This is a genomic window from Cupriavidus sp. IDO (genome assembly GCF_000812465.1).
GTDB lineage: Bacteria > Pseudomonadota > Gammaproteobacteria > Burkholderiales > Burkholderiaceae > Cupriavidus.
The window spans coordinates 1-45,706 of record NZ_JWMA01000047.1; the positions used below are offsets into that span (position 1 = coordinate 1).

Annotated in this window: 42 protein-coding genes; 21 read left to right on the forward strand and 21 right to left on the reverse strand. The window is 67.4% G+C overall.

Annotated elements, in window-relative coordinates:
- Positions 1 to 160: 160 nt before the first annotated feature.
- The 3 genes from RM96_RS16120 to RM96_RS16130 form a co-directional block, all read right to left on the reverse strand.
- Positions 161 to 1,249 (reverse strand): acyltransferase family protein, encoded by a 1,089-nt coding sequence (locus tag RM96_RS16120; protein WP_082016571.1) that lies wholly within the window; start codon positions 1,247 to 1,249, stop codon positions 161 to 163.
- 75 nt (positions 1,250 to 1,324) lie between these two features.
- Positions 1,325 to 2,638, reverse strand: coding sequence for an FAD-dependent oxidoreductase (locus tag RM96_RS16125; RefSeq protein WP_052279538.1), 1,314 nt, complete (start codon positions 2,636 to 2,638; stop codon positions 1,325 to 1,327).
- On the reverse strand, positions 2,635 to 3,843 hold the full coding sequence (locus RM96_RS16130) for a carboxylate--amine ligase (RefSeq protein ID WP_443112255.1): 1,209 nt from the start codon (positions 3,841 to 3,843) through the stop codon (positions 2,635 to 2,637). Before RM96_RS16130 ends, RM96_RS16125 begins: the two co-directional genes overlap by 4 nt.
- Before the next feature lie 341 nt (positions 3,844 to 4,184).
- Between RM96_RS16130 and RM96_RS16135 the strand changes: the two genes are divergently transcribed.
- Positions 4,185 to 5,735: a glucosamine inositolphosphorylceramide transferase family protein gene (locus tag RM96_RS16135; RefSeq protein WP_193752464.1), complete on the forward strand. Its 1,551-nt coding sequence runs from the start codon at positions 4,185 to 4,187 to the stop codon at positions 5,733 to 5,735.
- Here the strand turns inward: RM96_RS16135 and RM96_RS16140 are convergent.
- The 6 genes from RM96_RS16140 to RM96_RS16165 form a co-directional block, all read right to left on the reverse strand.
- The gene (locus tag RM96_RS16140; RefSeq protein WP_039011984.1) at positions 5,698 to 6,816 is read right to left on the reverse strand and encodes a glycosyltransferase family 4 protein; all 1,119 of its coding nucleotides are present in this window, start codon (positions 6,814 to 6,816) and stop codon (positions 5,698 to 5,700) included. The genes RM96_RS16135 and RM96_RS16140 overlap by 38 nt on opposite strands.
- Positions 6,804 to 8,834, reverse strand: a complete 2,031-nt coding sequence (gene asnB, locus RM96_RS16145; protein ID WP_039011986.1) for an asparagine synthase (glutamine-hydrolyzing) — start codon at positions 8,832 to 8,834, stop codon at positions 6,804 to 6,806. Before asnB ends, RM96_RS16140 begins: the two co-directional genes overlap by 13 nt.
- Positions 8,835 to 8,853: 19 nt before the next feature.
- Positions 8,854 to 9,948, reverse strand: coding sequence for an NAD-dependent epimerase/dehydratase family protein (locus tag RM96_RS16150; protein WP_039011988.1), 1,095 nt, complete (start codon positions 9,946 to 9,948; stop codon positions 8,854 to 8,856).
- A 60-nt stretch (positions 9,949 to 10,008) separates the two neighbouring features.
- The gene (gene tviB, locus RM96_RS16155; RefSeq protein ID WP_039011989.1) at positions 10,009 to 11,286 is read right to left on the reverse strand and encodes a Vi polysaccharide biosynthesis UDP-N-acetylglucosamine C-6 dehydrogenase TviB; all 1,278 of its coding nucleotides are present in this window, start codon (positions 11,284 to 11,286) and stop codon (positions 10,009 to 10,011) included.
- 148 nt (positions 11,287 to 11,434) lie between these two features.
- Entirely contained in the window at positions 11,435 to 12,598 is a 1,164-nt protein-coding gene (locus RM96_RS16160; protein ID WP_082016572.1) for a glycosyltransferase family 4 protein, read from the reverse strand.
- Positions 12,576 to 13,751, reverse strand: coding sequence for a glycosyltransferase (locus RM96_RS16165; protein ID WP_039011991.1), 1,176 nt, complete (start codon positions 13,749 to 13,751; stop codon positions 12,576 to 12,578). Before RM96_RS16165 ends, RM96_RS16160 begins: the two co-directional genes overlap by 23 nt.
- Positions 13,752 to 13,968: 217 nt before the next feature.
- Here RM96_RS16165 and RM96_RS16170 point away from each other — a divergent pair, with 217 nt between their 5' ends.
- The 5 genes from RM96_RS16170 to RM96_RS16190 all read left to right on the forward strand — a co-directional run bounded on the left by RM96_RS16170 (position 13,969) and on the right by RM96_RS16190 (position 18,703).
- On the forward strand, positions 13,969 to 14,568 hold the full coding sequence (locus RM96_RS16170; RefSeq protein WP_039011993.1) for a sugar transferase: 600 nt from the start codon (positions 13,969 to 13,971) through the stop codon (positions 14,566 to 14,568).
- 36 nt (positions 14,569 to 14,604) lie between these two features.
- Positions 14,605 to 15,789, forward strand: coding sequence for a DegT/DnrJ/EryC1/StrS family aminotransferase (locus RM96_RS16175; RefSeq protein WP_039011994.1), 1,185 nt, complete (start codon positions 14,605 to 14,607; stop codon positions 15,787 to 15,789).
- A gap of 19 nt (positions 15,790 to 15,808) precedes the next feature.
- Complete coding sequence (locus RM96_RS16180; RefSeq protein WP_238587293.1) at positions 15,809 to 16,570, forward strand: phosphatase; 762 nt, start codon at positions 15,809 to 15,811, stop codon at positions 16,568 to 16,570.
- A gap of 64 nt (positions 16,571 to 16,634) precedes the next feature.
- Entirely contained in the window at positions 16,635 to 17,678 is a 1,044-nt protein-coding gene (locus RM96_RS16185) for a hypothetical protein (RefSeq protein ID WP_039011995.1), read from the forward strand.
- Positions 17,675 to 18,703, forward strand: a complete 1,029-nt coding sequence (locus RM96_RS16190) for a GNAT family N-acetyltransferase (protein ID WP_039011997.1) — start codon at positions 17,675 to 17,677, stop codon at positions 18,701 to 18,703. Before RM96_RS16185 ends, RM96_RS16190 begins: the two co-directional genes overlap by 4 nt.
- 107 nt (positions 18,704 to 18,810) lie before the next feature.
- Here RM96_RS16190 and RM96_RS16195 read toward each other — a convergent pair whose 3' ends face one another.
- The 4 genes from RM96_RS16195 to RM96_RS40525 form a co-directional block, all read right to left on the reverse strand.
- Positions 18,811 to 20,880, reverse strand: a complete 2,070-nt coding sequence (locus RM96_RS16195) for a polysaccharide biosynthesis protein (RefSeq protein WP_039011998.1) — start codon at positions 20,878 to 20,880, stop codon at positions 18,811 to 18,813.
- Between the two features lie 455 nt (positions 20,881 to 21,335).
- The gene (locus tag RM96_RS16200) at positions 21,336 to 22,304 is read right to left on the reverse strand and encodes a response regulator transcription factor (protein WP_039012000.1); all 969 of its coding nucleotides are present in this window, start codon (positions 22,302 to 22,304) and stop codon (positions 21,336 to 21,338) included.
- A 704-nt stretch (positions 22,305 to 23,008) separates the two neighbouring features.
- The gene (locus RM96_RS16205; protein ID WP_039012002.1) at positions 23,009 to 23,329 is read right to left on the reverse strand and encodes a YXWGXW repeat-containing protein; all 321 of its coding nucleotides are present in this window, start codon (positions 23,327 to 23,329) and stop codon (positions 23,009 to 23,011) included.
- A gap of 49 nt (positions 23,330 to 23,378) precedes the next feature.
- Positions 23,379 to 23,504, reverse strand: a complete 126-nt coding sequence (locus tag RM96_RS40525; protein WP_039012004.1) for a hypothetical protein — start codon at positions 23,502 to 23,504, stop codon at positions 23,379 to 23,381.
- A 502-nt stretch (positions 23,505 to 24,006) separates the two neighbouring features.
- On the opposite strand from RM96_RS40525, the gene RM96_RS39365 reads away from it, so the two are divergent.
- Positions 24,007 to 24,144, forward strand: a complete 138-nt coding sequence (locus tag RM96_RS39365; protein ID WP_193752465.1) for a hypothetical protein — start codon at positions 24,007 to 24,009, stop codon at positions 24,142 to 24,144.
- Between the two features lie 78 nt (positions 24,145 to 24,222).
- Positions 24,223 to 24,666: a cyanase gene (gene cynS / locus RM96_RS16215; protein WP_039012006.1), complete on the forward strand. Its 444-nt coding sequence runs from the start codon at positions 24,223 to 24,225 to the stop codon at positions 24,664 to 24,666.
- Here the strand turns inward: cynS and RM96_RS16220 are convergent.
- Positions 24,663 to 25,850 carry a cyanate transporter gene (locus RM96_RS16220; RefSeq protein ID WP_082016575.1) on the reverse strand — a complete coding sequence of 396 codons (1,188 nt, stop codon included), beginning with the start codon at positions 25,848 to 25,850 and terminating at the stop codon, positions 24,663 to 24,665. The genes cynS and RM96_RS16220 overlap by 4 nt on opposite strands.
- 37 nt (positions 25,851 to 25,887) lie before the next feature.
- A complete protein-coding gene (locus tag RM96_RS16225) occupies positions 25,888 to 26,346 on the reverse strand; it encodes a nucleoside deaminase (RefSeq protein ID WP_082016573.1) in 459 nt (152 codons plus the stop codon).
- 153 nt (positions 26,347 to 26,499) lie between these two features.
- On the opposite strand from RM96_RS16225, the gene RM96_RS16230 reads away from it, so the two are divergent.
- The gene (locus RM96_RS16230; protein WP_039012010.1) at positions 26,500 to 27,369 is read left to right on the forward strand and encodes a LysR family transcriptional regulator; all 870 of its coding nucleotides are present in this window, start codon (positions 26,500 to 26,502) and stop codon (positions 27,367 to 27,369) included.
- Positions 27,370 to 27,426: 57 nt separating this feature from the next.
- On the opposite strand, the gene RM96_RS16235 is transcribed toward RM96_RS16230, so the two are convergent.
- On the reverse strand, positions 27,427 to 27,606 hold the full coding sequence (locus tag RM96_RS16235) for a hypothetical protein (protein ID WP_039012012.1): 180 nt from the start codon (positions 27,604 to 27,606) through the stop codon (positions 27,427 to 27,429).
- Positions 27,607 to 27,870: 264 nt separating this feature from the next.
- Here RM96_RS16235 and RM96_RS16240 point away from each other — a divergent pair, with 264 nt between their 5' ends.
- On the forward strand, positions 27,871 to 28,569 hold the full coding sequence (locus RM96_RS16240) for a phosphoribosyltransferase (RefSeq protein WP_039012013.1): 699 nt from the start codon (positions 27,871 to 27,873) through the stop codon (positions 28,567 to 28,569).
- Positions 28,570 to 28,582: 13 nt separating this feature from the next.
- Here the strand turns inward: RM96_RS16240 and RM96_RS16245 are convergent, their stop codons facing one another.
- The 4 genes from RM96_RS16245 to RM96_RS16260 form a co-directional block, all read right to left on the reverse strand.
- On the reverse strand, positions 28,583 to 29,107 hold the full coding sequence (locus RM96_RS16245; RefSeq protein WP_039012014.1) for a LeuD/DmdB family oxidoreductase small subunit: 525 nt from the start codon (positions 29,105 to 29,107) through the stop codon (positions 28,583 to 28,585).
- Positions 29,108 to 29,117: 10 nt separating this feature from the next.
- Positions 29,118 to 30,434, reverse strand: coding sequence for a 3-isopropylmalate dehydratase large subunit (locus RM96_RS16250; RefSeq protein ID WP_052279539.1), 1,317 nt, complete (start codon positions 30,432 to 30,434; stop codon positions 29,118 to 29,120).
- A complete protein-coding gene (locus RM96_RS16255; RefSeq protein WP_039012015.1) occupies positions 30,431 to 31,480 on the reverse strand; it encodes a tripartite tricarboxylate transporter substrate binding protein in 1,050 nt (349 codons plus the stop codon). The genes RM96_RS16250 and RM96_RS16255 overlap by 4 nt, the downstream gene beginning before the upstream one ends.
- A 75-nt stretch (positions 31,481 to 31,555) precedes the next feature.
- The gene (locus RM96_RS16260; protein ID WP_039012017.1) at positions 31,556 to 32,338 is read right to left on the reverse strand and encodes a GntR family transcriptional regulator; all 783 of its coding nucleotides are present in this window, start codon (positions 32,336 to 32,338) and stop codon (positions 31,556 to 31,558) included.
- 672 nt (positions 32,339 to 33,010) lie between these two features.
- On the opposite strand from RM96_RS16260, the gene RM96_RS16265 reads away from it, so the two are divergent.
- The 8 genes from RM96_RS16265 (at position 33,011) to RM96_RS16300 (ending at position 41,475) form a co-directional block, all read left to right on the forward strand.
- Positions 33,011 to 34,396 (forward strand): hypothetical protein, encoded by a 1,386-nt coding sequence (locus tag RM96_RS16265; protein ID WP_039012018.1) that lies wholly within the window; start codon positions 33,011 to 33,013, stop codon positions 34,394 to 34,396.
- Between the two features lie 195 nt (positions 34,397 to 34,591).
- Positions 34,592 to 35,026 (forward strand): hypothetical protein, encoded by a 435-nt coding sequence (locus RM96_RS16270; RefSeq protein WP_039012020.1) that lies wholly within the window; start codon positions 34,592 to 34,594, stop codon positions 35,024 to 35,026.
- A 5-nt stretch (positions 35,027 to 35,031) separates the two neighbouring features.
- The gene (locus RM96_RS16275; RefSeq protein ID WP_039012041.1) at positions 35,032 to 35,724 is read left to right on the forward strand and encodes a C39 family peptidase; all 693 of its coding nucleotides are present in this window, start codon (positions 35,032 to 35,034) and stop codon (positions 35,722 to 35,724) included.
- 10 nt (positions 35,725 to 35,734) lie between these two features.
- Complete coding sequence (locus RM96_RS16280; protein ID WP_039012021.1) at positions 35,735 to 36,928, forward strand: hypothetical protein; 1,194 nt, start codon at positions 35,735 to 35,737, stop codon at positions 36,926 to 36,928.
- Positions 36,929 to 37,004: 76 nt separating this feature from the next.
- The gene (locus tag RM96_RS16285; protein WP_039012022.1) at positions 37,005 to 38,465 is read left to right on the forward strand and encodes an acetate kinase; all 1,461 of its coding nucleotides are present in this window, start codon (positions 37,005 to 37,007) and stop codon (positions 38,463 to 38,465) included.
- Positions 38,466 to 38,636: 171 nt separating this feature from the next.
- Positions 38,637 to 39,149 carry a hypothetical protein gene (locus tag RM96_RS16290; RefSeq protein WP_039012023.1) on the forward strand — a complete coding sequence of 171 codons (513 nt, stop codon included), beginning with the start codon at positions 38,637 to 38,639 and terminating at the stop codon, positions 39,147 to 39,149.
- A 247-nt stretch (positions 39,150 to 39,396) separates the two neighbouring features.
- On the forward strand, positions 39,397 to 40,533 hold the full coding sequence (locus RM96_RS16295) for an ABC transporter substrate-binding protein (RefSeq protein ID WP_039012024.1): 1,137 nt from the start codon (positions 39,397 to 39,399) through the stop codon (positions 40,531 to 40,533).
- Positions 40,534 to 40,644: 111 nt separating this feature from the next.
- Complete coding sequence (locus tag RM96_RS16300) at positions 40,645 to 41,475, forward strand: SDR family oxidoreductase (RefSeq protein WP_082016574.1); 831 nt, start codon at positions 40,645 to 40,647, stop codon at positions 41,473 to 41,475.
- Positions 41,476 to 41,509: 34 nt separating this feature from the next.
- On the opposite strand, the gene RM96_RS16305 is transcribed toward RM96_RS16300, so the two are convergent.
- A complete protein-coding gene (locus RM96_RS16305) occupies positions 41,510 to 42,433 on the reverse strand; it encodes a LysR family transcriptional regulator (protein WP_039012026.1) in 924 nt (307 codons plus the stop codon).
- A gap of 151 nt (positions 42,434 to 42,584) precedes the next feature.
- Between RM96_RS16305 and RM96_RS16310 the strand changes: the two genes are divergently transcribed.
- Genes RM96_RS16310 through RM96_RS16320 form a run of 3 tightly spaced genes read left to right on the forward strand, consistent with a single transcriptional unit; the run spans position 42,585 to position 45,326 of the window.
- Positions 42,585 to 43,946: an acyclic terpene utilization AtuA family protein gene (locus tag RM96_RS16310; protein ID WP_039012027.1), complete on the forward strand. Its 1,362-nt coding sequence runs from the start codon at positions 42,585 to 42,587 to the stop codon at positions 43,944 to 43,946.
- Between the two features lie 13 nt (positions 43,947 to 43,959).
- Positions 43,960 to 44,304 (forward strand): AtuA-related protein, encoded by a 345-nt coding sequence (locus RM96_RS16315; protein ID WP_039012028.1) that lies wholly within the window; start codon positions 43,960 to 43,962, stop codon positions 44,302 to 44,304.
- Between the two features lie 50 nt (positions 44,305 to 44,354).
- Positions 44,355 to 45,326: a Bug family tripartite tricarboxylate transporter substrate binding protein gene (locus tag RM96_RS16320; protein ID WP_039012029.1), complete on the forward strand. Its 972-nt coding sequence runs from the start codon at positions 44,355 to 44,357 to the stop codon at positions 45,324 to 45,326.
- Positions 45,327 to 45,706: the final 380 nt, after the last annotated feature.

Here is a 45,706-nt window from a genome sequence, read left to right on the forward strand (position 1 = left end):
AGTCTGCAACCAGTCCTGCTCAAGCCGGCATGTTCGTCTTACCTTGCAAACCGGGGCGCGTTCATATAAGTAGGTCGCCCCTTCAGGGGCGAAACCTGGGGCGGTCGACCTTCGACAACGCCAAACCGTAGGCAGCCACCAACCCCAGATGCACAACCCCCTACGTATGCACAGACTCCAACGCCTTCAGCGCCCTCCCCCTGGCCCCAAACCGCCGATTGATATAAGCCCGCATCGGTTTCTCGATGACGAAGTGAAGCAGGATCGCAATGCCGATCGTCAGCCCCAGCAGCAGCCCTAGCTGTACCGCCGCCGGCAGCCCCGCCAGGCTTGCCACCCGGCCTCGTGCGAACGCGAACAGATACTGGGGAATGCGCTGCACGATGTAGATGCAGTAGGAGACTTCGCCAAGGAACACAAGGGTACGCAGCGAGAGAACGCGGGTGAGCACGTCCCTGTCGTAGGCGAGGAAGAACACCAGCCCGGCCGCACCGGCCACGAACAGGGTATCCCGCCCCAGGCCGACGCCGAGTGCGCAAACGCATAGCGACAGCAGGGCACCGCCGGGGAAGCCGTTATAGCCAGGCATGGCTTCACGCAGGCGGCAAAGCAGCACGCCCAGCATGAATTCGGGGATCAGCCGCGCCACGCCTCCGCTGAGCGAAAGATGGTCCGGTGACGTCGCTTCCACGGCCTCCAGTGCCCCCAGGGCCAGGCAGGCCATCAGCAGGATGCGGACCTTCGAGAACCGCGGCGCCGCCAGAAGAAAGACCGGGAAAAACACATAGGCAAACCATTCGGCGCTGACGGACCATCCGACGTCGTTCCAGCCGCCTGCGCCGGCGTAGCGCCACGCGCTCACCAGGAACACCTCCTGCAGGAAACTCGACACGCCATAGCCAGTGGTTCCCACGAGCTGCGTGTGCAGGGCACGATCGCGGGCGATGACCGCCATGGCGAAGGCGAGCAGGCAGACCAGGTAGACCGGGTAGATGCGGGCGAGCCGGGCCACGATGAATTTCTTCACATTCAGCGGCTCGCCGGGCGCCGGATCGTAGTTATAAGCCAGGATGAAGCCGCTCAGGATGAAGAAGCCATCTACGCCCAGATAGCCATGGTCGAAGTAGGTGCTGGTAAAGCCGATGCCCAGGAACTGGGCGTCCGGCGCGTATGCGTGGAACCAGTGCCTGCATAGCACCCAAAGGGCCAGAAACAGTCGCAGACTCGTGAGTGAATTGAATTGGCGCATTGATGTCTCCCGTCGTTCCAATGCCGAGCCCCCTGATGGTTGATGTGAAATGCTCACGTCTGCGCGTGGCTTGTCCTATTCGGCGGTGCTTTCCGCGCCCCGGAAGGCCGCCGGGGCGTGTGGCGCTGCGCCGGCGCTCCCTTCGGCCAGAGCCTGCGGCGCGGCAAGCGACTCGAAGGCGCGGCCGCCGCCCTCGGCGGCATGGCGCAGGCCGATATGCCGTGCAATGCAGGGCGCGGCATACTTGGCCCCGTAAACGAAGCGCAGCACTGGCCCGAAGCTCAGGGCGGCCGCGGGCCCGGTGATATACAGGCCCGGCACCGAGGATTCGAAGTTTCGCGACAGATCGGACCATCCGCCGACGAGCGCCAGCGCGCCGACGATCTCCGGCGACAGGAAGCCGTGCTTCGCCATGTCGACCTTGAAGCCGGTGGCGACAACGACGTGGTCGCCGGTGACGGTTGCCGGACCGTTCTCGCCGGTCACCTCGAGCACGACTTCGCTCCCGCGCAAGGCGACGTGCCCGACTGCCGTGTTCATCGAGAGCTCGATCCTGCCCGCCACCCGGTCACGCAGCCACCACGCGCCGGACGGGCCGAACGAGGTCTCGGCGATGCGTTTGCGAAGTCGCTGTCCCACCGCCCGGAAGAGGTACGGAAATTCCGAGAGGACATACGGATACCAGCCCTGGGCCAGGCCGCCCTCGGGACTCAGCATCCGCGAGACCAGGCTGCGACCGACTTCCGGATCCTTGTTCCAGGTGATGCTGTCGCCCCGGACCAGCACGCGCACATGCGCGCCCAGTTCGTTGAACAACGCCGCAAGGCCGAGGGCCGACTGTCCACCGCCGACGATCACGACGCGCTTGCTCCGGGCCCACATCAGGTTGCCGATTTCGCCGGAGTGCAGGACGTACGGCTTTGGCAACCCTTGCAGGGCCGACGGCGTGTATTCGAACCCCTTCAGCCCGAGGGCGACCACTGCGCGCCGGGCAAGCAGGGTACTCCCGTCGCTGAGCGTCAGGCGGAAGCAGCCGTCCTGGCGGCGCAGTTCCGTGACTTCCACCGTGCGGACGTGGCTGACGAGCTGCGACTGGAACCAGAGGCCATAGTCGACGAAGGTCTCGAGCGGAAGGCGCATGCCGATGGGGGCATACGGCAACCGGTTCTGCCGACAGTAGTCTTCCAGCCTGTAGCCTGCGTGCGGCGCATACAGGTCGGAAGCGAAGGCCTCCGAGCGCATCAGCATCCCGGGCGGCATGACATTGCGCCAGGCAAACATCGGCTCTCCGAGCACCTGGTGGGGCACTCCGGCTGCGCTGAGGTAGGCCGAAATCGACAGTCCGTACGGGCCAGCCCCGATAATCGCGGTGTCTGTGGACGAGATCATTGTTGTTCCTGTTGGGCGTCGTCGCGGCGGGTAGATGGAAACCAGCCGTTCCACCGTTGCAGCAGGCGGTCGAGCGGCTGGTTGAGGCAATAGTGATGGATGGCCGGCAGCGGGTCGTCCAGGCGGAAATAACCATCGAAGGTCCGGGCGCCAACGGGCATCAGGCTGGCAGGCGCGCTGCGGATGAAGGTCGCGCGCCAGACCGCTTCGGGCGGCGCCGTGGCCACCGGCAGGCCCGGCAGGCCCAGTTCATGGCGATACGCCGCCAGCGGGATGTTGACCCCGCACAGCGTGGCGATTTCCTCCTGCCAGTCGATTCGTCCTACGGTCGGCTCGATCATCACGAAGCGCCGGTGGATGTCGTCCCACTTGTACTCCATGCTCCCCATGCCGTCGAAGCCGGCGCACGCGGCGAAAGCGAACGTGATCCGCTCCAGTTCCTCGCGGGCTTCCGGGGCTGCCACGCAGACGGCGGTGCTGCCGATGTCCGGCGGCCAGCATGCGAGCTTTCTGCCCGTGAATGCCGCCGCGGCCTCGCCGTCCCTGCCGCGGTAGAAGAGGGTGAAATAGATGTTGCTCTGCGCGCCTTCGATCCATTCCTGTGCCACGATGCCGCCGGGCGTGCGCAGCATGGTGCGCGCATGGGCCTGCCCCTCTGGCAGCGATTCCACGCGGATCGCGCGCTCCTTGTTGCCGCTCAGCGCCTGGCGTTTGTCGTCGGGTTTGATCACGCAGGGAAAGCGCAGGTCCGACAGCAGGGGCACATCGAACTGCCCGTTCATGATGGCCGTGCGCGGCACCGGGAATTCGTGCTCTTCCGCAAATCTGTGGAACGCCGCCTTGCTGCTGAGCAACCGCACGCCCTGCGCGGATGGCATGCGGAACTGGTACCACGCCGACAGTTCCTCACGATTCTCCGATACGCTGTGAACGGCATCCTCGTCGGTCAGGAACAGCACCGGCCGATGGCCGAGTTGCCGGGCCAGCGCGATCATGCCTTCGACGAAGTTGCGTCCCACGAAGCTGCGAACGATATGCCGGCGGGCATGACGAGACCACGACGCTGGCGTGCCGCGCTTCGTGTCCGCCACGACGATGGGAATCCCTTGGCCTGATAGCGATCGCACCAGTCCAAGCCCGCCGAGTTCGCCGCCGACGACGACCGCCGCAGCCTGCTTTGCCGGATCGAGCGTGCTCTTCATCATGATTTCCAGGAAGCGGTAGGCACTGCACAAGAGGCGGAAAAGGGGCAGGAAGGGGACTTTCCTTGGAGCGCTTCGCACGATCCTGCCCATACTGTCGACACAGGTACCGGGGACGCATACTGCGTCGACATCGCCAATCTAGATCGACGCATTTGGGTTATCCGTACGGGGGCACACATACGCTGAGTTCTCATGTGGTGCGCCTGCGACGGGCACGTGACCGGAGGCTTCCTACCTACCGAAGCATGAATGCAGCTACACCCTATGGCTACTGTCGGCGCCGCGCGCCATGGCGCTAAATGCATGAGAGAGCGATTGCGCCTGACCGCCCAGGAGGAGACATGTCCTGTCAGTTGCCGGAGACCGATGCGCGGGAGAGCCTTGTCATCGTGGTGACGTCGGACGAGCCCGCGGGCTGGGAGCGATCGGTGCTGCAGCGCCTGCAGGCCTCGGGCACATGCCGCCTGATCGTGCGCGCGCTGGCGGCAATGAAAGCGCTGGACGATGTTCCCGCTGCCATCGATGGTGCGGACGCGTTGCCACTGTGTGCGCCGGTAACCACTATCGTCGATCTCAGCGGCGGACTCGGCACCGGCTGGAGCCGCTACGCGGGCGAGGGCGTGTGGCGCCTGTGCGACGGGCGCGGTCTTCCACCCGGGGCCCCGCACCATGGCCTGGAGACGCACGCCGGCGGTGATGGCATCCGTCTGCATCTGGTGGCCTGGAAGCCCTCGGGCGCGTTCCTGGTCGATACCGCCTCGGGCTATGCCGAACCCTGCGAGACGATCCCCGTCGAGCGGCTCGCCGTCATGGGTGCGTCGCTGCTGGTTTCCGCGCTGCGCGAGATCCGGGCCCTTGGCGGCCTGGCGCGGCACGAGGCATGGGCGGATCGCGAGGGCCGGATCCCCGCATGGCAGCGCTTGCTCTGGCGCGTGCGTGCCGCCGGCAGCCATGCGGCAATCCAGCTCAGGGGCTTTCTGCTGGTGGAGCAATGGATGGTGGGGATCGTCGACATGGCGTTCACCGAAGGCCTGCGCGCGCGGCAGCTGCCGGTGCGCTGGATCGGCGAGCGCATGCCGTGGCACTGCTGGGCCGACCCGTTCGGCGTGCCCGGCAGTCCCGACGAGATCTATTGCGAGGAGCTGGACCTGCAGCAGAACCTTGGCCGGATCATCAGGTTGAAGCTGGACGCGCAGGGCGTGCCCGCATGCGGGGGGCAGGTCGATCTCGGGCTGCCCGGGCATCTGTCGTTTCCCTACCTGTTCCGCCATGACGGGGTGCTGTATTGCGTGGCGGAGTCCTCGCAGAGCCGGCGCTGCGTGCTGAACCGCCAGGACGACGCGGGGGGCTGGCAGCAGGTCGCGGTGCTGCTGGAAGACATCGCTGCGGTCGACCCCACGATCTTCGAACACGACGGCTACTTCTGGCTGATCTACACGGATGTCTCGATGGGGCAGTTCGACAACGTGTGCCTGTGCTATGCCCGCGACCTGCTGGGGCCGTGGCAGCCGCATCCGCAGAACCCCGTCAAGTTCGATCACGGCTCGGCGCGTGCGGCCGGGTCGGTCGTGCGCGACGGAAACCGGCTGCTGCGCGTGGCGCAGGTCTGCAGGAGCAGCTACGGGCAGGCGATTGCCGTCAACCACATCGTGCATTGCACGCCGGAGTTCTATCGGGAAGAGACGGTCGGCATCGTCAGCCCGCAGGGGGACCACATCAACCCGGACGGGCTGCACACCATGTCGGACTGGGGCGGACGCATCGTGGTGGACGGCAAGCGCCATCTCTTCAACGGCAGGGTGCTGTGGCACAGGATCGTGTCGCGCCTCGCCCGCGCCCTGCGCCTGCCGGCGCCTACTCGAACCCCATCTCGCGCAGCATCGCGGCGTTGACCTTGCGCACGTCATACCGGCTCTCGGCGATCTGCCGGGAGCGCTGGCCCATGCGTACGACCTTCTCCCAGTCCTCGATCAGCTGGATCATGGCCTGCTCGAGCGCGCCGGCCGACCCGACCGGCACCAGCAGGCCGTTGTCGCCGTCGACCACGGTCTCGCGGCAGCCTGGCGCATCGGTGGTGATGATGGGGCGGCCCATCGCCATGGCTTCGAGCACGGAGCGCGGGGTGCCTTCCCGGTAGGACGGCAGCACGTAGACATTGCAGCCGGCAATCGCCGGGCGGACGTCCGACAGCCGGCCCAGGAACTCGACGGTGCCGTCGGCCACCCATGCGTCCAGTTCGTGCTGCGCAATCGCGTCGGGGCCGGTGTCGATCCAGCCGACCAGGCTGAAGCGCGCGCTGGCGCCCCGCGCCCGGATGCGCCGCGCCGCCTCGGCATACTCGCGCACGCCCTTGTCACCGAGCAGGCGGGCGATCAACAGGAAGCGCGGGCCGTCATCGGGAAGCGGTTCGACCCGGAAACTGGCGACATCGACGCCGGAGCCGTTGACAATGCACGAACGCTTGCCGGGCGGCAGGATCTCTGACCGGCGGAACAGTGCCTCGTCGTCGGGATTCTGGAAGAAGGTGGTGTGCGCCCGGCTGAGCGCCAGCGCGTACAGCCGCTGCACCACGGCGCGCAGCCCGTTCCTGCCATTGCCCTCGCGAAAGGTGTAGCCCAGCCCGGTGATCAGCGCGAAGCGGCGCGGCACGCGGGCCAGCCAGGCCGCCAGCATGCCGTAGATCACCGGCTTGACGGTGTAGCTCATCACGCAGTCAGGCCTGACCCGCCGCATCAGCCGATGCAGGGCGAGCAGGGTGCGCGCGTCGGCCAGGGGGTTCATGCCGGTACGTTCCAGGGGAACGTGATGCACGATCATGCCGCGCGACTCCAGCGCGGCGCGCACCGGATGCCCTGCGTGCAGGTCCGGCGCGGCGACATGGATCTCCAGCCCCTTCTCCTGCAGGGCCATCAGCAGCGCGCCGCGAAACGTGATCAGCGATTCCGCAAGGCTGGCGATCATCAGGAAGCGCATGCCGGCCTCCGCCTGGACGCAGGTTCCGATACCGGCTGCGCGGATGCTTTCTCCGCGGTTTCTTGTGCCAGCCAGGCCTGGAACATCAGCACGCACCACAGCGGATGCTGCCAGTTGCGCCGGCCGGCGAGATGCTCGGCCCACCGCTTGCGAATCGGCTCCGGATTCAGGTAGCCCTCGCGCCGCAGGCGCTGCGCGTCAAGGAGATCCTCGGCCCAGTCACGCAGCGGCCCGCGCAGCCAGCTGTCGATCGGGACGCCGAATCCTGCCTTGGGCCGCTCGATCAGCGTGCGTGGCACGTAACGGTCAAGCACCCGCCTCAGCGCCCACTTGGTGGTGTAGCCGGCGCCTTCGCGGCGTATCTTGCAGGCCAGCGGCAGGCGCCAGGCGAATTCGACCACGTTGTGGTCGAGGAATGGCACGCGCGTCTCGAGGCTTTGTGCCATGGCGGCGCGGTCGACCTTGGCGAGGATGTCGTCGGGCAGATAGGTCAGCATGTCGAATGCCATCATGCGCTCGACGTCGCCCAGCGTTTCGAGCGAACGCCTGGTGCTTTCCGGCAATGCGGCAGGCTCCGCGCCGCCGATGACGATGGCGTTCGGGAACGGCCACTGCGAAACCATGCCGCGGTAGAGCTCGGAAGCCGAGCGCGCCGCCATGACATCGGCGCCCTTGTGGATCTTCTCGCCGACATTGACCCAGCGCGAAGCCATGGGGAACAATGCCGCGATCTGGTTGATCCGGTGCGGCGAGAGACGGGTCAGTCCCCATGCCGCCGCGATCCGCATCGGACGCGGAATGCGCGCAAGCCGATGCCACAGCTCGGCCGTGATCTGGTAGCGGTTATAGCCGCCGAACAGTTCATCGCCGGCGTCGCCCGAGAGCGACACCGTCACGTGCTGCCTGGCCAATGCGCTCACCAGCAGGGTCGGGATCTGCGAGGAGTCGGCGAACGGCTCGTCATAGAACCTGGGCAGGCCGGGGATGACGGCCATTGCGTCCTCCGGCGTGACGTACAGCTCGGTATGGCTCGTGCCCAGGTGCCGGGCGACGGCTTTCGCGTGCGCGGCCTCGTTGTAGACCGCGTCATGGAAGCCGATCGAGAACGTGCGGATCGGCCGCGGCGACTGTGCCTGCATCAGCGCCACCACGGTCGAGGAATCGATGCCGCCGGAAAGAAAGGCGCCCAATGGCACATCCGCCATCATCTGGCCGCGCACGGCGCCGCGCAGCAGCGTCTCCAGGCTGTCCACAGCCTCCTCGGGGCTGCCGGGGAAGGGGTCTTGCACGCCCCGCAGCGCTACCGCCGCGCCGGACCAGTAAGGGTGCAGCACCGGCTCGGGCGCCTGCATGGAGACGGTCAGCAGATGGGCCGGCGGCAACTTGGCAATGCCCTGATAGATGGCATGGGCGCCGCCGACGTTGTTGTGGCGCATATACAGGCACAGCGCATCGCGGCTGATACGGCCCTCGAATGCCGGGTGCGGTCGCAGGGCCTTGAGTTCCGACCCGAAGAGGAAGGTACGGCGCCTGCCGTTTCCCTGCCAGCCATAGTAAAGCGGCTTCTCGCCGAGCCGGTCGCGCGCCAGCGTCAGCGTGCGCGTGTGCCGGTCCCACAACGCGAAGGCGAACATCCCTGCCGCGCGCCGGACGGTGGCATCGACGCCCCAGGCGTCGATGCCGGCGAGCAGTGTTTCGGTGTCCGAGTGCCCGCGCCACCGGGGCGCCGCGCCGGCGCATTCCAGTTCGGCACGGATGTCGAGATGGTTGTAGATCTCGCCGTTGAACGCAATGACATAGCGGCCACTGGCCGCCGCCATCGGCTGGTTGCCGGCAGCAGAGAGATCGACGATCGCCAGGCGCCGGTGCGCAAAGCCGAACGGCGCGTTCGGGTCACACCAGAGGTCGCCGTGATCCGGGCCACGGTGGCGGATCCGGTTGGCCATTTCGGACAGCATGGCCGCACGGTCGGCCAGGGGGGCAGGCAAGCCGCCGAGAAATCCTGCGAATCCGCACATCGTTGTCTTCCGGTTACGCTCAGGCGTCCAGCACCTGTTGCCTCTGCACGTACCAATGCATCGCCTCGGCCAGTCCCTCGCGGATGCGGTGGGTGGGCCGGTATCCCAGCTGCTGCTGCGCCTTGCCGATGTCGGCCTGGCTGTGGCGCACATCGCCGGCCCGGAATGCGCGATAGACCGGCTCGGTGTCGGCGGCGATGCCGTAGGGTCCGAGCCCGTCGCGAAGCAGCCGGAACAGCGTGGCCAGCGTGGTGCGGTCGCCGACGGCGACGTTGTAGACCTGGCTGTCGCCCTCCCCGCCCTCCCCGCCCGCGCTGGCCGCGGCCAGCAGGTTGGCCTGCACGGCGTTCGCCACATAGCAGAAGTCGCGGCTGGTTTCTCCGTCGCCGTTGATGTAGACGGCTTCACGCCGCAACAGGGTCGCAATCCATCTGGGGATGACGGCCGCATAGGCGCCGTTGGGGTCCTGCCGCGGCCCGAACACATTGAAGTAGCGCAGGCCGACGGCATGCACGTCGTAGCAGCGGGCGAAGACATCGGCGTACAGCTCGTTGGCGTACTTGGTGACAGCGTAGGGACTCAACGGCTTGCCGATGCGGTCTTCCACCTTTGGCAGGCCCGGGTGGTCGCCGTAGGTGCTGCTGCTGGCCGCATAGACGAAGGTCTTGACCTGCGCGTCGCGGGCGGCCACCAGCATGTTCAGGAAGCCGCTGATGTTGACGCTGTGGGTGGCGATGGGGTCTTCCAGGCTGCGCGGGACCGAGCCGAGCGCCGCCTGGTGCAGCACGAAATCCACCGGATACAGGCCAGCTGCCGCTCCCCGTGGCTCGGGCGCGCGAAAGAGCATGGCGCTGCGGCAATGCTCCAGGTTGCGGATGTCGCCTTCGACGAACTGGAAATTGGCCCACTGCCTGTCCGACACCAGCGCCTCGACCTCGGAGAGATTGCGGCGGTGGCCGGTGGAAAAATTGTCCAGGCCCACCACGCGCTGGCCGAGCCGCAACAACGCTTCCAGCAGGTTGCTGCCGATGAATCCCGCGACGCCGGTGACGAGCCACGTGCATGGCGTGGCGGCCAGGCGAGCCTGGAGGTGCGCGTAGGCGTTGGCTTCCATTGTGGACGATTCCTTCGCTGTGCCGGCACGCCGGCTGGTCAGGCATTCCTGCCTGCGTTGCTACAGGCGCGCATCGACTTCGCTCCTCGGCAGGATCCCTTTCACGTCGAACAGCACCGCATGGGGCTTGCCGAAGGCCTTGATGGCACGCACGCCCATGGTGACGAACTGGTGGTGCGGGACGGCCAGCACGATGGCGTCGTACTGGTCGTGCCGAGGCGGCTCGCGCAGGCACGCCAGGCCGTATTCCGCCTCGGCTTCCTCGACATTGATCCAGGGGTCGTAGACGTCGATGTCGGCGTTGTAGCTGCGCAGCGTCGTCACGATATCCACGGCCTTGGTGTTGCGCACGTCCGGGCAGTTCTCCTTGAAGGTCAGCCCGAGCACCAGCACGCGGCTGCCCAGCACCGGAATGCCCCGGCGCAACATGAGCTTGACCACCTCGTCGGCCACGTGGAACGCCATCTTGTCGTTGATGCGCCTTCCGGCCAGGATCACCTGCGGGTGATAGCCGACCTCCTGTGCCTTGTGCGTCAGATAGTAGGGATCGACGCCAATGCAGTGTCCGCCCACCAGCCCCGGGCGGAACGGCAGGAAGTTCCACTTGGTGCCGGCGGCCCTCAGCACTTCGAGCGTGTCGATGCCCAGCTTGTGGAAGAGCAGGCTGAGTTCGTTCATCAGTGCGATGTTCACGTCGCGCTGGGTGTTCTCGATGACCTTCGCGGCCTCTGCCACGCGGATGCTGCTCGCCCGGTGCGTGCCGGCCACGATGATCTTCTTGTAGAGCTCGTCGATGGCCTCGCTCACTTCCGGGGTGCTGCCGCTGGTGACCTTGCGGATATCCGGCAGGCGGTGTTCCCGGTCGCCAGGGTTGATGCGTTCGGGGCTGTATCCGCAGAAGAAGTCCACGTTGAACTGGAGGCCGCTGTGCCGTTCCAGCACCGGCACGCAGATTTCCTCGGTGGCGCCCGGGTAGACGGTGGATTCGTAGATCACCACGGCGCCCGGCGTGATCGCCTTGCCCACGGTCTCGCTCGCCAGGATCAGCGGCATCAGGTCCGGGCGCTTGGCCTTGTCCACCGGCGTGGGTACGGTCACGATAAAGACCTGGCAGTCCTTCAGCGCCGCGGGGTCGCTGCTGTAGTGCAGGTGGCGCGCGCTGCGCAGATCGTCCGCGCAGACCTCCAGTGTGGCATCCTGGCCGCTGCGGAGCTCGTCGACCCGCGCGGCATTGATGTCAAAGCCCAGGACGGGCCGCTGCTTGCCGAACTCCACGGCGAGGGGCAGTCCGACATAACCAAGACCGATGATGGCGATTTGTGTGTGACTGAGGTCCATGACCGTGATCTTCCGAATTGGATACGCCTGGCGGCGGCACGGAGGTGCCGACTCTTGAAAAAATTATCGGTCCGGGCAGCGTGCCGTGCGTGCGGGTCTGTGTCCTGACGTACACAGGCCGGCACGCGTGCGGCGCTTGCGGCCCGTGCTATGCCATGCCGATCTCGTGCGCGTTTGTTTCTCCCAGCACGCCCGACAACAGGCGCTCCCAGCGTGCCGCGATCTCGTCCGGCGCGAACCTGTGTACGTTGCGTCGGCCCGCTTCGGCCAGGCGGTCGGCAAGTTCGGGACTGCCGATGACCGTCGCAATGCCGCGCGCCAGGCCAGCGGGGTCGTCCACCGCGCTGACCTGGGCGTTCTCGCCGTGCGTGAGCAAGGCCCTGACGCCCGTTTCGCAGTTGGTGGCGATGATCGGAAGGCCATACGCCATCGCCTCGACCAGCACCAGCGGGAAGCCCTCGTAGCGGGAGCTCAGGCACAGCAGCGAGGCGTCCTGGTACACCGCCTCGATGTCGCTGCGCGCCGGCTCCAGGCGCACCAGCTCGCGCAGGCCGAGCTGGTCGCGCAGCCGCGTCAGTGGCTCGAGCAGCTCGCCGCTGCCCACGATCCGCAAGCGCCAGTCAGGAAAGACTTTGGCCACGGACACCCAGGCCTGGAGCAGCACGTCGAAGCCCTTGACCTCGGTCAGTCGCCCCACGGCGACGGCCGTCTTCGATGTGCGCGGCGCCGGCTGTGCGGGGACGGGGAATGCGAGGGCATTGGGGATGACGTCGATATTCGTGCAGCGCAGGTTGCGAACCCATTTCTCGCGGTCCAGCTCGGTCAGCACCACGATGCGGTCGCAGGTGCGCGCGCTCAGCCGGCGGGCGAGGCGGCGTGCCGGCAGCCCGAGATCCTGGTCGAAGTTGCAGTGCTCCCAGGCAACGCGCCGTACATCGATGCCCAGGCACGCGGGCAGGGTGAACAGCGTCAGCAGGGGGTCGACTTCCACCAGCACCGAAATGCCGTGCCGCCGGATATAGCGGCGAATGCGCGCGACGGTGTGCGGGAAGTGCGTGCGGAAGGAGGGGCGCTGCTCGAACAGCGTCTCATGCTGCACGGCGGCTTCGAGCGGAAAACGGCTGTGCGCGCCGCAAAGGCTGAGAATGTGGACCCGGTGCCCGCGCCTGGCCAGTGCGTTCGCCATGGTGGCAGTCATGCGCTCGGCGCCGCCGAATGCGTCCAGCGTGCCGGTAAGGAAGCAGATCACTGGCCGCTCCCTTGCCTCGGGGCCGGGCGGCCGGCCCGGATCAGTGACAGCGCGCGGTGGCATCGACGGCCTCCATGCAGGGCGCCGCGCCGGCGCGGGCATATGTCGCGTATAGCCGCAGCCATTCGTTGGCGATGGCTTCGATGCTGAAGGCGGAGGCGATGTGCTGATGCCGCGCGGCTTCGTCCGAGGATTCGCCGCGTCCGCGCGCGAGGGCATCGCGCATGGCGCCGGCCAGTGCCGCGGGATCTCCGCGTGCGACGGTGGTGCCCGCATTCCCCATCAGGGCCGCGACGCCGGAGGCATCGGTGGCTACCACCGGGCATCCGCACGCCAGCGCCTCGCCGACCACCAGCGGCATCCCTTCGATGCGGGACGAAAGCACGAACAGATCCGCCGCGTTCAGTAATGCAGGCACATCCTGCCGCTGGCCCAGCAACCGCACGCTTGCGGCGAGACCGCGTTCGGCGATGCGCTGCGCGAGGGCGGCGCGCAGCGGGCCTTCGCCGGCGATCATCAGCGTGGTGCCAGGCGCCGGGGATATTTCGGCGAAGGCGTCGATAAGGTCCGCCTGTGCCTTTTCCCACACGAGCCGGCCCACGTTCAGGACCAGCCGGTCGGTCTCGCGCAGGCCGAGTGCCGCGCGGGTGGCGGCACGGGTTTGCGCGCAGGGACGGTAGGTGGCCGTGTCGATGCCGTTGGGGATGACGATGATCCGCTTCTCCGGCGCCGCGCGGACTGCGATCATGGCCTGGCGCCCTTCATCGCTGACGTGGGTGGTGAGATCGCCCCAACGATCGGTCAGGCGGTAGGCAAGCATGCGCAGCGCACCACCCTGGAAATAGCTGTGGGCGGTGCAGACGGTTGCCGGAACCGGGCATATGCGCGTCAGCGCGCGGGCAAACAGGTTCGCGTGAACCATGTGGGCATGAACAACATCCGGCCGCCAGCGCAGCACGAACCGGCGGACCTGCATGAGCGCAGCCAGCATTGCCGCCGGCGTCTTGCGCATGGTCAGCATGATGGTCTCGATGCCGTCAGGAAGCTCGACCTCGCAGCCCGGCAGCAGACTGACCACGCAGACCGCATGTCCGAGCGCCACATATTTGCGCGCGAGTGCGGCCACCTGCTGCTCCGCGCCACCGAGGCGCAGGCAGGTGACGAGCAGCATGATCCGCATCGGCCCGGCATGCCTTCCCAATCGGCTCTGATCCATCCTGTCTCCGCAGCGTTGTTGAAGCGGTCGCAGCAACCGTATCGCGCGGGGCGGGCGCCATCTGTTCGGCGCCGAACGCAGGCCGGAAGCCCGGCGCCATGCTGGCCCGCGAGGTTCTGTGGTGCAAACCACGTTCCGGAGGCCTCAGGTGCTTCACAGGGGCGGACGAATCCGGTTTCATATCCCCTGTATCTGGCTCTGGCGGTGTGAACGGATCATGAAGCGCGCTCTGGATGTTGTCGTCGCGTCGGTGGCCCTGGTGGTGCTGGCGCTTCCCCTGCTCATCGTGATGGGGCTGGTTCGCTGGAAACTGGGCAGTCCGGTCTTCTTCCGGCAGACACGGGCCGGTCTCGACGGCGAGCCTTTCGAATGCATCAAGTTCCGCACCATGACGGACGAGCGCGGCCCCGATGGCGAACTGCTGCCCGATACCGAACGCATCACGCCGTTCGGCTGGTGGATCCGGCGCACCAGCATCGATGAACTCCCCGAGCTGTGGTGCGTGCTCAGAGGCGACATGAGCCTGGTCGGGCCGCGCCCTCTGCTGATGGATTATCTCTTGTGCTATTCGCCCGAACAGGCGCGGCGGCTGCTGGTCAAGCCTGGCATCAGCGGATGGGCGCAGGTCAACGGCCGCAATTCGCTGAGCTGGGAGGAGAAGTTCAGGCTGGACGTCTGGTACGTGGACCACCAGTCGCTCTGGCTCGATCTCAGGATCCTGTGGCGCACGATCGGCACGGTGCTTGCCAAGGAGGACATCAGCGCTGCCGGCGAAGTCTCGGCGACGCGCTTCTGCGGTAGCGACAGGACGCAATAGCTGTCCGGCCTGCGCTGCAAACTCTGGGAACTGGAAATGCTCAATACCGAATTCTCCCCGTGGCCGAGCTTCAGTCAGGAAGAGGCCCAGGAAGTGCAGCGTGTCCTGCTTTCGAACCGTGTCAACTACTGGACCGGCACCGAATGCCGCGACTTTGAAGCAGAGTTCGCCGCCTGGTGCGGCGCGGCGCATGCGGTGGCCCTGGCAAACGGCACGCTGGCGCTCGATGCCGCGCTGCGGGCGCTGGATATCGGGCCGGGCGACGAGGTGGTGGTGACACCCCGCACCTTCCTCGCCAGCGTCTCGTGCGTCGTCAATGCGGGGGCGAAGCCGGTGTTCGCGGACGTCGAGCCGGACAGCGGCAATCTCAGCGCCGCCACCATCGCGGCGGTGCTGACGCCGCGCACGCGCGCCGTCATCTGCGTGCACCTGGCTGGACTGCCCTGCGACATGGATCCGATCATGGCGCTGGCGCAGGAGCGTGGCCTCAAGGTGATCGAGGACTGCGCGCAGGCCCACGGTGCCGTCTACAAGGGCCGGATGGTCGGCACCATCGGTCATGTCGGCGCCTGGTCCTTCTGCCAGGACAAGATCATGACGACCGGTGGCGAGGGCGGCATGGTCACCACCGACGACCCCGCGCTGTGGTCGCTTATGTGGTCATACAAGGACCACGGCAAGAGCTGGGAGGCGCTGTATGAGCGCGCGCATCCGCCGGGCTTCCGCTGGGTGCACGACTCCTTCGGCACAAACTGGCGCATGACCGAGATGCAGGCCGCGATCGGGCGCATCCAGTTGCGGCGCATGGCGGGCTGGCACGCGCGGCGCGCGGGCAACGCAATGGCCCTTGCGGACACGCTGGGGGCGTGCGATGCGCTGCACGTGCCGCTGCCGCCCGCCGGCGTGGAGCATGCCTGGTACAAGTTCTATGCCTACGTGCAGCCGCAGCGCCTTGCCGAGGGCTGGAGCCGCGACAGCATCATGGCGGCCATCAACGCGGCCGGGGTGCCCTGCTATTCGGGCATCTGCTCGGAGGTCTACCTGGAAAAGGCGTTCGACGGCACCGGATGGCGCCCGTCCGCGCGCTTGCCGGTGGCCAGGGCGCTGGGCGAGACCAGCCTGATGTTCCTGGTGCATCCCACGCTGACGGACGAGGAGGTGCACAAGACCGGCCACGTCGTGCGCAGCGTGATGCAGCAGGCCGCGCGCCTGGCGGCCTGATGAGGGGGACTCGCGACGCTTGCGCCGCCTGCCGCTCCGGCGCAGCGCCGTCATCGCCATGATCACGTTCTTCTGGGACCATTTCCTCTACTTTGGCGAAAGCCGTCTGGCATTGCCGCTGGCGGTCTGGGTTGCCGTCTGCATCGGCGTGGCGGGGCAGGGCTGGCGCGCGCTGCGCTGGACGGGGTCGTTCGTCATTGGCGGCACGCTGCTGCTGGCGGCCAAGGCGGCGTTCAGCTACACCGGCTGGTCCGTCCCGTCCATCGGCCTCTACAGCGTCAGCGGGCACGCGATGCTGACGGCTTCGGTGTATCCCGTGCTGTTCATGTTGCTGGGCTCGGTGCTGGGCAAATACACCGGGTGGCTGGGGCTGGCCACGGGCGTGGGCCTGGCGCTGGTCATGCCGGTGGTGCTGGTGACCGATTTCTACCACACGATCAGCGAGACGCTGATCGGCCTGGGTGTCGGCTTCGCCATTGCAGGCGTGACGCTGTGGCGCTGGCGACCGGTGCGCATCGTCGATGTCTGCCTGACCATGGCGCTGCTGGTGCCGGTGGCGTTCCTGTTCGATCCGCGCGCCGTCGCCGAAGACATGCAGGGCGCGTTGCGCAGCCGCGCCGTGCAGTGGACCGGCGCAAGCGGCGAATACCTGCGCAGCATCGACCCCGATCCGGCAACGGGAAAGCCGGTGGTCTCCATCGAGTACTTCGAGGACGGGCGGGTCGTCAAGCCGGCGCAGCCAGCGGGATCGGCCCGTTCGGCAGAGCCTGCGAGCGGCTGATTGCCATGTTCGCCAAAGGGGCCATGGTGCATCGCTTTTGCATTGAAGGGGCGGGACGACACCCATGAAACCAGCTTTAGAATTCGGTTCGTTTTTCCATCTCGACCCGGCCATCCCGCTGGGCGGCGAGCCCTGGATGCGTCCGGGCGACCTGCTGACCGGCACCGGGCGCGATGCCCTGCGCGCCATCGTGGCGCAGGGGCGCTCGCACGGATGGCGGCGGCTCTATGCGCCCACCTACTACTGTCATACCGTGCTGGACGATGTCGCCGCCGACATCGACGTCCGCCTCTACCCGCACGCCCCGTTCGACGGCCCGACGCAGCTGGCGCTAGCCGACGACGAGGCGGCGATCGTCCCCGAGTATTTCGGCCTGCAGGCCACGGTTGAGGTGCGCGGCGGCAGCGTCCTGCTCGACCGTTCGCACGACCTGCTGGCCACCTGGTCATACGCGCGTGCGCCGGACTACGTGTTCGCGTCGCTGCGCAAGACCTTGCCCGTGCCGGACGGCGGGCTGGTGCGGCCGCCGGCCGGGTTGCCATGCCTGCACGCGCTGGCGCCCACGCCGATGCATCAGTACGCGTGCGCCAGCATGGCCGCGGCCATGGCGATGAAGGCGGCGTATCTGGCGGGTGCGCAGATTGCCAAGGCCGCCTACCTGGCGCTGGCCGGCGAAGGGGAGGCCGCGCTGCGGGGCGACGCCGGGATCTCCGGCCCGTCGGCGCTGACGCGAGCGCTGGCACCTGCCATGGATCTCCGAACGATGCGGCAGCGGCGGCACGACAACCTGGCGCTGCTGGGCGACCGCCTGGCCGGCTTGCCCGCCGAAGTGCAATGGCGGCAGACACCGGCCTTCGGCATCCTGCTGTGCGCCGATATGCGGGTGCGCGAACGCATGCGGCAAGGTCTGACCGCTGCGGAGGTCTATCCGGCGGTGCTGTGGCCCATGACCTGGGCAGAGGTTCCCGAGAGCAATCGCCGGCTGTCCGGGCGCATCCTGGTCGTGCATGCCGACTATCGCTACGCCCCGCGCGATATCGGGCGCCTCGGCGATATCATCCTGCGCATTGCCACCCACTGCGATATGCCTGACGAGGTCCAACGATGATGAAGACCCATGTGCTGGAGACCTCCAGCGCCGAATGGCTTGAGGTGCTCGCGCGTTGCCGGCACGACAGTCATCACCTGCCGGGATGGCAGCAGGCGGCGGAGCAGGCGGGCGGGGGCAAGGCGTTCGGCGTGCATGTCACGGATGGCAGCCATGTGCTGTTCATTCCGCTGTTGCGCAGGGACATCGGCGGCAGTGACTGGGATGCGAGCTCGGCCTACGGCTATCCCGGCCCGCTCGTCAGCGACGGCGCGCCCGGGCCGTTTGCGGACGCAGCGCTGTCCGCGGCCATGGACCTGCTGCGCGAGAACGGCTGTGTCTCGTGCTTTGTGCGGCTGAACCCTATCATCAATGCGCAATGGCGCAGTTCGGTCGGCACGCTGGTCGAGCATGGCATGACGGTTTCGATCGACCTCTCGAAGAGCGAGGCCGACCATTGGCGGGAAACCGTGCGCGGGCACAGGCGGGAGATCAGCGAGGCCATGCGGGCCGGCGTCACGGTCCGGCTGGACGAGACGCTGGAGACGCTGCCGCATTTCATCGGCCTCTACAACGCCTCCATGGACCGGCTGCATGCCTCCGAGTTTCTCTTCTTCAACGACGCCTACCACTACACCCTGGCCCGGTCGCTTGGCGACCGGTTCCGCCTGTTCGTGGCCGAAGAGGATGGCATCATCATCGGCGCCCTGACTGTCACGGTGTCCGGGGCCGCGGGCATCATGCAGGGAAACCTGACGGGCGTTGACGCACGATACCGGCACCGGCAGCCCGGGAAGATCATGCTGCATGCCATCCGGCAGTGGGGCCGGGAGCGGGGGCTCCGATACTTCCACCTCGGCGGAGGCCTCGGCGGATCGGCGGAGGACTCGCTGTTCCGCTTCAAGCGCGGGTTCTCGCAGGACACCCATGTCTTCCGCACACAGCGGGTGGTGCTCGATCCCGGCAAGTACCTGGAACTGTGTGGGGGCGTGTCTTCGGCGCTCGGGGAGCTGGGCGGATACTTCCCGGCCTATCGCAAGACCTAGGCAAGACCCGGGCAACACTTAAGAGGCGAGGAGCGGCGGCCACCCGTGCGGCGGCCGCCGATTTCAGTTTGCTCTTTCGCCTGCTTCGCCGACGCGTGGCGTGCCGATCAGAGCAGCTTGCCGGAGCCCGAGAGCTGTGCCGGGTTCGCGCCGTTGGCGGTGTCGGGCTGGTTGAGTGTTTGCGAAGCGACCCGGCGCAGTGCGGTCTGCAGCGGGACCCTGCTGTCGTCCGGCGGTTCCTGGGCGCCCTGGCTGGCGTCGCCAGGGGCGGCAGGCACCGGCATGCTGCCGGATTCCTCGAGCGAGGTGTACGGTGCATACTCCGGCACGATCGACTGCACTACCGTCTGGATCTTCAGTTCGTCGCGGCTCTCGCAAGCCGCGTAGAGCGCGCGCAGCCGGTCGCGCAATTCGCCTTCCTCGAGGCGCTCCTCACGGGTGCACATGATGCGCTCGTGTTCGCTGGGCGTGACGTTCCCGCCGATCAGCAGCTCCTCGTAGAGCTTCTCGCCCGGCCGCAGGCCGACGATCTTGATTTCGATGTCGCCGTTCGGGTTCTTGCGGGTCCGCTCCATGAGCCCGGCCATTTCAATCATGGTCCGGGCCAGGTCCGCGATCCGCACGGGCTGGCCCATGTCGAGCACGAAGACCTCGCCGCCGCGCGCCATCGCACCGGCCTGGATCACCAGCTGCGCCGCCTCCGGAATCAGCATGAAGAAGCGGATAACGTCAGGGTGGGTGATCGTGATCGGCCCGCCCCGCTCGATCTGGCTGCGGAACAGCGGCACCACGGAGCCGGAAGAGCCGAGCACATTGCCGAAGCGGACCATCGAAAACACCGTGCGCGTGCCCTGTCGCGCCGCGGCAGCCTGGAAGATCAGCTCCGCGATGCGCTTGCTGGCGCCCATCACGTTGGTCGGGCGCACGGCCTTGTCGGTCGATATCAGCACGCAGGTCTGCACGCCGAAGCGGTCGGCCATGTTGGCGATGGTGACCGCGCCGAGCACGTTGTTGCGGATGCCTTCCGGCATGTTGGCTTCGACCAGCGGCACGTGCTTGTAAGCCGCCGCGTGGTAGATGGTGTCCACCTGCTGGCCCTGCATGGCAGCGGCCACGGCGTTGGCGTCGCAGACCGAGCCGATACGCGCCAGCAGCGGCAGCGCGGGGAAGGTCCTGCGCAGCTCCTGCTCCACCGTGTACAGCGCCCACTCGGAATGGTCGAATATGATCAGCTTTTGCGGCAGCTGCGTGGCGACCTGGCGGCACAGCTCGCTGCCGATGGAGCCGCCAGCGCCGGTCACCATCACGACCTTGCGCTGCGTGCACTTGGCGAACAGCGCCTCGCGGGGCGGCACGACCGGGCGGCCGAGCAAGTCTTCCACCTTGACTTCGCGGATGGACTGCATCGTGATCTTGCGGTCCACCAGCTCCAGCAGCGTCGGCAGCGTGCGCACGCTCACGGCATAGCGGTGCAGCTTGTCCACGATTCGCTTGCGCCGCTCCGGCGGCAGCGACGGCACTGCCAGCACGACTTCGTGGATGCCCAGATGCTGCAGCTGCTCCTTGATGCGCGATGTATGGAAGACAGGCAGGTCGGAGACGGTGTGGTTGTCGAGCGAGCGGTCGTCGTCGAAGAAGCATACCGCCTCGTGATCGACGCTGGCGCGCATCGCGCTCGCGAGCTGGAAGCCTGCCTCGCCGGCGCCGAAGATGCCTACCCGCCGGATCGGCTGCGCGCGGGCGCCGCGCCAGCGTTCCGTACGGCGCAGCGTGGCGCGGATCAGGAAACGCGAGATCACCACGTAGGCGAAGGCAATGAACCAGTAGATCAGCAAGCCGGCGCGCGGCAGCCGGCTGTCGTTCGTCACGAAAGACACCCCGTAGGTCAGTGCGACCAGGGCAGCCAGGCTGACGCCGGCCACCCACAGCACCTTGAGGTCGATAAAGCGGACCACGGTCCGGTAGAGACCGCTGAACGAGAACACCGGGATCGTGCAGGCCGCGATGAACAGTGGCGGCAACGCGCCGTACTGGAGGATCAGTTCCTCATTGCCGGCACGCAGCAGCAGCGCGAGCGTGAAGCACAGCGGCAGGGCCAGCAGGTCGGCCGCAATCATCAGGACGATCTTCTGGCGACGCGACAGGGAAGCCGGATTCAGAAATTGCAGGCCGGTCATGTCCGGGCTCCCGGGGACACCGACGCGGTCAGGTCCGCTGACAGGGTCGCTGCTGCCCGTACGTCCGAGCGACCGGGAATGGCGGGCACATCTCGAAGCATCCTCATCGGGGGTGTCCAGTGACGGCTCTTGTCATGTTCTGATGGCGCCGGCGCCTGGCCAGGGCAAGGCCAGGTCCGTCCGTCGCCGCTGCTCACACTAAGCAACGAACGCTGTGTGAGTACGCCTCTCTGGAGAAGTATCGTGCCTGCGTGATCGGACGCAATCGGGCTAAGTGCGTTGCCGAACGTCGATTGCAGGTGGATGCGCGCGGACGCAGAAATGGGTACGCATGCCGCCGGTGCGGGCCGCGGTGGCTGCGACAGAATGATGGGAAGCGGATGGTGTGCCGGCCGATATGTCCTGCTCCTGCGCATGCAGGCGGGTCGTATCGGGCCGGCTTCCGGTGTGCGCGGTCAGAACGCCGCGCCGGCACTGGAGGAGTAGGCAGCTTCGCCGTGGCTGACCGTGGCGGCCTGCCTGACGCCGTCGCTGCGGCAGTTCCGCGTCTGGCGCTCGTCCCCGCTGACCCATTCCAGCGTGGCGCCGCGCTGCAGCGCTGCATACACGGCTTCGCCCTTGTTGCGGACCTTGAGGCGCTGGTAGAGCGTGCAAGCGTGGCTCTTCACCGTGGCAACGGAGATGTTGAGCATGCGGCTGACCGTCTTGATCGGGTAACCGCGTGCCAGCAGCACGAGGACTTCATATTGGCGCGGCGTGATCTTGAGCATTTCCGCTTCGTCGTAGCCCGGCTCTTCTTCGGCCATGGCCGGAGCGGGTGCCACGGCTGCCGGCGCGGCGAGCGGCTGCCCGGGCTTCAGCCCGGTCAGGTCGCGTACCGCCACGGCGCTGCGCAGGGCGCTGCGGGGGGCGGAAGCGCAGGCCGCCGGCAACAGTTGCTCGCCCTGCATTGCCGCACTGAGCGGCAACGGCGCGGCCGATGCCAGTGACTGTGTCACCGGCATTGCCGAACGCGAGGCCGAGGGCATGGCACCGGTTTCCGCGGTGAACAGCAGGCCTTGCACACCGGATACCGCCAGGCGGATCGCCGCTTCGATGACCGCCAGCGAGGCCGATTTCGGCAGGCAGCCGCAGATGCCGCGCGCGCTGTCGGCATTGGGCACATGCAGCGGCAACAGGTCGGCGAGCACCAGGATGCGCTGAGGCGCAAGCAGATTGCGGGCAAGATCAAGCTGCTCCCATCCCGCCGCGGTATCCGCGGGCATGCCGAAGACCAGCAGATCGGCGTTGCGAGGCGGGCTGTCCAGGCGGACAAGGTCGGCCGGCGCGAGCGCCATGACATGTCCGGAGTCCTGGATGTTCTCGAGCATCTGCAGCAGCCCGAGACGGAGCAGAGGATGCTCCTCGATCAGCAAGGCGTTCATTTGATTCACTCCCCGTTAGTGACGGGCGGGAGTGCGGGACGCTTTGCGTATGGAGGGAGAGTGCGGGACAGCGGGCACTACTCGTGCCTGGCTGGACAGCCATACCCCCCGTGCTTCCATGTCCCGCCTGTTCCGTTGTGGATGGAACTTGTCGGCGCAACTGGAAGATTGACCCGAACCCCGAACCCGAAAATCTCGCTCCTGAATCGGCTTAAATTCATCTTATGGGCTGGTTGAATGGAACGCAACCCTCCCGATTTGGAACGGGACGAGGTGGGAATGAAGGCGGTTTCATAATCCGCCATAAAAGGCCACGGCAGGGCCTCCTTATGTTCCGCAAACGCCATGCCGGCGCGGGATGGCGGGTGTTTCAACATTGAGACAACGCTTTTGAAAGCGTTGCATTGCTGTAACCGAATCCATTATCCAGTGGCCATTAACGTACCCGAGATAACCCTTTTGGGTGGACCCCGTAATATATCTACGGCCAGCCTGCTGCAATTATGAAACTCTTATTTCAGCACCTGTTGCGAAATACCCGGGAGGAATTTACAACGGGTCGGGCGCATGGACTAGTGCTTAAGGATGGGTGACGATTCGCTCGTCGGGATGAGGCCGGGAGCAGTGGGCCGCACTACTGCCGGAGGCTTGCCACCAACCCGGCGTCGGGACGTGGCAAGCCCGCATGGTAGGGCTTCGGTTTGTCAGCGTGCCCAGTAGCCCGGGCGCATCACCCAGCCGTGCGGCCCCTGGACCCAGCGATCAGGCATATAGCGGTAACCGGGGCGCTGCGCCTGCCAGTAGCCACCGCGCCAGTCATAGCGGCCGCCTCGGGCAACCCAGTGGCCCGGCACCCATGCCTGGCCTGGACGAGCTGCCGGGCGCGGCTCATAGCGCGGCGGCGGGGGCGGGTGGCCATAGGCGTATCCCGGGGGCGGGGCGGGGTACGCGTCGGCGGGGGCGATCAGGCCGAACGAGGCGCCGGCGGCGAGGACGGCAGCGGCGAGCAGTAGTTGGCGTTTCATCTGGATTCTCCTGGTATCAGTCAGGGCGGGCGGCGCGGCGCGCGTCGCATCAATAGCGGTCGTGGTAGTAGTGGTAGCGCGGCGGCGGGCCACCGCGCGGCGGCACCACGATGCAGGCGGAAAGCAGGGCCGCCGTGGTTGACAGCAGTACCACCAGGGAGAGGGCGCGTTTCATGTTGTGGCTCCGGATCGGTTCGCGTTGAACATGGCTTCAATGTAGCGACGCGTGCCGGCGCTGCGTGCTTGCACTTGTAAGGCCGTCTCACATCGTGCGTGAACCGGCAGTGGCTGCCGGCGAATTCTTGCGGCAGCCCGCCAGGCCTTCCGGCACAAGGGATTCAGGGACGCGCGCAAGGTCCGCCCGATCTTGCCGGTGATCCCTTGCCAGCGTAATGTGACGTTACATCGGAAATAAATATCGCAAAGGTTTGCTGCCCGGACCGGCATCCTGGATGCGGAATCGGCTTGTCCGGGCAGCGTGAAATCGCACGCAGAATTGGGTACGCTTTGGCGGTGCGCCACGCCTCAACGTGGCGCGCGCCGCTCCCCGGAGCAGTGCGTCCGGGCGCGCGAGAAGGCGCGATCGGCCCATGCCAGGGAGATGGCCGATGGCACGAAGCTTGCACAATGTCCTGCGGAGTTTGGGAAATTCACCACGTGTGCTTGAAGGAGGCGCCATGCCGGTCATGCTCATCGTGCTGGCCCTGCAGATGCTGCAGGGGTTGACGCCCGCCGCCGGCGCGCTGTTCGCGCTGCCGGTGGCGGTCGAGGCAAGCGACGGCGCCGCCGTCATCGAACAGGCCATGCTGCGATGACGCGCCCCGCTTCACGTCGCGTGCGTGTCTCTCCCCCAGTCCGGCGACATCAACGACATCCACCCTGACGGAGAGACCATGAACCGCAGCGACGTGACCGACCTCATCATCGAAGCCAAGGTCAGGCGCGGCATCACCTGGGCCCAGGTAGCCGAACGCGTAGGCAAGAGCAAGGAATGGACGACGGCCGCGTGCCTGGGCCAGATGGTATTCGACGAGGCCGGCGCGCGCGCCGTGATGGAGATCTTCGGCCTGCCGGCGGAAGCCGAGCCCTGGCTGCGCACCGTGCCATACAAGGGCTCGCTGCCCACGCAGGTGCCGACCGATCCGCTGATCTACCGCTTCTACGAGCTCATCAGCGTCTACGGGACCACCTTCAAGGCCCTGATCCACGAAGAGTTCGGCGACGGCATCATGAGCGCCATCGACTTCCGCATGGACCTGCAGCGCGAGCCCGATCCGAACGGCGACCGGGTGCGCATCGAGATGTCGGGCAAGTTCCTGCCCTACAAGACTTACTAGGCCCCGGCTGGCGCTGAAAGGGGGCCTGCCATCGACGCACCGTAGCGCGCCGGATCAAGTCGCGTAGTGAGCGCAAACACCAGCGCCACGCAAGCGAAGTGATACCACCAGCCGGCCAGGAAGTTGCCGCTGCGGTCATGCAGGACAGCGGTGATCCAGGGGGCGAGCGATGCCAGCAGGAAGCCGCCGCCCTGCATCAGCGCCCCCAGCGCGCCGGCGCTGTCAGGATCAGGCAGGTGATCGAGCGCCACCACCAGATACAAGGCAAAGCACCCGCCAAGGCCCGCGCCGCCGATCATCGCCCAGGCGTGCGGCGCGAGGTTGGGCCATACCGCCAGGCCGGCAAAGCCGATGGCTTGCAGCACAAGCGCGAGTGCCATCCAGGCCCGCCGGTCGCGCTTGCGCGCCGCCAGCGCAGGCAGTGCGAGTGCGGCAGCGGCCTGGGCAATTGCCATCAGCGCGACCAGGCTGCCGCTCTTCCCGGCGCTCCAGCCGTGGCTCTGATAGAAGGGCGCGAGCCAGGCCACCAGCGAGGCATAGCCGCCGTTCATCACGCCGAAGCAGCCCATCAGGAGCCAGGTGCGGGGCCGGCGCAGCAGACGCAGCGTAGAGCCCGAGGCGGCACGGTTGGCCGCTTGCCGGGCACCTGAGGCGCGCGGCAGCGTGCGCCATGCCAGCACCAGGGCGGCCCAGGCCGGCAAAGCCCACAGCGCCAGGCCGTCACGCCAGTTGCCGGCCATGCTGGCCACGAAGGGCGTCAGCTGCGCACCCAGTGCGCCGCCGCCCATCAATGCGGCCGAGTAGAGGCCCATGACCGGCGCCACGCGGCTCGGGAATTCCTGCTTGATGATGCCGGGATACGCCGCCTGCACCACGGCCACGCCCAGCCCGCACAGCGCGGCGGTGGCAATCAGCAGCGGGCCGTCCGCCACCCCCAGCCGCAGCGCGGATCCCGCTCCCAGCAGCACCAGCGCGCCGATGATGGCGCGGCGCGCGCCCAGGCGCTGGCGGATGGCCGGCGCGACAAACGCGCCGACCCCCATCAGCAGCATCGGCAGCAGCGTCAGCCACGCCATGCCCTGGTAGTCCAGCCCGGTACCCGCGCGGATGGCGGGGGCCAGCGGGCCCACGGCGGTCAGGAAGGGCCGCAGGTTCAGCCCGATCACCACCACGGCAGCCAGCATCTGCCAGCGCGGTGCCGCCGTGGCGGCAAGTGCCCGCTCAGACACCGGACTTGCGCGGCCCGTACAGCTGCGCGGCGGAGATATCCACCGGCACCCGCGTCAGCGGCAGCGGCGGGGGCGTCAGCGAAAGACGCAGGGCCTGGTAGGCCGCCTCACTGGACAGGCCGTACGGCGCGGCATCCGCGTTGTCGAAGGCGTAGTAGACCGCCTCGACGCCCGCCATGGTCAGCGCGGCCAGGCACATCGGGCAGGGATGGCCGCTGGCGTAGGCCACCGCGCCGGGCAGGTCCGGGCGGCCCAGCTTGCGGCTGGCGGCGCGCAGGGCTTCCATCTCGGCGTGCGTGGTCGGGTCGTGGCTGTGGACGATGTCGTTGACGCCGGTGACAACCGCCTCGCCGCCGATCGCCAGCACGGCGCCGAACGGCCGGCCGCCGCGGCGCAGATTGGCCTCGGCCAGGCGTACGGCCTCTTGCATGAACTGTTGATGGGTCGTCATGGGATTATTGAAAGTGAGTGCATGCTCGCGCGGGAATCACAATTGGGAGCCCGGATCGCCAGATGCGAAGGCATCAATCTACGCTCGGGTTTGATGATTGGGAAATTAAATGATGAAATCATCTGCAGTGGAAAATCGAATGGATGCCTCACCATGCATGACGCCCGCCTGGACCCCGTACTGATGCAAAGCTTTGTCGCCGTGGCGGAGAGCGGCAGCTTCACCCGTGCCGCCGAGCGGGTGCACCTGACCCAGTCAACCGTCAGCCAGCAGGTGCGCCGGCTGGAGGAGCAGCTCGGCTGCGAGCTGCTCGACCGCGGCGGGCGCTACGTCACCACCACGCCAGAGGGCGAGCGCCTGCTCGGCTATGCGCGGCGGCTGCAGCAGCTGATGGCCGAGGCGGTGGAGCAGGTCCGGCAAAGCGCCGGGCAGGGAGAAATCCGGCTGGGGGTGCCGGAGGATTTTGCGGCGCAGACGCTGACGCCGATGCTGGCCGGGTTTGCCGATACCTGGCCGGGCGTGCGGCTGGAGGTGACAAGTGGCCTGAGCCACGAGTTATGGCAGCGCTTCCAGGACCGCGAGCTGGATCTCGCGCTGGTCAAGCAGCGCGTCGGGCATGCAGCCGGCGTAGCCTGCTGGCCCGAGCCGCTGTGCTGGATCGACAGCCGCGAGCGTCCCGCCGCGGCACGCGATCCCGTGCCGCTGGTGGTGTTCCCCAGCGGTGGGCTTTACCGCGGCGAGATGACCCACGCGCTGGACGCCAGCGGGCGGCGCTGGCGCATCGGCTTTGTCAGTGCGAGCCTGGCCAGCATCCGCTCGGCCGTGGCGGACGGGCTGGGGATCAGCCTGCTGCCGCGACGGCTCGCCACCGCCGCCCACCGGATCCTCGACGGCGAAGCGTGGCTGTCCGACGTGCCGGACGTGGAGCTGACCCTGCATGCCCAGCCCGACCCTTCCGCCGCGGCGCGCGACATGATGGGCCGCCTGGTGGCGCTGTGCGGCCAGGCCATGCACGGGCCGTAAGCGGCCGCTTCAGGATTGACTCAGGGCGGGTTCAGGGTGATCGCGGGCGCGGGCCGGTCAGCCGAAGAACTCGTTGTAGTAGCGGGTGCAGGTACCGGTCTGGCGGAACGTGTACGGCAATTCCGCCATGGCGGCGGCGTCCAGCGAACCGAAGGGGATGTCGAGGTCGGAGGCCTCCTGGGTCAGGCCGTGGTTGTCGAGGCGGCTGTCGGGACGGGTGATGTGCTGCGAAGTCATGTCAGGCTCACTTGTAGTGCCGGGCGCCATGGGTGCCGGCGCCGTCGAAACGTGAATCAGCGGAATTTCCGCCTGCAAATGATCCTAACCGCGGATGCCGTTCCGGTCAGCCATCCGGCGCAGAACACACTGTTTCTGAATTGCGTCCAATCGTTATGCCAGGCGTCACATTCCGCACGCTGGCGGGCGATCGGCAAACTGCTGTTGCTGGCCGGGGCAGGGTCTATAGTGGCTCAGGAACGCTTGGCAACGCAGGAGTACGCCATGACTGTGCCACCGTGCTTTGCAGATCGCCGCGAGGCCGGCATCTACCTTGGCAGGCGGCTGGCCGAACTGGACTTCGGCAAGCCGCGCGATGACGTAGCGCCGGCGCTGGTGCTGGCCCTGCCTCGCGGCGGTGTGCCGGTGGCATTTGAAGTGGCGCGCGCGCTGAATGCCCGGCTCGATGTGCTGCTGGTGCGCAAGATCGGCGCGGCGGGCTATCCCGAGCTGGCGCTCGGCGCCGTGGTCGAGGGCGATGCCGGCGGCAAAGGTCCGCATACCGTCGTCAACGACGACCCGTGGGCGCAGCGCGCCGTCGAGAGCGGCAGCTTCGATGCCGAGCGCGGGCGCCAGCTCAACGAGATCACGCGGCGCCAGCAACGCTATCGCGGCGGCAAGCCGGTGCCGGCAATGGCCGGGCGCACGGTGATCGTGGTGGATGACGGCGTGGCCACCGGTGCCACCATGCGTGCTGCGCTGGAAGGCGTGCGCATGGCCGGCGCCGCGCAAGTGGTGGCCGCCGTGCCGGTGGGGGCGCAGGATGGCCTGGCCAGCCTGCAGCCGGCTGCCGACCAGGTGATCTGCCTGAACACGCCGCCCAGCTTCGGCGCGGTGGGTGCCTTCTACCTCGATTTCACGCAGACCAGCGACGACGAGGCGCTGGCACTGCTGCGCGAAGCGGCATCGTGGCAGGTGAGGTGAGCAGGCGCCGAGCTCAGGCCTTCGTCCGAGCCTTATCCAGCCTGGCCTTCAGGTGCGGCACCAGTCCGCCCGCAGCCAGGATCGCAAGCAGGAAATCCGGAATCGGTTCGCAGGGGACGCTGCAGCCATCGGCCAGCTGCAGCAGTGCCTTGTCCAGGTTCAGCCGCACGCGCAGTCCGTCGGCCAGCCGCGAGGTGTCGGGGCAGACCAGCACTGGCAGGCCGACATTGATGGCATTGCGATAGAACAGCCCGGCGAACGACGGCGCGATCACCGCCTGCAGGCCCAGGTGGCGCAGCGCCTGCGGGGCCTGCTCGCGCGAAGAGCCGATGCCGAAGTTCTCTCCCGCCACCAGCACATCGCCAGCACGCACGGACGCCGGAAACTCGGGGCGCAGCGCCGCCAGGCAATGGCTTGCCAGCACGTCCAGGCTGGCTTTCATATGCACGGCCGGGGCCATCGCATCGGTGTCGACGTTGTCGCCGAAGCGCCAGATGCGGCCGGTCGGCGCGGGGGGGAAACCGGGGGCGGGTGTCATGCAGGGGTGTTCAGGACAGAAGCGTGCGGGGGTCGGTGATGTGGCCGGTGACGGCGCTGGCGGCGACAGTGAGCGGCGAGGCCAGCCACACCGCGCTGCCGGCATCGCCCATGCGCCCGGAGAAATTGCGCGCGGTCGAGGCAATGACGCGGCTGTCGGCCGGGAAGCGCGCCGCGCCATAGCCGGCACAGGCGCCGCACGCGTTGGGCAGCAGTTCGGCGCCGGCATCGGCCAGGATGGCGAGCGTGCCTTCGCGCGCGGCCTGCTGCTGGTCGCGCAGCGAGGCGGGGGCGACCTGCAGCGATACCCCGGCGGCAACCCGCCGCCCGCGCAGGACGCTGGCGGCCATGCGCAGGTCTTCCAGCTTGGCGCCGGTGCAGGCCCCCAGATAGGCGATATGCACGGGTTCGCCGGCGGCCTGTTCCACTGGCGCGCTGTTGGCGGGCGAATGCGGCGCCGCCACCTGCGGCGGCAGCGCGCCGGCATCGAAACGATGCGTGGCCAGCAGCGGCGCGTTGGCATCCGTGCGCCAGCGGGCCAGCTCGATCGCCTCCAGGGTTTCGGCAGGCACGCCAGTGGCGGCCAGCCAGTCCATGGTGACGGCATCCGGGGCGATCAGGCCGGTCTGGGCGCCCAGTTCAGCGCTCATGTTGGACAGGGTCATGCGCTCCTGCATGGGCAGCGCGCTGACTGCCGCGCCGGCGTACTCGAGCGCCTCGTAGCGGCCCCCGCCAAGGCCCAGCCGGGCGCAGAGGAACAGCACCATGTCCTTGGCGCACACGCCCGGCGCCAGCGCACCATCCCATTGCAGGCGGATGGTCTGCGGCACGCGCAGCCAGATCTCGCCGGTCGCCAGCACGCCAGCCATCTCGGTGGCGCCGACGGCGAACATATAGGCGCCGAATGCCCCACCGGTGGGGCTGTGGCTGTCGCCGCCGACAATAAAGCGGCCCGGCAGCACGTGGCCGCGCTCGGGCAGCACGACATGGCAGATGCCTTCGCCTTCAATCAGGTGCGTGCCCGCCTGGCGGGCCCAGTCGCGCGTAAAACGGATGATTGACTCAGACTCGGCATCCGCCGCCGGCACGAAGTGGTCGGTCACCACCACGTAGCGCGACGGATCCCAGACCTTCGCGCCCAGCTCCTGCAGCAACGGTGCCACCCGGCGCGGGCCGCTGGAATCGTGCGACATCGCCAGGTCGACGCGGCACTCCACCAGCGAACCCGGCTCGCAATAGGCGAGCCCCGCGGCGCGGGCGACCAGCTTCTGGGCCAGCGTGGCAGGCGGCGGCCCGGGCGGCAAGGCGTCGGCGATCGGCGTGGTCATTCCGGAGTGGCTCCCGAATACCTGACCACCGCGGCCCATCGCTTCACGTCCTGGCGCACGAACCTGGCAAATGCCTCGGGCGAGGTGCCGAGCGGCTGCGCTCCGTCGGACTCCAGCCGCTTGCGGACGGCGGGCGACTCGAGCCCCTTGTGCGCGGCCTGGTAGATGGCCTGGGTTACCTCGGGCGGCAGGTCCGCGGGTCCGAACAGCCCGAACCATGCGCTGGACTCAAAGCCCTTCACCGTCGCGCCGATGGGTGCCGCGCCGGGGAACTGTGGCAGCGGCGCGGGGCTGGTCACGCCCAGCACCTTGAGCTTGCCGGCCCTGACATGCGGCAGCACGTTGAGCGTGCTCGCGAACATCAGGTCGCACTGGCCCGCGAGCACGTCGGTGATCGCCGGCGCGGTGCCCTTGTATGGGATGTTGACGATGTAGGTGCCGGTCATCATCTTGAACATGTCGCCGGCCATATGCAGCGACGACCCGACCGAGCCGATCGCGAAATTGAGCTTGCCCGGCTCGGAGCGGGCCAGGCGGATCAGCTCGGGAACGTTGTTGGCCGGCAGCTTCGGCGTGGCGACCAGCACGCTGGGCACCGTGGCCACCAGCGTGATCGGCGTGAAGTCCTGCACCGGGTCGAACGGCAGCTTCTTGTACAGCGTGGCGTTGATGGTATGGCTGGTGAAGCTCATCAGCAGTGTGCTGCCATCGGGCGCGCTCTTGGCGACCAGGTCGGCGGCAATGTTGCCACCCGCGCCGGGGCGGTTTTCGACCACCACCGGCTGGTCCAGCTGCTGTGACATTTCCTGGGCGAGGGTGCGCGCCAGCGTGTCCGTGGTGCCGCCGGCCGGGGCACCGACCAGGATGCGGATCGGCTTGCCGCCGGCGATCTCCGCGCGTGCAGCCTGCTGCGGCGCCAGCACGGCCAGCAACGCAGCGCTGACTGCGATGCCGGTCAGCCGCACGGCTGAAGCAACCGCGGCGGCGCGCCGCTTCTGGCTTGGCGAATCTGTCTGGCAGGACTTGCCCAGGCGGAACACTGGCATGACGACGGCTCCTAGAAGTGATTAGGAGTACGCAGTATCGCCCGGATCGGGCCGGATTGCTCCGCCGCCTGCCGTTCAGTCGCGCAGGCCGGGCCGCGTTTCATTCTCGACCCAGACATTGGCGCTGTCGCCCCCCGCGGGCGACAGTTCCATGCGGTACTCGTAGCGGTCGGGCCGGTACTGGCCGAGCAGGAACTGCACGGGACGGCCCGACTTGTCCTGCACCACGCGCCGCACCGCAAGCAGCGCGCCGCCAACGGGCACATCGAGCAGCGGCGCGACCACGACGTCGGCCAGCCGCGCCGACAGGATCTGGCTGGCGCGGCCCAGCTGCACGCCGTTGGCTTCAAGCAGCCTGAGCACTGGCGTCTCTTCCAGCGCCTTGCGCGTGATCGGGCGGCCAAGCTCGGCGGGCAGGTAGACCGTGATGTGCGAGAGCGGGCGGTTGCGGTAGTGGCGCACGCGCACGATCTTCACCACCGGATCGCCCGGATTCAGGTTGAGCGCTTCGGCCACGTCGGGGGTCGCGTGGACTTCGTCGATCGAGATCACCTTCACCGACGTCTTCTGGCCCATGTCGATGATGTTGTCGAGCAGGCTGCTGGCGCCGCGTTCTTCACTGACCGCCGGCCTGACCGGGTGCGGATTGACAAAGGTTCCCAGCCCGCGATGCCGGCGCACCAGGCCTTCCTGCACCAGGCGGTCGAACACGCGGCGCATGGTCACGCGCGAGGCATGGAACTGCTTGGCCAGGTCAATCTCGCCCGGCAAGGGGCCCTGTCCGAAGCGGCCCTCGACGATCTGCTGGCGCAAGACGACGTAAATCTGGTGATACAGGGGAACGACGGCTTCACTCATGGTTTCCCTTGTGGAGAGATGACAAGTCTGTAATGCCTCTAATGTACTTTAAATCAGACATGACGCCTAGCAAAGTGACCGGTTGTGGCGGTTTCGGGACTAGGCGCGGCGGCAGCTGTTGCAAGGATGCATCTCGGCCCGTGCGGCGCGACAATCGCGCGCTCCCGCATCGGGGCAATGTCTTCTTAACGCCGCCGTGGCCGGGGCCCGCGGCATGCGCCCTGAAGCAGGCGTCCTCGCGCCTGAAGGGGCTTTGCATGAGAGGCGGCGAGTGCACCGCTGCCTGCGGTGTTTCAATGCCGATACGCACCCAGGCGCATCGTGCAATCCCCGACTATTGCATTAACAAACTGAAAAATAAGGGTTTTTCCTTCCGGCGGTAAACCCCTCGCGAGGGCAGGCCGGTCTCTGTGTCACAGCGGTGTGACATGTCGTCTGCGATGCACAGCAACATCGACGCGCCAGAGTGCCGAGGGGTGCCAGAAGTTCCCGTGTGACGGCTTGGCGGGCCTTGTAATACAAGGGATTGCCACTGCGGGTGGCGAAGCTGGCACCGATTATGCGCAAGGAGAGGCTGGTTTGGCAGGGTGCCAGACCTGAACCTCCAGCCGTCGTTCCGGTTGAGCGCCGGCCGGAGGCTGAGCCGCCGTGTACTTCTCCTGGGAGCTTCGTATGAACAAGACACTACTTGCGTCGGCGATTGCGCTGGCCTTTGGCTTTGGTAGTCAGGCCATGGCAAACCCGACAAACAACAACGAGAAAACGGGCACGACCAATACGCAAACCGCGACCGCGACCTCGACTCAGTCTGGCGCCGGCCCCTCAGCGAATGAAAATTCGTGGGCTACTCAGGCGAATGGCAACACCAGGACCAGCACCAGCACCAGGACATCAACGAAGGTCAAGACCGACCAGGATTTGAGTGGTTATGGCAATGCGGCCGCCGCCAATGGCGGTACGGCAACCGCCAACTTTTCCAACTCGTTCAACACGAACAAGGCATTGGCGATCAGCAGGCTGAGCGGGACGGTTTCCGGCAATTCGATCGCGGCGATCGGTAACAGAGCCGGAAACTGGGGTAACGCCAATGGTGCGTCAGGCGGAACGGGCGGCAACGGCTATGGCGGCAATGGCGGTAACGGTGGTAACGGTGGTAACGGCGGCAGCGCTACCAACGGCAGCGCTACCAATGGCGCTGTGACCAACGACGGCGCGCACGCCGGCAACGGCGCGGCAGGCGGTGCTGCGAGCGGCACGGGTGGTGCTGGCGGAGGCGCAACGTCGCGTGGCGGCGGCGCGCTCAGCGCCAGCCTTGGTGCCGGCGGCAGGGGTGGCTATGGCACCGGCAGCGGCGGTAGCGCTGCCAGCCTCGGCGCGGGCGGCCGCGGCGGCTATGGCGGTTCGGGCTCAGGTACTGGCGGCGGCGCGCTTGGCGCCAGCGTCGGCCTAGGCGGCGACACGCATGCCAGCGGCAGCGCGGGCAATGGCACCAGCGCCAATGGTTCGGCAACGACCGGAGCAGGTGGTGCAGGCTCCGGCGGCGCGACGACGGCATCGGGTGGTGCAGGTAGCGCCGGCGGTGGCGCCGGCGGAGCTGGCGGTGCAGGCACCGCGACCGCGACCGGCGGCGCTGGCAGCGGCACCGGCGGCGCAGGCGGCGCGGGCAGCGGCGGTGCAGCCACGGCGACGGCTGGTGCATCCACCAGCACCGGCGGCGCGGGCGGCGCGCAAGGCAGCGTTGGCGGCGCGGGTGGAGCAGGTGGTGCGGCCACCAACGGCAGCGCCACTGGCTCGGCGTCCAACGGTAGCGCCACGGCCGGCAACGGTGCGGTGGGTGCTGTTGGCGGTACCGGCGGCGTTGGCAATGGTGCGGTCGGTGGTGCCGGCGGTGCTGGCGGCACCAACACGGTCAATGCCGGCTCGTTCGCCATGTCCAATGTCATGACCAGCGTTGGTCAGACGGCAGCGGGCATCATGGTTGCCAATCAGAACCTTGGCGCCGCATCGCTGGTGCAGCAAAGCGTCAATGTGCAGGCAAACCTGAGCGTCGGACACTGAGGCGTGAGCGGCGTCGGCTGGCCTGCCCCGCGCAAGCGGGCGGGCCGGACGGTGCCGGTGCATGGCTTCAAGCCGACAGGATGGGGTTTCCCGGCGTGCGGTTCGCGCCGGGGGGCCTGCCTGGCATAGCAGCCTGTAGGTTCCGCAGCGGCCGGCCGGATGGGGCCGGGCGCGGCGGGCGTGAGGAGACGCATCATGCAACCGATTCGCACTGCTGCCACAGCACTGGCGGCAGCATTTCTGACCTGGCCATTCGTGCAGGCCCAGGCGGCTCCTGCGATGGAGAATGCTGCTGCAGTGACGCCGGTCACCGTGGCTGGCCCCGTTGCACAGCCTGAGGCAAAGGCAGGCGGCGTGACGCAGGCAGCGAGCAATCCTTTTGGCACGACTGCAGTCGCGGTCTCGAGCGAAAAGCTCGATGGCGTGCGCGGCGGGGCCGAGCTGGTGGTCAATGACATGCGCTTGCACGGCACCGTCGCCGACAACGCCGCGGTCAATACGCTGACCGGCAGCAACGTCGTGACGGAGGGCGCATTTGCCAATGCCGCGGGCATACCGACCGCGATCCAGAACTCCGGCAACAACGTGCTGATCCAGAACGCGACCATCGTCAACGTCCAGTTCAAATGATGAAGATGCTGCGAAGACAGCTGGGGGTACTGGCATATGTCCTGACCATGGTCGGCATGCAACCGGCCCTGGCGGACCGGGCCATCATCTATGGGCCAGTCGGCGAGTACTACAGCGTACCGGTCACCAGCCTGCGCGAAGCACGCTTCAAGACCACGATCCGCCAGCAGTACGACTTCAGTTGCGGCTCGGCCGCGGTGGCGACGCTGCTGACCTACCAGTACGGCGATCCCGTCAGCGAGCAGCTGGTCTTTGCCAATATGTATGTCAATGGCGACCAGGCCAAGATACGCCAGGAAGGCTTCTCCTTGCTAGATATGAAGCGCTTCCTGGAGTCGCGCGGCTTTCTGGCCGACGGCTATGAACTGCCCCTGTCCAAGCTGGAGGAAACCCAGGTTCCGGCGATCGTTCTGGTCGTCGAGAACGGCTACCACCATTTCGTGGTGGTCAAGGGGGTCAAGGGCGACCGCGTGCTGATCGGCGATCCGGCACGCGGCACGCGCGCTATTTCGCGCGAGCATTTCGAGCAGATCTGGGAAAGCCAGCTGTTGTTCGTGATCCACAACCGTACAGAGAAAGCACGGTTCAATCTTGCCGCCGACTGGCGCGTGGCGCCAAGCGGCCCTTACTGGATGGGAGTCAACCGGGATAGCCTGTTCTTCACCGTCATGCCTTCGCACGGCGGTAGCGATTTCTGAGGAACACATCATGCTCCAGACATCCGCGACAAATCCGGCTGCCAGCCGCTACGGCGGATCGGCGACGGCGGCAATGCTGCTGGGCGCGGGCATGGCCTGTGCCGGCGCGGCGCAGGCCGGCGAGCAGCCATTGCCTGAAGCGCCCGCACCGCTCGAAGCGGCGGCCATGCCCGCACAGTCGGCGCAGGCCAGCGAGCTGTCATTGCCCGAGGCGCCCGCAGCGCCCGAAGCGGCGGCCGTGCCCGCACAGCCGGCGCAGGCCAGCGAGTTGCCATTGGCCGAAGCGCCCGCAACGCCCGAAGCAGCGGCCATGCCCGCGCAGTCAGCGCAGGCCGGCGAGCTGCCATTGCCCGAAGCGCCCGCAGCGCTCGAAGCGGCGGCCGTACCCGTGCCGGCATCGCAGGCCCGCGAGCCGCTATTGCGCGAAGCGCTCAACGCGTTGGACATGCCCGCGCAGCCAGCGCAGGATGCGTCAGGCAGCAAGGCGCAAAGGCACCAGAAACACAACACGCTCACGGCTGCGCGCAGCAGCATGACCGGCTGGAAACCGGTCGGACAGGAACGCCTGGACGACATGCGCGGTGGCTTCGATGTCGGCGGGCTGCAGGTTTCGTTCGGTATCGAACGCGCGGTGTATATCAACGGGGCACTGGTGGTTGCAACCAGCATTAACATCCCCGATGTCAGCCGCATCACCACCGACCAGGCAACGAAGCTGGCTGCCGCGCTGGGACCGTCGATCATCAGCGCGACGCAGAACTCCGTGAACGCATCGCTCGCGGGCAGCCCGGCCACGGCCGGCATCCAGCTGGGCAACGGCGGCAGCGCGAGCAGCGCAGGCGCGTCGGCGTCGGCCAGCGGCGGCGCGGGTGCTCCCGGCAGCGCCGGCACGGCTGCGGCGAACGGGGCTTCAGCCAGCAGTACCGGCGCGGCCGGCTCGTCGATGGTGGTCATCGGGACGCCTGCCGGCCAGGTGGTGACCAACGGGGTGATGACCGTGATCCAGAACGGCCCGGGCAATGCTGCGGCCGTGGGCTCGATGGCGGGAGCGCCGGCAACGGTGATCCAGAACACCCTGAACAACCAGAGCATCCGGAGCCTGATGACAATCGACGCAAGCGTGAATACACTGCAGGCATTCCGGAACCAGGTGGCAAGCGCAGCGCTCAACAACGCGCTGTTGCGGGCCGCAAGCATGAGGTAGTCGTAGCGAAGGCAAAACGCAGGGCAGGAGCCGACTCCTGCAAATCCAGTCTGCCGTCCCGGGGGAGGAAGACGTCATGAAGAAGCGGTCGATGCAGGGCATCCGCAACGCCGGATGCTCGACGTTGCTGTTACTTGGAGGCCTGGCGCAAGCCCAGACCCCGCCAGAAGCGGGGCCACCCGCCGCGGGACTGGAATCGCTGCAAAAAGAACTGGCCGAACAGGCGACCCAGCTGGAGGCGATGAAGCGCGCGCTGGCGGAGCAGGAAGCCGTGATCCGCGAGTTGCGCAGCGTGATCGGTCCCGACGTCCTGGCGAGGAAGCGCGGTGGTGCCGGGCCGGGTATCACACCCGGCGACAATGCCACCAATGCCACGGCAGCGGCCGCGGCAGCCGGGGCCAACGCCACCCAGAGCGTCCCCAACAACCTCGTCATCACACCAGAGCCCGGCAGCGAGCAACAGGCCGGTGCGCAGCCTCAGCAGGTGCAGGGGCAGCCGCAGCAAGGTGAGTCGGCGCAGCCGCAGGCGATTGCAGGCGCAGCGGAAGAGCCGGTAGGCAGGCCACCGGAGCGCGATACCCGCCCGCCCGAGATCGCACCGATTACCGACCAGCCCGGCGTGCTGACGGCGGCCGGCAAGTTTGTCGTGGAACCGGGCTTCCAGTACGGCTATTCATCGAACAACCGCGTGGCGCTGGTCGGCTACTCGATCATTCCCGCCATCCTGATCGGCCTGATCGATGTGCGCGAGGTCAAGACCTCGACCTATATCGAATCCATTGCGATGCGCTACGGCATCACCAAGCGGCTGGAGATCGAGGCCAAGGTGCCCTACGTGCAGACGTCCGGTTCCACCATCAGCCGCGAGGTGTTCACCGGTACCGCTGTCGACAATGTCTTCAACTCCAGCGGCAAGGGGCTCGGGGACGTCGAGGCGACGCTGCGCTACCAGATCAACTATGGCAGCGAGAAGATCCCGTACTTCATCGGCTGGCTTCGCTACAAGTCCGCTACCGGCAAAGACCCGTTTGAAGTCGTCACCGATTGCGTGACGCGCTGCGTGGGCAATACCACCGGCACCGGCCTGCCGCTCGGGCTGCCCACCGGCACCGGCTTCCAGGCCATCCAGCCGGGCATCACCTGGCTGCTGCCGACCGACCCGGCGGTGTTCTTCGGCACCTTCAGCTACCTGCACAACTTTGCGCGCGACAATGTCAGCCGCACCGTGCTGAACGGCGACAAGGAATTCCTCGGCAAGATCGCGCCCGGAGACATCTTCGAGTTCAGCTTCGGCATGGGCCTGTCGCTCAACGAGCATGCATCGTTCAGTATCGGCTATGACCAGGCCATCATCTGGCCGACCAAGCAGAACGGCCAGACCGTGCCGGGGTCGGTGCGCGTGACACAGGGCACCTTGCTGGTGGGGTATTCATACCGCTTCAACAACCGCTATACGCTGAACCTCTCGGTGGGCGCCGGCCTGACGCGCGACACCCCCGACCTGCAGGTGAATGTGCGCCTGCCGATCACTTTCTGAGGCGTATCGGGGGCGGGACGTGACGCGCGCCGCGCACGCGTGCGCCACAACTGCCGGCTCATTCGTGAGGCGCCTTGCGCTTGGCGCATGAACGGCGTACAAAGAAATAACCCCGTCCCGCAGACGGAACACCCACACCATCGGGGCGGCCTTGATAACGAGGAGAGAGACATGCGCAAACGCATCTTCTGGTTGTTGCCCGACCTGCCGAGTGCCCGCCGCACCATGGACGACCTGTTGCTCGCCCGCGTCGAGAACAGTCACATCCATTTCGTGGCGCGCGACGGGGCCGACATGACCGGCCTGCATGAAGCCAACTTGTTCCAGACCTCGGACATCGTGCATGCCGCGGAGATGGGGCTGATGGTGGGTGGCGGCGTTGGCGTCGTGGCCGGCGTGGTGGTAGCCATGTTCCCGATCGTGAGCGATACGCCGCAGTGGGGCCTCGTGGGCGTGCTGGCGGTGCTTGGCGCGGTGTTCGGCGCATGGGCCTCGAGCATGATCGGCAGTTCGGCACCCAACAGCCGGCTACGCGCGTTCGAAAAGGATATCGAGGCGGGCAAGATCCTGCTGATGGTGGACGTGCCGCGCAGCCGTGTCGAGGAAGTCGAAATGCTGCTGCAGACCGCGCATCCCGAAGCCAGCTTTGCGGGTCTCGACCCGGCCGTGCCTGCATTCCCCTGACCGATCCTGCGTCTTTTTCCCCAGCGCGCCCGCGTGGCGCGCCCTGATGCGCGTTCCCCCGCGCATCGCTGCGCCACATCGGAGCCGGCAACCGGTTCCGGTGTGATGCCGCAGCAACAGCTCCCCTTCTTGCCGTTTGCCCCGCTGGTGGGGTTGATGTAACTTGCAGATCGTTGCGCAGCTATGCATGCGCGGCGCATAGAACGAATTCAAGAACATCACGCCGAACGGGCGGAGGGGGCAGGAGATGAAGGCAACATGGATTGCTGGCGGCATGCTGGCCGCCGCGCTGGGATGGGTCGCGCCAACCGCAGGCGCGGAACCCGGGGTAACCAGAACATCGATTCGCATCGGGCAATCGGCGGGCGTCACGGGTCCTGTCGCCGGCTCGGTGAAGGAGCAGATCGCCGGCGCGCAGGTTTACCTGAAGACGGTCAATGCCAACGGCGGCGTAGGCGGGCGCCGCATCGAGCTGGTGACCTACGACGACGGCTTCGACGCCAAACGCACGCCGGACAATGTGCGCAAGCTGATCCAGGACGACAAGGTGTTTGCGCTCTTCATGGTGCGCGGCACGCCGCAGAACGAGAGCATCCTGCCCATCATCGCCGCCGAGAAGGTGCCGCTCGTCGCCCCGCTGACCGGAGCGATCACGCTGCATCGCCCGGTCAACCGCTACGTGTTCAACGTACGCGCCAAGTACCAGGACGAGGTGGCCCGCGCCATCAATCACCTGTCCACCTCCGGCATGAGCCGGATCGCGATCTTCTACGCCAGCGACGGGTTCGGGCAGGACGTGTTCGAAGGGTTCAGCACTGCGCTGCAGGCGCGCGGCACGCAGCCCGCGGCCAGTGCGAACTTTGTCCGCCCGATGGGCGATATCAGCCAGGGCGTGGCATCGGTCAGCAAGGCCAAACCGCAGGCGGTGCTGGTGATCGGCTCCGGCTCGGAAGCGGCGCGCATCATCAGGGAGCTGCGCAAGGCAGGCAGCGAGGCGCAGTTCGTCACGCTGTCGAACAACGCCGCCGACTCCTTCATCAAGGAGCTTGGCGAAGACGCGCGCGGGCTGATCATCACGCAGGTGGTGCCGGGCACGAACTCCAGCCAGATGACGCTGGCCTCGGAGTATCGCAGCATGGCCAGGCAGCAGGGCATCGAGCCTACCAACGCGGGCATGGAAGGCTTCATGTCAGCCAAGGTGCTGGTCGAAGGGCTGCGCCGCGCCGGCTCCGACCTGACCCGCGAGCGCCTGATCAATGCGCTCGAAGCCATGCGCGACTACGACCTCGGCGGCATCCTGATCAGCTATGGCCCGCAGCGCCATACCGGCTCGTCGTTCGTGGAGATGTCGATCGTCTCGTCGACCGGCAAGCTGATCCGCTGACGCCCGGGATACCGGAGGCCGCTGTGCCTCCGGCAAGTGCGCTGTGCATGATATACACGACCAGGCCGGCCCGGCGCGCACAGCCCAAAAGGCTGCGGTATAGTGGCCCGCATGGCTACTTCCACCACTCCCTCTTCCACGCCTGACGCCGCCGCTGCGGACAGCGCAACAAGCGCGCCTCGCACGCCGTTCTCGCTGCACGGACGCGTTGCGCTGGTGACCGGCGGTGCCCAGGGCCTGGGCCTTGCCATCGCGGCGGGCCTTGCCGATGCCGGCGCGCACGTGCTGATCGCGGCGCGCAGCGAACAACGCGTCGCGGACGCCGTGGCGATGCTTGCCGCGCGCGGCGGCAGCGCAGAGGCGCTGGTGCTCGACGTGACCGACGAAGCCGCCGTGGCGTCAGCCTTCGAGCGCATCGAAGCCCGGCACGGCCGCCTCGACATCCTCGTCAACAACGCCGGCGCCCGCAACCGCAGCACCATGGCAAAGCTGGACGCCGGCGACCTGCGCGCGATGCTCGAGACCAATCTCGTGGCACCGTACGCGCTCTGCCGGCACGCCGCGCAGCTGATGCGCCGCGGCCAGTACGGCCGCATCGTCAACGTCACGTCGATCGCCGGACAGGTGGCACGTGCCGGCGACGTGCTGTATCCCGCGACCAAGGGCGGGCTGGATGCACTCACGCGCGCCATGGCCGCCGACCTCGGCCGCTACGGGCTGACCGTCAACGCGATCGCCCCCGGTTACTTCGCCACCGAGCCCAACCAGCCGATGGTGGAAGACGAGAGCGTCGCCGAATGGCTGCGCCAGCGTACCTCGCTGGGACGCTGGGGACAGCCGGACGAGGTGGCTGGTGCCGCAGTGTTCCTTGCCTCGCCGGCCGCGTCATACATCACCGGACAGGTGCTGGCGGTGGATGGCGGATACCTCGGACATTTCTAGTCAACCGTAAAGCGTACTCAATTCTGCGTACCCCTCAGCCCCGACTCCGGCCCTTGCCGGAGCCCGCGGGCCTGCCGCTTCCATAGTGCTCGCGCAGGCAATCGATCATGGCGGCGGCGGCCGCTGAATCGCTCCGGTCTTTCAGCCGCACCAGGCAGATGTCCCGCACCAGCGATGGCATCTGCAGCGGCCGGATGGCCAGTCCCTCGCGGCGGAACTGGAACAGCGCCAGCGATGGCACGGCACTGATGCCCAGCCCCGCTTCCACCAGCGCCGCCACCGTGGCCAGGTGCTCCACCTCCATCACGCTGTTCAGGCGCAGCGGATGCAGCGCCGCATCCAGGTGCTGGCGCACGCTGCTGGTCCGCGACAGCTGGATGAACGGCAAGCCGGCCAGCGCCTGCGGCTGGACGCGCCGCTTGCGCGCGAGCGGATGGTCGGCCGGGCACACCAGGTGGAAGGTGTCGTGCACCAGCGGCTCCACGCGCAGGTCGGTGTCCTGCGCCGGAGCCGGAGCCAGGGCGAAATCGGCGCGCCCGCGCCGGACCAGCTCGATGCAGCCATCGGCCAGCTGGTCGAACAGCTCGAGTGCGATGCCCGGATAGCGCTGCCGGAACGCAGCCATCAGCGGCGGCAGGTCGCCGCCCGCCAGCGACGGCAGCGCCGCGATCGAGACGCGCCCCTTGCGGCGCTCGGCGTGGTCGCGCAGGTCTTCGAAGGCGGCTTCGAAATCGCCGAGCAAACGCCGCGCCGTTTCCTCGAAGCGCAGCCCGTCAGCGCTCAGCTCTACGTGCCGGGTGGTGCGCTCGAACAGGCGGCTGCCCGCCTGTTCCTCCAGCGTCCGGACCAGCGCGCTGAAGGCCGACTGCGACAGATGGCAGGCACGCGCCGCACGCGTGAAGTTGCGATACGTGGCCAGCGCAACAAAGGCACGCAGGTGCTTGACCGAAAGGTTCATGAGGCAAATGCCGATTCATCTGGTTAATCGCTAGATTAATCCAAATAATCCATTTTTTGGCTGGCTGATCCGGACCTAGAATGCATTCACCGGACAAGATCATGGTCCGGCAACCGATTCCCGCAATCTCGATCCAGGCCTGCCTCCGACCATGACTGCTCCCCTGCTGATCGGCTCCGGCGCCGGTTTCTCCGGCGACCGCACCGATGCCGCCTTGCCGGTGGTCCGCACCCTGATTGCGGCCGGCGGACCCGCCGCGCTGATCTTCGAGACCCTGGCCGAGCGCACGCTGGCGCTGGCGCAACTGGCACGGCGCAGTGACCCTGAGCACGGCTACGAGCCGCTGCTCGATGCCCTGCTCTCGCCGGTGCTGGCGCTCTGCCTGCGCCACGGCATTCCCATCATTGGCAATTTCGGCGCGGCCAATCCGCGTGCCGCGGCGCGGCGCGTGTGCCAGCTGGCGGCGGAACTGGGCCTGGCAGCGCCGCGCGTGGCGGTGGTGGAGGGCGATGACCTGTCGCACGACGCGGGCCGCGCGCTGCTGCGCGGCATTGTCGGGCCGGATTTTCCCGAGGCGCGTTTCGTCTGCGCCAACGCTTACATCGGGGCACAGGGCATCGCCGACGCGCTGGCCGGCGGCGCGCAGGTCGTGGTGTGCGGACGCGTTGCCGATCCGGCGCTGGCGGTGGGCCCGGCGATGGCGCACTTCGGCTGGTCGTGGCAGGACTGGGACCGCCTTGCCGCCGCCACCATGGCCGGGCATCTGCTCGAATGCGGGGCACAGGTCACGGGCGGCTACTTTGCCGATCCGGGCATGAAGGACGTGCCGGATGTCCATGCGGTGGGCTTCCCGATCGCACAGCTCGATGCCGACGGCGGCATCGAACTTTTCAAGGCAAGCGATACCGGCGGCTGCGTCGACCTGCGCACGGTCAAGGAACAGCTGCTGTACGAAGTGCACGACCCCGCCGCGTACCTGACGCCCGACGTGGTTGCCGACATCAGTGCGGTCACGGTGACGCAGCTCGGCAAGGATCGCGTGGCGGTGCGAAATATCCGCGGCCATGCGCGGCCGGAGCAGCTCAAGGCCAACCTCTTCTACGAGGGCGGGTGGATGGCCGAGGGCGAGATTTCCTACGCGGGTCCCAATGCTGCCGCGCGTGCAAGGCTGGCTGCCGATATCGTGCGGCGGCGCATGGCGATGCTCGGCCATGACGTGCCCATCCGCTTCGACCTGATCGGCGTGCTGAGCGTGCTGGCCGACGATGGCGGCGCGATGCTCGCGCAGCCACAGCCGCATGAAGCCGACGCGCAGGATGTTCGCCTGCGCGCGGCGCTCGCCCACGAAGACCGCGCCGTGGCGCAGGCGCTGCTGCGCGAAGTCAACGCGCTCTACACCTGCGGCCCCGCCGGCGGCGGTGGCGTGCGGACGGCACAACGCGCGCGGCTCAATGCCATGTCCTGCCTGGTGCCACGCGAAGCCGTGACGCCGCGGTACGCTTTGATCGCCTGAACGGAGTCCCGACATGACCACGACCGCCGCGCTCTACCAGTTCGCCCACGGCCGCACCGGCGACAAGGGCGACCGCTCCAATATCAGCGTCATCGCCTACGATGCGCGCGATTACGATCACCTGGTCACGCACGTGACCGAAGCCGCGGTGCAGGAGCTGTTCCGGCATCGCCAGCCGTCGGCCGTGACGCGCTACCTGGTGCCGTCGCTGCACGCGATGAATTTCGTGATCGACGGTGTTCTCGATGGCGGCGTCAACGATGCGCTCAATCTCGACGCGCACGGCAAGGCGCTGTCGTTCCGGCTGCTGCAGCTGCAGATCCCGCTGCCGCCGCGGCTGGCGGCGCACGGCGGCTGACGCCGATTACCCCGATCCACGACCTACAACGATTTCAACAGGAGACACAGATGTCCGGACTTCTCAGGCCCCTGGCCGCTGCCGCCGCGCTCGTCGTCCTTGCCTTGCCCGCGGGCCAGGCGTGGGCGGAGTTTCCCGACAAGCCGATCCGCTTCGTGGTGCCGTTTGCCGCAGGCAGCGCCACCGACCAGCTTGCGCGCGCCGTCGGCCAGGCGGTGACGGTGGACAGCAAGGTCACCGTGGTGGTCGACAACAAGCCGGGCGCGAATGGCTTTATCGCTGCCAGCGATGTTGCCAAGGCCGCGCCCGATGGCTACACCATCCTGATCACCACCAACACCACGCACGCCGCCAACGAACATCTGTTCAAGAAGCTGCCCTACGACCCGGTGAAGGACTACACGCCGGTCACGGCGCTTGGGCGCGGCGGCCAGATTATGGTGGTGAACCCGCAGGTGCCCGCGAAGACGGTGGCGGAGTTCATCGCACTGGCGAAGAAGCAGCCGGGCAAGCTCAGCTTCGGCAGCGGCAGCTCGTCGTCGCGCATTGCCGGTGAACTGTTCCAGCAGATGGCGCATGTGGAACTGCTGCACGTGCCCTACAAGAGCAATCCACTGGCCATCACGGACCTGCTCGGCAACCAGATCCAGATGATGATCACCGATACCGCGACCGGCCTGCCGCAGGTCAAGAGCGGCAAGCTGCGCGCGCTGGGCGTGTCCGGCAAGAGCCGTTCGCCGCTGGCGCCGGACGTGCCGACCATCGACGAGGCGGGCGTCAAGGGCTACGAGATGAGCTACTGGTTCGCGGCCTACGCACCCGCCGGCACGCCGCAGCCGGTGGTGGCAAAGCTCAACAGCCTGCTGGTGAAGGCAGCCCGCAGCGATACGGCGGCGAGCTTCTACAAGTCCACGGGCACCGAGGTGTTTACCAGCACGCCGGCCGAACTGGCACGCTTCCAGTCGCAGGAATCCGGCAAGTGGGGCCGCATCATCAAGGCGGCGAATATCCAGCCAGAGTGAGCTGGCGCAACGGCCGGCATTGGGCTGGAAAGCAAAAAACGGGGCCAGTCGGCCCCGTTTTTTGTCACGCAGAAACGGGTACGCTTTGGGCTCGATCCCACCCGCCAGCCCTTGCGGCGTCGGGGATGGGTGCACTTTGCGGTGCAGCTCACGCACCTGCATGGCTAGCCTGGAAGGCTGGTCTGGTATCGAGGCTTGTATTGGTTGATTGCCATCGTGGGGCCGCATTTTCATGCGGTTTTTTTTGTGGGGCTGTTGCTGATGTGCCTGAGGGCGGTGGCTGCGGTTTGGCGCTGTCGTAGGTCGACGGCCCGGTTTCGCCCTGAAGGGCGACCTACTTATATGAACGCGCCCCGGTTTGCAAGGTAAGACGAACATGC

Excerpts from the sequence above, each read along its gene's own strand:
- RM96_RS16120 (WP_082016571.1), bottom strand. The coding sequence starts at position 1,249 with ATGCGCCAATTCAATTCACTCACGAGTCTGCGACTGTTTCTGGCCCTT.
- RM96_RS16125 (WP_052279538.1), bottom strand. The coding sequence starts at position 2,638 with ATGATCTCGTCCACAGACACCGCGATTATCGGGGCTGGCCCGTACGGA.
- RM96_RS16130 (WP_443112255.1), bottom strand. The coding sequence starts at position 3,843 with ATGATGAAGAGCACGCTCGATCCGGCAAAGCAGGCTGCGGCGGTCGTC.
- RM96_RS16135 (WP_193752464.1), top strand. The coding sequence starts at position 4,185 with ATGTCCTGTCAGTTGCCGGAGACCGATGCGCGGGAGAGCCTTGTCATC.
- RM96_RS16140 (WP_039011984.1), bottom strand. The coding sequence starts at position 6,816 with ATGCGCTTCCTGATGATCGCCAGCCTTGCGGAATCGCTGATCACGTTT.
- asnB (WP_039011986.1), bottom strand. The coding sequence starts at position 8,834 with ATGTGCGGATTCGCAGGATTTCTCGGCGGCTTGCCTGCCCCCCTGGCC.
- RM96_RS16150 (WP_039011988.1), bottom strand. The coding sequence starts at position 9,948 with ATGGAAGCCAACGCCTACGCGCACCTCCAGGCTCGCCTGGCCGCCACG.
- tviB (WP_039011989.1), bottom strand. The coding sequence starts at position 11,286 with ATGGACCTCAGTCACACACAAATCGCCATCATCGGTCTTGGTTATGTC.
- RM96_RS16160 (WP_082016572.1), bottom strand. The coding sequence starts at position 12,598 with ATGCCACCGCGCGCTGTCACTGATCCGGGCCGGCCGCCCGGCCCCGAG.
- RM96_RS16165 (WP_039011991.1), bottom strand. The coding sequence starts at position 13,751 with ATGGATCAGAGCCGATTGGGAAGGCATGCCGGGCCGATGCGGATCATG.
- RM96_RS16170 (WP_039011993.1), top strand. The coding sequence starts at position 13,969 with ATGAAGCGCGCTCTGGATGTTGTCGTCGCGTCGGTGGCCCTGGTGGTG.
- RM96_RS16175 (WP_039011994.1), top strand. The coding sequence starts at position 14,605 with ATGCTCAATACCGAATTCTCCCCGTGGCCGAGCTTCAGTCAGGAAGAG.
- RM96_RS16185 (WP_039011995.1), top strand. The coding sequence starts at position 16,635 with ATGAAACCAGCTTTAGAATTCGGTTCGTTTTTCCATCTCGACCCGGCC.
- RM96_RS16190 (WP_039011997.1), top strand. The coding sequence starts at position 17,675 with ATGATGAAGACCCATGTGCTGGAGACCTCCAGCGCCGAATGGCTTGAG.
- RM96_RS16195 (WP_039011998.1), bottom strand. The coding sequence starts at position 20,880 with ATGACCGGCCTGCAATTTCTGAATCCGGCTTCCCTGTCGCGTCGCCAG.
- RM96_RS16200 (WP_039012000.1), bottom strand. The coding sequence starts at position 22,304 with ATGAACGCCTTGCTGATCGAGGAGCATCCTCTGCTCCGTCTCGGGCTG.
- RM96_RS16205 (WP_039012002.1), bottom strand. The coding sequence starts at position 23,329 with ATGAAACGCCAACTACTGCTCGCCGCTGCCGTCCTCGCCGCCGGCGCC.
- RM96_RS40525 (WP_039012004.1), bottom strand. The coding sequence starts at position 23,504 with ATGAAACGCGCCCTCTCCCTGGTGGTACTGCTGTCAACCACGGCGGCC.
- RM96_RS39365 (WP_193752465.1), top strand. The coding sequence starts at position 24,007 with ATGCCGGTCATGCTCATCGTGCTGGCCCTGCAGATGCTGCAGGGGTTG.
- cynS (WP_039012006.1), top strand. The coding sequence starts at position 24,223 with ATGAACCGCAGCGACGTGACCGACCTCATCATCGAAGCCAAGGTCAGG.
- RM96_RS16220 (WP_082016575.1), bottom strand. The coding sequence starts at position 25,850 with ATGCTGGCTGCCGTGGTGGTGATCGGGCTGAACCTGCGGCCCTTCCTG.
- RM96_RS16225 (WP_082016573.1), bottom strand. The coding sequence starts at position 26,346 with ATGACGACCCATCAACAGTTCATGCAAGAGGCCGTACGCCTGGCCGAG.
- RM96_RS16230 (WP_039012010.1), top strand. The coding sequence starts at position 26,500 with ATGCATGACGCCCGCCTGGACCCCGTACTGATGCAAAGCTTTGTCGCC.
- RM96_RS16235 (WP_039012012.1), bottom strand. The coding sequence starts at position 27,606 with ATGACTTCGCAGCACATCACCCGTCCCGACAGCCGCCTCGACAACCAC.
- RM96_RS16240 (WP_039012013.1), top strand. The coding sequence starts at position 27,871 with ATGACTGTGCCACCGTGCTTTGCAGATCGCCGCGAGGCCGGCATCTAC.
- RM96_RS16245 (WP_039012014.1), bottom strand. The coding sequence starts at position 29,107 with ATGACACCCGCCCCCGGTTTCCCCCCCGCGCCGACCGGCCGCATCTGG.
- RM96_RS16250 (WP_052279539.1), bottom strand. The coding sequence starts at position 30,434 with ATGACCACGCCGATCGCCGACGCCTTGCCGCCCGGGCCGCCGCCTGCC.
- RM96_RS16255 (WP_039012015.1), bottom strand. The coding sequence starts at position 31,480 with ATGCCAGTGTTCCGCCTGGGCAAGTCCTGCCAGACAGATTCGCCAAGC.
- RM96_RS16260 (WP_039012017.1), bottom strand. The coding sequence starts at position 32,338 with ATGAGTGAAGCCGTCGTTCCCCTGTATCACCAGATTTACGTCGTCTTG.
- RM96_RS16265 (WP_039012018.1), top strand. The coding sequence starts at position 33,011 with ATGAACAAGACACTACTTGCGTCGGCGATTGCGCTGGCCTTTGGCTTT.
- RM96_RS16270 (WP_039012020.1), top strand. The coding sequence starts at position 34,592 with ATGCAACCGATTCGCACTGCTGCCACAGCACTGGCGGCAGCATTTCTG.
- RM96_RS16275 (WP_039012041.1), top strand. The coding sequence starts at position 35,032 with ATGCTGCGAAGACAGCTGGGGGTACTGGCATATGTCCTGACCATGGTC.
- RM96_RS16280 (WP_039012021.1), top strand. The coding sequence starts at position 35,735 with ATGCTCCAGACATCCGCGACAAATCCGGCTGCCAGCCGCTACGGCGGA.
- RM96_RS16285 (WP_039012022.1), top strand. The coding sequence starts at position 37,005 with ATGAAGAAGCGGTCGATGCAGGGCATCCGCAACGCCGGATGCTCGACG.
- RM96_RS16290 (WP_039012023.1), top strand. The coding sequence starts at position 38,637 with ATGCGCAAACGCATCTTCTGGTTGTTGCCCGACCTGCCGAGTGCCCGC.
- RM96_RS16295 (WP_039012024.1), top strand. The coding sequence starts at position 39,397 with ATGAAGGCAACATGGATTGCTGGCGGCATGCTGGCCGCCGCGCTGGGA.
- RM96_RS16300 (WP_082016574.1), top strand. The coding sequence starts at position 40,645 with ATGGCTACTTCCACCACTCCCTCTTCCACGCCTGACGCCGCCGCTGCG.
- RM96_RS16305 (WP_039012026.1), bottom strand. The coding sequence starts at position 42,433 with ATGAACCTTTCGGTCAAGCACCTGCGTGCCTTTGTTGCGCTGGCCACG.
- RM96_RS16310 (WP_039012027.1), top strand. The coding sequence starts at position 42,585 with ATGACTGCTCCCCTGCTGATCGGCTCCGGCGCCGGTTTCTCCGGCGAC.
- RM96_RS16315 (WP_039012028.1), top strand. The coding sequence starts at position 43,960 with ATGACCACGACCGCCGCGCTCTACCAGTTCGCCCACGGCCGCACCGGC.
- RM96_RS16320 (WP_039012029.1), top strand. The coding sequence starts at position 44,355 with ATGTCCGGACTTCTCAGGCCCCTGGCCGCTGCCGCCGCGCTCGTCGTC.